This window comes from Trichormus variabilis 0441 (assembly GCF_009856605.1).
Taxonomy (GTDB): Bacteria; Cyanobacteriota; Cyanobacteriia; order Cyanobacteriales; family Nostocaceae; genus Trichormus; species Trichormus variabilis.
Map to the genome: position 1 here is coordinate 4,779,875 of NZ_CP047242.1, position 57,671 is coordinate 4,837,545.

A 57,671-nucleotide genomic window follows, 5' to 3' on the forward strand; every position below is an offset into this window, starting at 1 on the left:
TTAAAGACAATGGTTGTGGACTTACTTCATTTTCTGAAAATAAAGGGATGAAACAACTTAAAAATATTGCTAAAAAACTAGGAGGAAATTTCAAGTGTGAATCCCTTTACCCCAAAGGAACAATCTGTGAAGTTACATGGAAATTAACAAACAATAAAAATAACTATTTGAATTAGATTTGATTATGGAAAATATTTTATTATCTGTAGGGTGGACATTGCCCACCTCATCATGCTTCTGATGGACATTGCCCAACGCCACTTGTTCCAAGCCGGGAAACCCCTAAGGGCGCAGTGACTCCCCTACGTATATTTCAAAAATCTAGAGGTTGTATGCAACTTCTCTACTAGAGAATTGGTACAACACACCCTACAATAATTTCATATAAATATGGTAAGATTCCACTTCTTATAGACAGAAATTTCTCCCTGTTGATCAAATTGATAACTTAGAGAAGGCAAATGTCAAAAAATTTGAGCCTCACTATCAACCCCAGATTAGTAACTAGTGCTAGTCTTGGCTTATTGCTGTTTCTGACACCAGTTGCAGTTACAGCTTCTTCATCATCTAATCGCCGCCAACCTGCAAGCGACTATAGTAGAAGCGCGGGTAAACGAGGTTGTCCAAATGACTCCAGTGAAACCATACCTCTAACAGTACTTGCACCACAGACTTATGTTGGATACACAACAGAGTTACGTCCTACTTTTGTCGGTTTTGTCTCTAGTCCCCAGAAGGTAGAGTTGCGGATTTTTGAATTTACTTCCGACAAGGAAGTCAAACAGCTAGGTAATGCCGTACACAAAGATGTAAAATCAGGTATATTTCAAATACCCTTACCTGAAGAAAACCCTGATTTAACTATAGGTAAGAAATATCTTTGGCAGTTATCTATGAGATGTTCTGGGGTGAACATAGTCGAAGCGGCTGAATTTATTGTTGTAGAAATATCATCTACACTCAAAAGTAAATTACCCAGTACAGCTAATGGTTTACAAAAAGCTACTGTTTTGGCTGAAGAAAATTTATGGTATGACGCATTGAATGAGGCTTTAAAGTTAGCAAATAATGGCAAACTAGGTGATTTAGGGGCAAAAATAGTTAAAAGCTTTGCTAAAAATGAATCGCCAAAGCCTACAGAGATTCAAACATTAGTTCAAAAGAGAATACAATTTCTACATAAAATAGCAGATCAAGAAAAAGATTGATAGCAATTCTCTATGAAGTTGCAGCAAAAATGATGTAAAGAGGTTGTATGCAACGTTTCTACAGTTAAAAATAAAGCACATCTTCATTAAGAAACTGAGGGGAGTTGACGATACTTGTTGAAAAGGATTTATAAGCAGACTTAGTTTTGACTATTCCTTTTCAAAGCCAATTTCCTATGAGGATAAATGCTGACCAATAGTATGGATGGTCATATTTGTCATTAATTTCTGGTATTTGTTTGGCACTGATTAGTTTTAACTGTGCTGCTTGTAAAGCTTGTGCTTTACTCATTCCTGAATTACGTAACTTATCGTAAAACTCGGCAATTAAGTTGGCTGTAGAATCATCGTCTACAGGCCATAGTGAAGCTAAGGCGCTTTTTGTCCCAGCTTGCAATGCTACACCAGCTAAACCTAGTGTAGCGCGATCGTCACCTGTAGCTGTTTCACAAGCCGTTAATGTTAATAGTTCCACTGCATTAGAAATATTACCAGATTGGCGCAGTATAGCTTCTAGTTTATCAATGGTAAGTTTTTCATTATTACCTATTACTAGAAACGTATCTTCTGGGATAATACCAAACTGTGCATGAGTCGCAATATGAATAATGGGATAAGTTTTTTCTTGAATTTCTCTTTTTAAGTTTTGGATAGCAAACTCTTCATTTTCTAGTTTTTTACTTTCGGGAAATATTTTTTTAATAGCCCCATATTCTATAGGGAAATATGCGAGTTCAGGAAAAACCTTATTATCTATTTTACTTTCTTGACTCAACGCTAAAACTAAAGCACGATTGACTTGTGAGCTTAAAGGTTTTAAGTCGGTTAATTGTAAACTAGAAGTTGTAGCAACAGCATATTTTTCAATTAAATATTTGCTTTCATTTTTGTCGTAAAGCGCAGCCATTGGGACATCACGCAAGAAACCATCTTGAATAAAAACTAAAGTTTTAATTTTCTGTTCTGTTAAATATTTTTCAATTGGAATAATGATTGCATCGTAAATATTTTCGGCATCTTTGGTACTGTAATTGATAGTTTGTTGTGCTAGTAAACTATTACGGAATTGAGATATTTCTTGACGCAAGGTTTCTTGATTTTTATTCTCTACCCAGTGTAAGTATTCTTGTTGATTGGGTAGACTGAGTAAAATTCCTATTTTATCTTTAAAAATAATTGAACTGATAACAGCAGTATCTTTTTCTATGACTTGATACAGTGGCTGGTTGTTGAAAGCTGCTAGGATACAATCATTACCAAAATAATTTTGGATTTCTGCTTGTCGGAGGGAGTTGATAGTGGTCAATGCACTATTTAGTTGTTGATTGTGCCTTACACTATCTTGATTATTAGATGTAGCCAATTCTAACTGAAGTTGTGCCAATTGGCGGTAGACAGGCTCCACAACATCGCGGAAATCAAATTGGAAATCACGGTTTGTAGTTAAAATATCATTGCGTAGTTCTTCTAATGTTTTATAAGCTCTTTCATAAAAAGATAGTGCTTGATTAAGTTGTTTCTGTGCTGCTAGAATTCTTCCTGCTTGCCACTCCCATAAATATAAACTATCTTTTGCTTGTAAATTTTGGTCAGCGAACCAAATAGCCTGGTTAGTTAATTCCCAAGCAGATTTATACTCTTTTTGGCATTCATATAAATGTCCTAATTCTCCTAAAGCATATGATGTAGAACGGGCATCTTGCAATTTTTTGGCAGTTTGAATGGCTTGATGAAAAAGCTGCTTAACTTGTAATTCTGGCAATCTTGTTTTTTGGTGGCATTGATTGACGGATGAAGTGAATTCATCATTAGTAATAGGTAAATTAGCTAATTCAATTTCTGCATATACTTTGTTAATTGAATCTGGTGTTTGCTCAATTAAAGCTAAAGCCTGTTGGATATTTGTCTCAATTTGATTGGGATTTAAGATATTACTATCTACAGTTTGATAAGCAAGCTTGATGAAGTTTATATGACTGCGTAGTTCGGCAATTTTATTATTTTCTTTAGCTGCTACGGCAATACTTTTTTGCAAAGAAATTATGGCTATTCTATAATCATCTTGAGAACGTTGTATAAACTCATTCATTTTAGAAGAGTTATGATTTTTAGCAGATTTAGCGCGTAAATTCCAAAGTTGGGCGCGGCCAGCGTAAGCATTAGCTAAACTGTTAAGGATAGCAAAATTGTCTGTTTGATTTTGGCTATTGTTGACAGTCTCTAGATATTTAATTGATAAATCATAGTTACCTTGCAGTCGGTGAGCTTCTCCTAAGCTTCCCAAGGCTGCAACCTCTCCTAATTTATCTTGTTGTTCCTGGGCAATTTGTAATGCACTCCCTGTTTGACAAATTAATGTATCTGCACCACATAAAAGACTGATGGCTTTTTTTGTTTGTCCTGAATTACTATAAATTTGTGCTATTTCAGTCAGGATTCTTCCGACTTTTGGCAAATCTTTTTGAGAGTGATAATAAGCTTTTACCTTTTCCCAATAACTCAAAGTTAAGCTTTTATTACCTAACTGTTGATAAGTTCTAGCTAAATTTTCATTAATGATGGCTATATTAGGAGTATCGTTATTTTTTTGATAAAAATCTAAAGCTGTTTCCCAGTGTTGAATGGCAGCATAAAAGTCTCCTTTTTTATAGCTTTGAATACCCTGATTAACAAGTTTATAAGCATCAGGAGTTTGAGCCTTGACTATAGCTGCTCGGTGAAAACTGCCAAAAAATAGACAAAGTATGAAACTGGCAGTAAATAGCGTTACTAACCAAGGGTTAAATAATGATTTAAAAAGTTTATTAAACACGTATGAATCAACTCAAAATTTAAAGTAAAATCAACAGTTGAACGTAAAGCGATCGCGTTCTACACCTCCTGTTAGTGTATCGTTGCCTACTCCGCTATCGAGAGTATCATTACTCCTACCACCATGCAAAATGTTAGCAGCACTATTACCGATAATTGTGTCATTGCCATCACCACCAAAAGCATTTTCGATTGTGGTTCCCGTACCGATAGTTAAGACGGTTTCATTGAGAATACCTGACCTATCTTTTTTTACCTCAAAATGCTCACACTCCTCTATTTTCTTGGCTTCAGCCGCTTTGTCACCCCTTCAGAGTGCATAATTTTACAGAGTACGAAATGAATAGAAATTAGTCGTTTATGCTTTATGCAGTCTGAAATGCAGAATTTAGTACCGATGTATGCAACTTCATGTATGCAGAGTTCCAGAAAACTGTATTCTTTTTCAGCGCAAATGAAGATTGTCCTGGTTTTGCGGGACTTTAGGGAATGAAAAGATATAGCTGTTAACGGTTCACAGACTTGAAAGCTTTGTGTTTTCAGGGTTTGATGTTAGCTTAATGTCCTAATCTATCTGGCTACGACTATATGTGGAATACACAATCTGCAATATTTAGACAATACATTTTTATGCAATTAAAAATACATTTTTTTCTCTTTTTGATTGCAAGCATCAAGTTTAAATTAGTGGGTGTGTTCTCTATTACACCATTTGCTGAAATCTCTTAACCCGCACAGGCGGGTTTTATCTGTATAGTTGCGACTTCTAGTTGTGACTATCAACCTAACTGGAGGTTTTTTGCTATGGATTTTTACAACATCGTCTAACTATAGAAACGGAGGTATCTTCATGTCAGGAGCATCTCTGATTGGGAAAACACTTCGTAGTCGCTATTATATTACAGACAAAATAGGAGAGGGCGGTATTGGTGAGACTTATTTAGCTATCGATAAGGATCAGCCAGAGGATTATCAATGTGTTATTAAAAGACTTAAACCTCAAAATACCAACCAGTCTACAATAATGTGGTTACAACGAGCTTTTAATCGAGAAGCGGTAACGCTACAAAGACTCGGAAGTCACGACCAAATCCCCAGATTATTAGCTTTTTTTCGAGAGGATGAAGAGTTTTTTATAGCACAAGAATTTATTCATGGTATAAATCTGCGTACAGAATTTAGTAATTCTGGAAAATGGAGTGAGACTCAAGTTATTTCCTTGTTGCAGAATATTTTAGAAGTTCTAGATTTTGTTCATCAAAATCAAGTCATCCACCGTGATTTAAAACCAGAAAACTTAATCAAACGTAGCAGCGACAATAAAATTGTTTTAATTGACTTTGGTGCTGTTAAAGAAATAGGTACGCAAATTATCAACAACAAGGGTAAAAAAGTCTCAACTAGCTTTATTATTGGTACACCGGGATATATGCCGATGGAACAGCTAAGACAAAATCCGATGCTTTGTAGTGATATTTATGCAGTAGGAATGATAGCCATTGAGGCGCTAACAGGCTTACATTCTACAAAACTTTTAGATTCGTATACAGGGCAAATTGTTTGGCGCGATCGCCTAAAAATTAGAGAGGATTTAGCAGAGATTTTAGATAGAATGATAGCCTACAATCCCCATCATCGCTATCAGTCGGCTGCGGAATGTTTACAGGAAACTCTAAGTTTATCACAAGGTTTAAATCATCAAAGACAGACATCAATATCATTGTCTTTATCCCCGATATGCACTATCATTAGATTCGGCAGTTTTGGCAGAATAACTACTAATGAATTTATTGGCAAATTTTTAGCTATCACTCAAAATAGAAAACTTGTCAAAACTCCTGGAATATCTTTAATATTGGCATCGATAGTAGCAATCATTGTGGGTAAGGGAATTTGGTCACAAATATTAATTAATAATATCGATGCGATGGCGGATGAAATTTCTCTTCCTGCTTCCAGAGCCACGAAAGGTCATACTCCTAATATAAATATTAGTAAATTTCTCTCTTATTTTATTAATTCCTCCGCAAATTTAACTAAGAAAAATCCTACAGATTTACCAATAATTAAACCACTTGTTCACAATCAAAGCTCATCACCAGTCCTCAGTCGTCTACAGACTCTCAGACTAGAGAATATCCAGATTCATCAGGTGGCTACACCCCGGACATATAATATTTGTAACGCTCCTTTACAACTGCTTCAGCCAAATCATAGCGATCGCCTAAACTTAGATTGGCAATTAGACTGGACAACTAAGGGGAATGCTCACGTAGGGCGATTAAAAATGCAAGGTTATTCAGGGAAAATGAGAACTATCTCTCCCGACGGTAAAGGCGGCTTGAGAACTGTAGAGCAAACTATGCAACTATATACTTCTGCCAAAGGATATGTTTTGCTGGGGTTTAATCCTATGGATGTGGAGAAACAGCAAGCACGACGATATAAAGCGAACAATTTGATAATTAGAGTAGAAATTGATGGTTCAACAACAATAATCAACTGTGATGATAGTGGAAATATTTCCTCAGCGATCGCCCAAGAATTTTAACTTAATAAACCTTATATAAAATTTGCTTGAAAGCAAAATTGTGATTAAACGAAATTATTTAAATCGGTGTTTGAGCTTAAGCTTATTAGTCAGCGTGACTTTAACAACAAATGGGAAAATTTTGGCACAAGTCACAGCCGACCAAACCTTAGAAACACAAGTTATAGATATTGGTTTAAACTCCTTTATTTTAGGTGGTACAACAGTTGGTAACACTAATTTATTCCACAGTTTTGCTAGTTTTAATGTTCCTAGTAATGGTGCAGCAATTTTTATCAATGACCCTAGTTTAACTAATATATTTGCACGAGTAACAGGTGGCACAGCTTCCGATGTTCAAGGCAGAATAGGTACTCAAGGGACTGCCAATTTATATTTAATCAATCCCAACGGCATTATTTTTGGCACAAATGCTAGCTTAAATATAGGTGGTTCTTTCGTCGCTACTACAGCTAATGTTATTCAATTTCCTGGTGGTGCTGAATTTTCTTTAAATTCATCAGTTTCACCAGATAATCATCTACTTAGGGTCAACCCCACAGCATTCTTATTTAACCAAATCGCTAATCAAGGTACAAACTCAATTGAAAATCGTGCCTATTTAGGAGTTCCTAATAATAGGAGTTTAATTCTACTTGGTGGTAATATTGCACCCACATCTCATACCACCGGCAGAATTATAATCGATGGCGGAGTAGTTCAGGCATTAGGTGGTAGGGTAGAAATTGGTGGATTAGTTGAACCTGGCTCCATAGGAATTAATATTGATGGCAATAAATTCAGCCTGAATTTTCCTGATAGTGTAGCAAAAACAGATATTTCATTAATCAATAATAGCGCCCTTTTTATTTCTGGTGCTGGTGGTGGTGATATTATAGTTAATGCTGATAATTTGAGCCTAAATTCTAGTTATTTTTTTGCAGGTATACTTAATAATCAAGGCAACCCTGAGACTAAAGCAGGCGATATCTCAATTAATGCTACAGGCATTGTCACTGTTGCTCAAAATAGTATCATTGGAAATTCCTCTGTGGGAATTGGAGATAGTGGAAACATCAATATTTTTGGTCAATCACTCCAAATAATTGGTAATAGTGCAGTTCAGTCGTCTGCCTTACAAGGTAATTCCGGAACAATTAATATTAAAGTCGATGATACGATTGCTTTATTAGGCAGTCAAATTGGCAGTATTGTTCGTCCGCGAGATACCTCTGTGTCTTCGTTGCAGTCACGGTTATTAGGAACACCAACTAGGGGAAAAAGTGGTGGTATCAATATCCAGGCACGCAATCTTTTAGCAGTAGATAGTAGTTCAATAAGTGCAAGCAACTTTTTGGCGGATGATTCTGGAGATATTAAAATTCAAGCTGCTGATACGGTGATTTTAAATAATAGGGGTTCTATATCTTCAACCGCCTTTGGTCAAGGAAAATCTGGTAATTTATCTATTAGTACTAATCGGTTGAATGTAATTAATTATTCTCAAATAGCAGCTAATACATTGGGGACTGGAAATGCTGGGGATATTAATATTAATGCTGAGGATATTAATATAGAGGATAAGTCTTTTATTACTAGCAGTACATCCTCTTTTTTTAACACTATCAGCAATGTAGGCAATGCAGGAAATATCAATATTCAAACTTCACGAATTAGTGTAAAAAATAGTGGCTTTATTATATCTATTTCTGGTGACAGAGAACAGGCATTAACCAATGGATTGGGTGGTAACATCAATATTACAGCTACTGAACTAATAGAAATAGATGCAAAAGGTGCAACTGATATAATCACAGGTTTTAGTGCCAAAACTTTTAGTGATAGCCGTGCTGGTGACATAACACTAAATACCAAAAATTTGATTGTGAGAAATGGCGGTGCTATTACGGCAGAAGCTGCTAATAGTTTAGGAGGAAACGCGGGAAATATTAATATCAATGCCTCCGATACTGTTAAGCTCATCAGCTCCCCAGGAAATTCCTATAGTAGAATTTTCACGGGAGTTGTGTCTTCTGATAATAATGTGACGAATGCGGGTAATGGTGGTGAGTTAAAGATTACCACTGGAAAATTACAGCTAACAAATGGCATTATATCAGCAGCAACATTCGGTCAAGGTCATGCAGGCAATATTACTATATTTAGTAATGATGAGATAGTTCTTGATAGTGGGTTAATATTTAGTTTAGTTGGTGCTGGTGCAGTCGGGAATGGGGGAGATATTAATATTCAAACACCAAGACTAACTTTAACTAATGGTAGTCAAGTTGATGCTAGTATTCGGGGTGGAGGAATAGGCAAAGGTGGCACTATTCGCATTGATGCGGCAGATTATGTAATTATTTCTGGACGGGATGCAGACGGGTTTGAGAGTTTCTTAGCAGCTGAGACTAGCAGAGGGGGTATTGGTCAACCAGGAGACATCATCGTTAATACAGATTATTTCCTCTTAGAAAAAAATGGTTTTGTGACTACCGGAACTTTTAACTCCAGTAACGGAGGTAGTATTACCATTAATACTCGTATCTTTGAGGCCTTGACTGGTGGACAAATTTTTTCCAGCACCGGTAGTAGTGGCAAAGCAGGCGACATTATTATTAATGCTACAGATAGTATAATCGTCTCTGGGGTAAATGCAGAAACTGGAAATAATGCTGCGATCGTTGCAGGAACACTTGCAGACTCAACTGGTAATGGAGGAACAGTATCCTTATCTACTAATAATTTTCATTTAAGTAACGAGGCTGGAGTTCTCACACGCAGTCAGGGACGAGGTATTGCAGGAGATATCAACATTACTGCTAGGGGCAATTTTTATGTAAATCATGCTTTTGTCAGCGCACAAGCTGAACAGGCTGGTGGTGGAAATATCGATATCACTGCGAAAAATATTAATCTGCGTAATAACAGTGACATCCGCACTGATTTATCTAATGGTAGCGGTAGGGGTGGGGGAATTTCCCTCACTGCAAATACCATCATTGCCTTAGAAGATAGTGATATTCTCGCCTTCGCACCAGAGGGACAAGGCGGAGATATTAAATTTAACACCCGCGCTGTGTTTAGTGATTCTCTCTACACCGACAGACAAACTATACCTGATAGAAATAGTCTCCAGTCACTAGTGAGTAATGGTAGCTCTGACATTAACGCCACTGGGACAATCTCTGGCAATATTATTGGTGTGCCTGATATTAGCTCCATCCAAAACGGACTCACAGATTTACAAGCTAATCCCATTGATACTACCGTACTGATTGCCAATAGTTGCATTGCGCGTAGTCTCAGGCAAGAAGGTAGTTTTGTGATTACTGGGACTGGTGGTTTACCAACTCGTCCTGGTGAAGTTATGGCTTCTAGTTATGCCACAGGTGATGTGCAGAGTGTCAGTGATGAAAGTAAGGCTAGTTTGTGGAAAAAAGGCGACCCGATTATTGAACCGCAAGGAGTATATCGATTAGCAAATGGGGTTGTGGTGATGAGTCGTGAGTGTCATTGAACAAGTGTTTGCAAACAAAGCTGATGATTAAACGAAAAAATCTAAATTGGGTTATTAACTTAGGTTTATTATTTAGTTTGGTTGTGGCAACAAATAACCGAACTTCGGCACAAGTCACAGCCGACCAAACCTTAGAAACACAAGTTATAGATATTGGTTTCAACTCCTTTATTTTAGGTGGCACAACAGTTGGCAACACTAATTTATTCCACAGTTTTGCTAGTTTTAATGTTCCTAGTAATGGTGCAGCAATTTTTATCAATGACCCTAGTTTAACTAATATATTTGCACGAGTAACAGGTGGCACAGCTTCCGATGTTCAAGGCAGAATAGGTACTCAAGGGACTGCCAATTTATATTTAATCAATCCCAACGGCATTATTTTTGGTACAAATGCTAGCTTAAATATAGGTGGTTCTTTTGTCGCTACCACAGCTAATGCTATTCAATTTCCTGGTGGTGCTGAATTTTCTTTAAATTCATCAGTTTCACCAGATAATCATCTACTTAGGGTCAACCCCACAGCATTCTTATTTAATCAAATCGCTAATCAAGGTATAAACTCCATTGAAAATCGCGGTTCTTTAGGAGTTCCTAATAATAAGAGTTTAATTCTACTTGGTGGTAATATTGCACCCACATCTCATGCCACTGGGGGAATTTTGCTGGATAATGGAAGACTAGGAGCATTAGATGGGAGAGTCGAAATTGGCGGATTAACTGCACCTGGCTCCGTAGGAATAAATGTTAAGGGTAATAATTTAAGTTTAAGCTTTCCGCAGGGAGTAGCTAGAACAGATATTGCATTAATAAATAATACTGGAGTTCTTGTTGCTGGTGTTCGTGGTGGAGATGTTTTAGTCAACGCTAATAATTTAAATTTACTAAATTCTACTAATATTTTTACTGGCATATTTGCTAATCAAGGAAAACCTGATAGTAAAACTGGGGATATATCCATTAATGCAACGGGAATTGTCAACCTAACTGAAGGTAGTGGTATTGGAAATTTATCACTAGGGATAGGAGATAGCGGCAATATCAATATTGTTGCTCAATCACTAAATATGAAGAATGGTAGCAGCATTCAAGCGATTACTGCACAGGGTGAATCAGGAATTGTTAATATTAAAGTTACTGATACACTTTCCCTAAACCAGGGACTCCTTGCTAATGTAATTTTAAGTGATAGGATTAATATCCAAGCACAAAAAGTTTCCCTTGCAAATGGCGCTTTAATCCGTGCTTTTAATTCATCAGGAAATGATTCTGTAGGTATTAAAATTCAAGCTTTTGATTCCCTTGAATTGAACAATGCTAGCATTCTTACTGGTACTTTTGAAAACGGTAATTCAGGTGATTTATCAATTATTACCAATCGCTTAAATCTAAAAAATGATTCTCAAATAGCAGCTAATACATTTGGCAGTGGCAATGCTGGCCAAATTAATATCAATGCTGCTGATATCGCTATAGACTTATCTTCAATTAGTGCGGCTTCATTATCTTTCCCAGGAGTTATTACTAATATAGGTAATGCTGGGACTATCAATATCCAAACGGAAAGAATTAGTCTCACAAATCGTGGTTTCATATCATCTAGTTCTGACGAACCAGAGCAGGGAACAACAATCGGTTATGGCGGAAATATTAATATCACAGCTAATGAATTAATAGAAATAGATGCAAAAGGTGCAACAGGTATAATTACGGGTTTAGTTGCCAGAACTTTTAGTGGCAGCAGTGCTGGTGACATAAACCTGAATACCAGAAACCTGATTGTTAGAGATGGTGGTTATATTAGCGTAGAAGCTGCTAATAATTTAGGGGGAAATGCTGGTAATATTACTATCAACGCATCAGATGCTGTTGAGTTAACTAGCTCCAACGGCAACCGCCCTAGTATAATTTTCACTGGTGTTTCAGCTTTTAATGATAATGCGATCGCTGTAGGTAACGGTGGTGACTTAAAAATTATTACTCAAAATTTACAGCTAACAAACTCCACTATATCAGCCGGGACTTTCGGTCAAGGTAATGCAGGTAATATCAATATCTTCAGCAATGATGGGGTGGTAATCGATAATAGTGTGATCAATAGCCGAATTGGCGCTGGTGCAGTTGGGAATGGTGGTGATATTGACATCCAGACACAGAGGCTAACTTTAACTAATGGTGGTGGGATTGATACTATAGTTGCCCCACCAGAAGGAAATTTACCTGGCGGACTAGGTAAAGGTGGAACTATTCGTATCAATGCTACAGATGCAGTCACTATTTCAGGAACTAATGCAGATGGTTTTGAGAGTGCAATCTTGACGGAAACCCAAAGCGGTGCATTTGGTCAATCTGGCGATATCATCATTAATACAAATTATTTCCGTGTCTTAGACAACGGTAGTGTATCGACATTAACAGGAAATAGTAGTGATGCAGGTAATATTTTGATCAATACCCGCGTAATGGAGGTGTTGAATGGTGGAGTAATCGTGACAGGCACTGAGGCTAGTGGTAAAGCCGGTGACATTACCATTAATGCTACAGATCAAATTAACATCTTGAGCAACACCGACTTAAATGGTAATACTGGTTTGGTTGCTAGCACTACTTCTAGTGGAGATGCGGGGAATATATCCCTATTTACAACTGACCTTAACTTATTAGCTCCTAATTCTAACTTGCCTGCTCCCGTCCTTGTGGCCACATTAAGTCGAGGAAGCGGGATTGCCGGGAATATTAATATTGTTGCCACAGGCAATTATAATGCCAATAATGGCTTAATCAGCGCACGATCTGAAAGAGCCGGTGGTGGAAATATCAGTGTCAATGCTAGAAATATCAACCTACGGAATAACAGCGACATTCGTACAGATTTATCTAGTGGTAACGGTAGAGGTGGGGGAATTTCCCTCACCGCAGATATTATCATTTCCTTGGAGGATAGCGATATTCTTGCCTTTGCACCAGAGGGACAAGGCGGAGATATTAAATTTAACACCCGCGCTGTATTTAGCAATGTTCTCTACACGGCTAGACAAACAATTCCTGACAGAAATAGTCTTCAGTCACTAGTTAATAATACTCGCCCTGACATTAACGCTACAGGGACAATCTCTGGCAACATTATTGGTGTACCTGATATTAGCTCTATCCAAAACGGACTCACAGATTTACAAGCTAATCCTATTGATACTACCGTACTGATTGCTAATAGTTGCATTGCTCGCAGTCCTAGACAAGAAGGAACTTTTATTATTACCGGGACTGGTGGTTTACCAACTCGTCCTGGTGAGCTTAAGGCTTCTAGTTATGCCACAGGAGATGTGCAGAGTGTCAGTAATAATATTGTAGCTAGTGCATGGAAGAAAGGCGACGCTATTATTGAACCACAAGGAGTATATCGACTGGCGAACGGGGAGATGGTGATGAGTCGTGAGTGTGGTTGAAGAACCGTTTGAGAGTTGAATTGTTATTAAACAAAGGTGTTTGGCGTTGCGTAATTGCGGGATGATTTATTTCACTCAGCATCCCTAAAGCAGAAACTGTAAGATGGTGCAGACGCGCAGAGATAACGAAAGCTCAAATTTTACTTGATGATTCATATTAATTCTCTATGAAGTTGAGCCAAATCAATGATGTAGAGACGTTGCATGCAACGTCTCTACAGTACAGAATAAAGTGCATCTTCATCAAGAAAAGGTATCAGCAAAGCCGAGTATTTAAATTGATGGTTTAATGATTGAATCGAACAATAGATTTTCTTGAACATTTCTACCTTTCTCAGGTTGTCTGAACAAACTACGAAATAAACCTTGGTTTTTACGCTCTTTTTCTAGCTCTGTCGTATTTAAAGTATAGTTACTAGCCGTTAGTAATCTCTCACTAGCATAGCTTTTACGTCTATTTGACCTTTTTTGAATTCAAAATGCAAAATTCAAAATTCAAAATGAAGAAGAATTTTTTTGAATTTAATAATTTTGGGTACAAGCCCCCACCATAATCTTTGATTTGGTGGTCTACCCTTCGGGTTCTCCGCAGGAGTACAATTAGTGGCGAGTCCAAGCTCCCACTAATTGTCTTTAATGCGCGAATTTTTAATTTTGAATTGGAGCGAAGCGACTTGACGCATTTATCTTAAATAAAAGGGTTTAAGATAAATTAGTTTATACTTAGTGTCATTTACCCTACGGGAAGCAAGCTACAGTCGAGGTTTAAATCCCCATCTGTTCGCCTAGTGTGCCGTAAGCAAAATGTCTTTAATTTTGTACTCCTGCGGAGAACCCGAAGGGTATTTTGAACTTTCGTAATTTTTGAATTGTCATTCATACTCTTGCAGTGACCCTAACTTGACAATTCCCGGCCAAATCGCAGCCGTAGCAACCACGACTAAAATCGTGCCAATACCGCCACCAACTACGGAAAGCACTGGGCCGAATAAAGCTGCCGTTAGACCAGACTCAAAACCTCCCAACTCATTGGAAGCGCTGATAAATACGCTATTAATCGCTGCAACTCGACCGCGTAATTGGTCGGGGGTTCTGATTTGTACTAATGTATGGCGAATGACTACGCTGATAGTATCTAGTGCGCCACTCAGGGTAAGCATGATTAGGGATAACCAAAACCATCGGGAAAGCCCAAAGATAATTGTCACCACACCAAAGCCAATCACAGACCACAATAAAGCTGTCCCAGCTTTACGTAATGGTGGTAGATAGGCTAAAGTCACAGCCATAATTAAAGCGCCGATGGAAGGCGCTGCTTGTAAGTATCCCAATTCCACTGGCCCCACCTGCAAAATATCTTTGGCAAAGACTGGTAACAGTGCAACTGCGCCTCCTAATAAGACGGCGAACATATCTAAGGTAATGGCTGCCAAAATTAACTGATTTTCCCAGATGAACTTAGCACCGGCCGCTAGTGCTTGCAAGGAGATAGGTTCAGTAACACGCTCAACTTTTTTCTCTTTGATTGCTGCCATGAAGAAAAAACACAAAAAACCAGCGATCGCTGCTAATATGTATACTCCTGTGGCGCTTCCTAGTACAGCAATCCCCAAACCACCCAAAGCCGGGCCAGCCACCGATGCTAACTGAAAGCTGCTACTATTCCAAGTAGCTGCATTGGTAAAAGCATTCACAGGTATTAACTGCCACATAATTGCATCACTGGCAGGCTTGAGAAATGCTCTACCCACACCAATTAGCGCCAAGCAGCCGTAAATTAAAAATACTGCGCCTCTAGTATAAGAAAGTATTGCTAAACCCAGAGAGCAGAGGGCTAATAACATTACTGACAATAATATAGTCAGTTTGCGTGAACGGCGATCGGCAATATCTCCAGCAACTAAGGTGAGGGCAATCATCGGTAAGACTTGGGCTAACCCTACGCCACCTAACACCATAGCTGAGTTAGTGCGTTCGTAGAGTTCCCAACCAATAGCTACAGTCTGCATCTGTGATCCCACAGACAGCAATACACGTCCTAATGTAAATAGGCGATAGTCTCGAAACCTCAAAGCGGCAAAGGGGTCGTGCTGGTTAGCTTCAGCGCTTGGGGGGGGTGAATTCCGTTTGATCGAAGACATTTTTGAGTAAAGCCAATCCTTTTTCAACTTGGGATATTTCCTCGGCTGTCAGACCTTCCAAAAGATCAGCAATTTGGGCGCGTGTTTCATCTAAGGATTGTTGCAAAATAGATTTTCCCTCATCAGTCAGAGTGAGGACAATACGTCTGCGCTCTTGTGGATGGTGAATCCGTTGCACTAAATCCCGTTGTACTAGCCGTTCGATTGTGGCTGATGCTGTAGCAGAAGTGACACCTAAATGTTCTGCTAGATCAGATAAAGACGCTCCGGGGTTACGATTGAGAAATGCTAGCGATCGCAATTGTGGTATCGATAAAAAAGCGGCTTTGTGCGCTCGCATCTTAGCTCGGATAAACCTCATGACTGAGGGTACAGTTTCCATTACTTTGGCGGCACATTCTGCGGAAGTTGCACCTTCTTGAGAGGATTTATCGAGCTTCATGAGTATCGTAATTCTCCTAATTACATCATCACCTGTGGATAAAGTTTGCCACAGATGAGGTTTAAACCTATTAATGCTAATAAGAGAATTGTACAATCCAGACCAAAGCCATATACGCTTGACCCAAGCAATAACATAGTGCCAAGTAAAGCATCAACCTCATAAATTAACGGGTTGATGCGAGAAAGGAACTTTAACCAGTCAGGCATCATGAATATTATTTATTTAGTTTTTCTAATTATTAGCTTCGCAAGATAATGCTGTGAAGTCAAGAGTTACTGGAGAAAAGGGTACAAATGTTTTAATTTACTTATTAGTCAGCGACGAGCCTAAAGACACTCTGCGATCGCTCTTTTGCTGATTGGGTTAATGTGGCGATGTAGGCGATCGCTTTCATGGAAAACGGCGATCGCCAGATTTGCACCTTACAAAATTTCAGTTACAGCCCACATCCTAACTTGTCGGTGCTGGTTTCTTTCCATTTCCGTTACCATCTACATTGGCAACAAATGACGGTTGCTGAGGACTAAAAGTTAACGACTCACCCCGCAGTCCCTTGCTGCGTTGGTTTTTAGGAACTCCTCCCGCCATGCCATACTCTACACTGCTTTTACCATATAAAACGCCGACTCCCATTAGCATATGCTCTGCCATATCTCCTAATTTACTTTCTGTTTCGAGCATTTCACGATATAACTTATCTAGGTTAGAAAGAGCGCTGTTATAGGCATTCTCTTTAGTTCTCATCGTCTCAATTAAAGTTGAGAAAACAGGTAGAGTGAGTCCATTACCCACATCTAAATTTGGATCAATTGAGTTCATACCAGCCGCACGCCGCACTGCTTTTTGTAACACAGGAGAGCTTCTTTTTCTACGCGCCATGATATACACCTTGTAACATAGTACGGTTGATATTCTTTACCTTAAAAAATATCCGTATGATCAGCCTGAGAGAATTTTGGCAAATCTACAACAACTTTTGTTACAAGCGATCATCGTTATAAATGCGCGAACTACTGAAATGAGAAAGCATTTAAGGCAAATGAGTAAGCAAACTCCGGTTTGCTTGCTGAATCTACTGAAATGAGAAAGCATTTAAGGCAAATGAATAAGCAAACTCCGGTTTGCTTGCTGAATCTACTGAAATGAGAAAGCATTTAAAGCAAATGAATAAGCAAACTCCGGTTTGCTTGCTAAATTTATGGAAATGGGAAAGTAATTAGGCATTTTGAGAAAGATTTTGCGATGTCTGGCGACAAGAAGCAGAGCTTCTACGCACTTTTGGTAATGAGGTTGATTTAGGCGATCGCTTGTTTCTAAAACACTTAAGTTGAAAATAAGTTGAAGATAACTTGCTAAAGTTGCCTGGTGTCAGTAGAGAAAAGTAGGCAAACTGTAATCATGAAACAACTACCTGGAGATTGTATATGACTCCTATCATTACTGCTTTACACGTTTTTGGTCTTTCTAATCCAGTTGGATGGGTATTAGGAGCTGGAATACTTGCAACTTACGTTGCAACACAAGCAAATAAGCCCAAAAAATAGATTCTTCACACTTAATAAGTAATTGTGCAAAATTATTTGCATATCTCATGTGCCTTTATTTCTGATCCAATCAAGGATACAGAATTAAAAAATAAGCAATTTTGCACAGGTATTTATTTAGTTGTACTACCTCAAACCTTAATGGTTTGAGGTAGGAGTAATTCTAGCGATCATACTTTTCATAATGGGGTTAATGTTGGCGATGTAAGCACGACAAGCTGATGCAGATTTACGCACTGCTATTTTTCGCCATTCAACTAATATTAACTGATGGAAATAATTCAGCTTGTTAATTCTTAATAACACTACAATTGAATTATGTTACAAAAATACTCTGCTTGGATTCATGAAGCATTATCTACTCAGACTTTTTATGGTACTCCTGCCATCCTTTCAAGTCAGAATGTTTTAAGTCAAAATTTATTAGAATATCCTACACTCTATGAGGAAGAGGTAATCAAGACGGCATTGGAAAAATATAAAAAAAAGCAAAGATTAGAAGGTGTACTGCTTAAAGCTTATACAACAATAATCGGCGGTTTTCTTGGTTTCTCAAATAGCTATGATGGTATGTTTTCAGCTAATGAAATCCAAGGTCTTTTTCAGGGGGCAGGATCTGGATTTGCTGGAGGTGGGCTATTAGAATCTGTAGTAAATATGTTTGACAAAAACCAACTTGCAGAATTGAATTTATCATGGTTAAAAACTAGAGAATCTTATGATTTTCATGTTAAAAGTCATGGAGGTGAAGCTACAAACAGGTTGTTACAAATTTGCTGGAACAAAGAACAAGAAAGACACCAAACTATTTTTGGGATTCAGTTTCCAGATAACTATGTTGCAAAATTATACCCTACTTATCAATTATCTATTCAAAGGTATTTAAATGAAATAGGTTATTCTTGTGATAGAAATACTTTTGCGGTGTCTGATATAGGTGAAAGTTGTGAGTGGGTTACCAGCAAAGATATTTTGGGGTATTATGCTGCTGATAATGGAATGGAATACCCTATTGAATTATGGCATGGTAAACAGCAGGCTATTAGGCTTGTAGTTAAGTACAAAAAACCACACCACTCTCTTTACTAAAATATGAAAAATAATTTGGAACAAGGAAACTATCACGCTGAAGATTCTAATTTTGAAAAACAAAACCAACACGCAAATGACTTACGCTTGTGGGAATCTTTTCAGCGTGACTCACGAAACAGAACTGTAATTATTCTGGGTTATACAACTGTGTTAGCTGTTCTTGCATTAATCTTCAAAAATGTTTGGCTAATTTTAATCGGAGCAGCAGCATTATGGGTAATTGTTTTTGTCTGGTATACCTGGAAAAAGAAAACTAGGTCAATTGATGACAACTCCTAAGAGATGATTTATAAAGTAAAGCTGATAACGCACCGATAAAGATGGTGCGCCTCCGTTGGAGACTCACGTTGCGTTACGGCTAATTCCCACTTGCTCAACGTCCGAAATCCTTGCATAGCCGTAACACAACGGCAATAAAGCGGGAAGAACATCTACACCGCTTTTTGCCTCCCCTACTTAATATTTACTTTATAAATAGACTCTAGAGGCGATCGCCCCCTTATCACCTATCTCAAAAAAGCAATCACCCGCAACAAAACCTACCCCACACCTTCCACCGCCCCCAAAGCCAAGAGTGCAGATCGCTGCGCTGCTGTTAACCCAGTCACCCCCCTGATGTTCATCCCTTCATAAAGGCGATCTACTTTCAGGGTTTTAATCCGCTCAAATGTTTCCACATCCCAAAGCTTTATTACTTCATCTTGACTAGTATTAACCAAGATATTACCAACAGAATTAAAGCTAACAGCGCATCCTCCACTAGTATGACTATCCAAGACTCTGACACAGGTAAAGTTATTCATATCCCATAAGCGGATTGTTTGGTCAGAACTGGCGGATGCCAAAGTGGAACCATTAGGGCTAAAACTGACTGACCATATAGTAGAAGTATGTCCTTGCAACACTTTTAAGCAAGTAAAGTTACTAGTATCCCACAATCTAATCGAGTGATCGACACTACCAGTAGCGAGTATTTTACCATCTGGACTAAAACTCAATGACCAGACTCCATCAGTGTGACCAGGCAAAGTTGTTATACATTTACCTTCATCCACATCCCACAACTTAACTAAATAGTCTGCACTAGCAGTAGCTAAAGTATTGCCATCTGGACTAAAACTAACTGACCAGATGTCACCCGTGTGACCTTCTAATGTTTTTACACATTTACGCTCGTGAATATCCCACAACTTTACACTCTTGTCCCTACTGGCACTAGCCAAGGTTTGACCATCTGGACTAAAGCTAACTGATGTTACTCCACCATTATGACCGTATAAAGTTGTAATACAATGACCAGAAATCACATCCCACAGTTTAATGCTTTTGTCATGACTGCCACTAGCTAATATAGAACCATCTGGACTAAAGCTAACTGACCATACCCAATTTGTGTGACCTTGTAAAATTTTAGTACAGTAACCAGATGCAACATCCCATAGCCGAACCAAACCATCCATACTACCTGTCGCCAACATACAATCGACTCCTGTCGGGCATACAGAGTTAAAGCTGACCGAAAACGCCCCACAGGAGTGACCTTGTAACGTTCTCACGCATACACCTTTACTTATATTCCATATACGTACACTGAAATCTTGAGCAGCACTAACTATGTGGCGATCTGAACTAAAAATGACTGAGAACACGTCACTGGTATGACCGTGAAAAATTTTAACACAAGTACCTTGCTGCACATCCCACAACCTCACACTGGAGTCATAACTCCCTGTGGCTATGGTTTGACCGTCTGAACTAAAGCAAACTGACCATACTTCATTTTTATGACCGTGAAATGTTTTGATGCAAGTACCTTTACTCACATTCCATAACCGAACAGAGTGGTCACTACTGCTACTAGCAAGAGTTTTACCATCTGGGCTGAAGCAAACCGCGCGTACATTGCCAGCATGACCTTGCAAAACTTTTATACATTTATCTGTATTGAGATCCCATAAGCGAATGTCGCAATCTTGGCTACCACTTGCCAGGATAGAACCATCTGGATTAAACCTGACTGAACATACCCCACTAGTATGACCGTGCAATATTTTAAGACACTCACCTCGACGGATATCCCACAAACGAATTGAAGCGTCTAGACTACCACTTACAAGAGTTTGTCCATCTGGACTAAAGCGAACAGACCAAACAATACCTTCGTGTTGAGCTAAAGTTTTGAGACAATTTCCCGTTTGTACATCCCACAATTTGATTAATCCATCATGACCACCACTTGCCAGGGTTTGTCCATCTGGACTAAAGGCAACTGTCCAAACTACACATTCATGTCCTTTAAATGTCAACAAGTTTTTTCTATTTGCCATTTGCCACAAATGAATTTGCCCATCCTGATCGCCTGTAGCTAACAGTTTTCTATCTGGACTCAAGGCAAGTGAAAAAATATTCTTTAAACTTGTGGCAAATGCAGACTGATCAAAAGCTGTATTTTGGAAATTGACTCCAGCTAAATTGATACGCTGTAAGTCAGCTTGCCTCATGCACAAATTTGAGAAGTCATATTCCCGTAAATTTACTTGCAAATGCGCTAAAAAGTTGAGGATATTACCCCCTGCATACCCAGTTAAGATTGCAGTTTGATGTCTTTGCTGCTCCAATATATTCTGTAACAAAATTATTAGTTGTTCTTGACTGCCCATCTCTAGCAACAATTGTTCAAGTAATGGTTGCACAATTAATTGCCTTTGTGTCTCCCGGATGAAGTCTTTGCTTGTTGCCTTGATTAAAGCATGGGTTTGGAATAAGCCTAAACGGGCAGACTTTTCCCCTAACAATTGTTGACGAATTTGTTGAACCAATCGCTGGGTGGTATATTCCATCACAACTGGTTGTAAAAAGAAATACTTACCACTTCTTTCAATTAATGACCTTTGCAACAGAGAGTTAATTGCTGAAGGTACAAGACGCTGGGAAGAAGATGTCACTATATCAGCAACTAACTCGGCAAGGGATACTGGCTCTCGATTAATTGCCAGCCAATACATTACTTCCGTTTCTACTGGTGACAAATGGTAGAATTGCCGTTCTAACAAGTCGCCAATGTCTTCAAAAATTAGTATCCCGTGTTCTACATACTCTAAAACAGGGGCGATTCTACCATCGAACAGCTCTTGGGTTCCGGCTGCTACCATCTTGAGTGCTAAGGGGTTACCCCCATAATGCTCGATGAGTAATTGCCATTCTTGTTCTGTACCCGTGAATTGTCCTTTTTGCTGAAATAACTCTTGTCCCTCAGTAGTATTTAATCCCTTTAATGGGAGAGACTTAGCTCCTGTTCTTTCTCCTTCTAAGGGTACAATTTCTCTAGGTTTTTCTCTAGAAGTAAACAGGAGGCAACTAATATGAGGTACTTCGCCAATGCGTTTGAGTAATTGACCGTATCCCTCGTAGCCAGGACGACATTGCCCGGCTTGACCACCAGAGAGAATTGTCTCAAAATTGTCTAAAATCAGCAGACATCGGTTCGAGTGCAAACATTCCATCAGCTTTACTAATTTGCCATCAAAGCTTTCAGGAATCACCATTTCCTTTTGCAACGCCGACAGTAAAGATTGCAGTATGTTTGTAACTTGCTCATCTACTGGTGGTGCATTTTGCAAACTTCGCCACACCACTACCTCAAATTCGGCTTGAATTTGCAGCCCTAATTTCACCGCTAAAGTGGTTTTGCCAATACCACCAATTCCCAACAGTCCAACTAAACGACACCGTTCTTCTAATACCCATTGTCGTAGCTGCAATAATTCTTCACTGCGACCAAAAAACACAGATACATCAGGTGCTTCTGCCCAATCATACTGTGGGTTTCCTTGTCGAGTTTCTAGTTCTTCTACGGTTGAGGTAGGACGAGTGTAATCGCTTGGAGATAACTCCAAATTAAAGGCAGCAAAAGCAAGCTGCAAGGAACTTTTATCTACAGGTTCCAAGCGTGCCAAAATCCTAGATATAGTATGCAGAGCTAAACGGGTGCGATCGCTCAGTTCTTCCAAAGAAAAGCTATCTCCACCATTCTTTTCCCATTCTGCTTTAGCTTTGGCAGCTTGAAGTTTATCCCAACCTTGGAGGGTCAAGGTTACACCTCGGTTGCGTCGAGCTTTTTGCTGTTTCATGCGTTTTAATAAGTTGACCTAGTAAAACTACTTGCAAACTAGCGGCTAGTTGAGGTAGTGTTCGTACAAAACTAAAAATGAACATAACAGGATTTCAGATTGATAATATCAATCCCAGTAAATTTACGATAGTCATAAAGCCAACAAAAATGTAAATTCTTTGACTAAATATTTGCCGTGTTGTGTCTCAGCTTTGATCCCAGCGTTTGTAAGTAATTATTTATTTGTATAAAAAGATAAATTGCGACACCCAATTTAATATTCTCTTAACCGAACCGTATTGTTTTATATATGCGTTGTTGAGTGGAAGGATGAATCTGTCTCATACCAATAAACCAAAATTATGAAACAGATCCAAACCCAAAAACCCTTATAAAATCCGTATTTTTTAATTTTTAATTGTTATGACTTGGGTGGTGTTCGGTGTGCGCCGAAGTATTTCTCACTACGGTAGCGAAGCCACACTCGTAGCACTTGCGGAATCTGCTGTTTTTGTTCTTTGCTGAGTTTGTTGTAAAGGTCTAATGCGCGATCGCGTTCACCCCTACAAGCAGCATTATTATGAGCATCCCAATAGCTGCGGGCTACTCGAATCCGACGACAGACTTCTTTAATCAGTGCATCTCCCGTAAGTGGAGTGTCTTGTGTTGCCATACTCAGATACGATAAATTCTTACTGCTATCGTAGCGAGTCCTTTTCATCGCCACAATCACAAGTTGATAGTTAGCTGATATCTGCCAATACTGCCACTAATTTTTCTATATGTGCTGGTTTATGGGTTGCCATTAAGGATATTCTGATCCGACTTGTAGGAACTGTGGGGGGGCGAATTGCTGGGGCAAAGATTCCTGCTTGTTTTAGTTGCTTACCCACTTGTAGCGCTTCACTGGGACTTGACAACTGAAAACATAGTATGGGCGATGCTGATGGTAGTAATTTCAGGTTTGGTATTTTCTGTAATAATTCTCTCAAGTAATTAACGTTGTGCCACAACTGCATCCTGTGTTGTGGTTCTTGTTGAGCTATGTTGATGGCTGCTAAGGCTGCGGCTGTATCTGCGGGTGATAACCCTGTAGTGTAAATCCAACTAGGGGCGCGGTTTCGCAAATAGTCAATTAAGGGGTGGCTTCCTGCTACATACCCACCTAAACTACCCAAGGCTTTACTCAGTGTACCAATTTGGATTAATTGCCTACCTGTACACCCAAAATGTTCTACACACCCAGCACCGGTTTTACCCATCACTCCAGTAGCATGAGCTTCATCAACTAGGAGCATACAACTAAATTGTTCAGCCAAATCTAATAGAGCGGGTAAAGGGCATAAATCCCCATCCATACTGAAGACGCTATCTGTCAAAATTAAACAACGTCGGTAGTTTTGCCGTTGCTCAAGTAATTGGGTTTTCAGTTCCCCTACCTCACAGTGAGAATATTCCCTAACTGTTGCCCCACTGAGAATGGCTCCATTTTTCAGACTGGAATGATTGTATTGGTCAGATAAAATTAAATCACGCTTGCCAACCAGAGCTGCGATCGCTCCTATATTAGCCAGATAGCCTGAGCTAAAAACTAACGCATCTTCTGTTTGTTTCCAAGATGCGATCGCCTTTTCCAATTCCCCATGCAGTTCTCGATGCCCGCTTAATAATCTCGAACCAGTACTCCCAGTCCCAAATTCTTGAGTAGCAGCTACGGCTGCCGCTATCAAGCGTTCATCCCCAGCCAACCCCAAATAGTCATTACTAGCAAAATTAATTACTTCCTTCCCCCCTAAAACCACACTTGCACCAGCACGACCCTGTATTGTTTGCACTGAACGATACCAATCGGCCCGATGGATGGTTAGGAGTGAGTTTTGTAACCAAGCATAGGGATCGGGCATAACAATTCAAAATTCAAAATTCAAAATTCAAAATTCAAAATACCCTTCGGGTTCTCCGCAGGAGTACAAAATTAAAGAACTCTTAGGGAGTGGGGGAGTAGCTGATAACTAATGACTGTTGACTAATGACTAACTTGCTCACTACTACTGAGGTGGGCGATCGCTTGTTTAATCCAGTCTTCTACGTAGGCATCTTTTGGTAAACCAATATCTTCGCTGACTACGTGTAGGGCGTGACTAACTTCATGGGCGGTGTAACCCAGAGCGAATAAAGTCATTTGCACTTCTTCGAGAATGCCGGGGGCTGGGCCTTCGGTAGCGACGAAGAAGCCTGCTGATTTGCGCCACTCGATTAATTTGGCTTTGAGTTCCAAACAAATGCGGTCAGCGATTTTTTTACCCACTCCTGGGGCTTGAATTAAGATTTGGACATTAGCGGCGATGATGGCTTGGACTAAATCGGGTAGTTCCAAAGTGTCCAAGAGGGCGATCGCGCTGGCTGCACCCACGCCACTAACAGACAAGAGGTGGCGGAATAAATCCCGTTCGGCTGGGGAAGAAAAACCATAAAGCAAGGGTATTTCTTCCCGGACTTGGTAATGGGTAAATATTTGCACCAAATCTCCGGTTGTGGGTAATTGCTTTGCTAACCGTTGGGGAATTTGCAAATCATAGCCCATACCATTCACTTCGAGAGTGAGAATGACGCGATTGCTGCCTACGTTTTGAATACCAGCGACTATACCTTTGAGATAGCTAATCATTCTAGGAAACCAAAGAATTGTAAACCTTCAATAATTCCACCTGCACAAAAGTTTTTTGCCAGGTAGCGATGGTCTGCGGGATACTCACTGTGCCACTGAAGCAACTCTGGTCGGGCATTCCCGACGATGATTCCCCTTTCGTTGCCTACAGCGAACAAAGCAATATCATTACCTGAATCACCACAAACAACTGTTCTTTCTGCTGCAAATTCCCACTTTTGACGAAGAAACTGCATTGCCTGACCTTTATCGCTGTTTAATGGTACAATGTCAAGGTCTATACCGCTACTATAAATTAACTTTATATTTAGTTCATATTTCTCTAACTCTGCCTCAAGTTGTGGTATGACCTTAAATGAGGCTTCTTGATGCAGGAAAAAACTGACTTTAAAAGGGCGTTGTTCCGAGTCTGGTTGCAGCACTAATTCAGGAAATTTTTTAGTTACTGATAAGACAATTTCCCGATTCCAACCCTCAGTAAGAATTTCCGACCAGTCAGAGTCAGGGTGACTACTACCATCAAGATAGATTTCCGTACCTACAGACAAAACTAACCCATCAGGTTCTATCAGGTTTTTTTCTACTTGCAGTTCTTTGTAGAGAATAGGCGATCGCCCAGTAGCATAAACTATCTTTGTGCCATATTCTTCACGATGGTGAGTGAGTATCTGGCTTAGTTTTGCCAGGGCTGCATCATTACCTACCAGAGTATGATCCAAATCGGTGACAAAAAGAAATGGCTTCATTATTTTGTTCCCAAATTCATAGGTCAAGCATTCCGAGCTAATTTACCAGATTTTGGTTCCTATGTATTCTCACCAGTGTAGGAGTGTAGGGGTGTAGGGGTGTGAGGGTGTAAAGGTGTGAGGGTTTGAGGGTGTAGGGGTGTGAGGGTGTAGTACAGTTTCTTGATGAAGATGCACTTGATTCTGTACTGTAGAGACGTTACATGCAACGTCTCTACGTCATTCCTAAACCCCTAAACCCCCGTTTTTCCTCGCTAAAATAACACAGAAAAATGCTTTAGGGTCTATATAAGTGCTGAGAAAATCTCGATTTTTTATATTATTTGCACTTACTTTAGTTTGTGTGATGGGCATATATTATATCTGGAATCTTGTCGAGCGATCGCCTGTGGCGAGTTGTAATACCCCCTATGGTTTCATTCAGACAAAAGAGGCTAAATACTATACATTTGCTGAAGAGATATTAGTTCAACCTTGGCGCGGTCAGCATCATGTATATGCTTTATTTCAGATTCCTGACGGCTACCAATATGAGTATTTATTTCGGCTAAAAATCCCAGGAGAATCTACTCAATGTGGGGGATTAATGCCTCTTGATAAAAATATTCTTGCTAGCATTCCCCGTAAGCAAGGTTACTATCCGGTTCGAGGATATTTAAATACACGCATTGCTCTAAATCTGATTATCCAAGGTAAGCTCAATCAGTTAAAGCAACCACAAAACTGGCAGCTTGGTTATGTTAAAAATAACTAGTACCGCAAGGCGGAATTCAAAATTCAAAATTCGTCTTGGAAAGTTTGCTCAACGGGGGGAACCCCCGCACCGCAACTTTCCGCAAAATTCAAAATGAATACAGCGTAAGCGTTTCGTTAGTTTAGGATGGTCTGCTTATTTACGCCGTTCTGTACTAGCATAATGTGGCATAAATCACCCATCTTTTGAAAGAAATTAACACCCTGAGAACAATTTAATTATGAAATACATCTGTTAAATTAACATTCCGGCGATACAAGCGGTAATAAAACCTGCCAACAACCCACCAATCATACTCCTGACACCCATACGGGCTAAATCATGTTGCCGTTGGGGAGCCATCCCTGTCATGCCACCAATCGTAATCCCAATTGAACCGATATTGGCGAAGTTACACAAAGCATAAGTTGTAATAATCACTGCCCTCTCAGATATTTTTCCACTCTTGATTAAGTTTCCCAAATCTACATAAGCCAAAAACTCATTCAAAATTGTTTTCTTACCCAGTAGCGCCCCCACTTGCGCGCAATCGCTCCAAGGTACGCCCATAAAAAACGCTACAGGAGCCATAATGAAAGACAAAATCCACTCTAAAGATAGTTGTGGTAAGCCAATATAAGACCCCAACCATCCAATGAGGGCATTAACAACAGCCAACAACCCCAAAAAAGCAATAATCATTACCCCCACATTCACTGCTAGCTTTACACCATCAATTGCGCCGCTAGCAGCAGCATCAATCACATTGACATAACCTGTCTCGCCTTCCATCTTTGCCTGACCAGTCGTTTCTGATACTTCTGTTTCTGGATAAAGTAATTTGGATACTACCAACGAGGTAGGCGCAGTCATGAAAAAGGCAGCAATTAAATGTTCTGGAGGTATTCCAAAAGACAAGTAAGCCCCCAGAACACCACCAGCAATCGTCGCAAAGCCACCAGTCATCACCGCATGGAGTTCTGATTGAGTCATTTTTGCCACATAAGGTTTTACCATCAGTGCTGATTCTGTCGGCCCCAGAAAAATGTTCCCAGCACAAGACAGAGATTCGGAACCAGAAGTTTTCATTGTCTTCATCATCACCCACGCCAACCCATTGACTACCCTTGGTAAAATGCCGTAATAATACAAGACGTTAATGAAAGCAGAAAAAAAGATAATTGTTGGTAGTACTTGAAAGGCAAAAAAATGATCCTTAAAGTTATCGCCAAAGACAAATTTTGCCCCCACATCTGAGAATGATAAAAAATAGCTGACTGTATCACCCAAAGACCTAAACACATTTAATCCCCAAGGTGTTTTGAGAATTACTAGCGCCAATACAAATTCCAAACCTAAACCCCAGGCTACAGTTCGCCAACGCACTGCATCACGGCGAATAGACATAGCGTAGGATATACCAATGAAAACTAAGATTCCCACAGCAGAAATGGCGCGTTCCATGTGACTTTGCTTTTATACAAACATGGTCAAAAAGTATACATAAGAATTTGCTTTTTTGTGAGGTTTTGGGGGAAATTGAAACGCAGAGGATTGGTTATGGGTGATGAAGTTAAGAGAATAGTAGGTTGGGTGGAGCGATAGCGGAACCCAACAAAGTCTTGAGAATGTTGGGTTCCGTTCCTCCACCCAACCTACACCAGTCTAAGTTGTTGTCTTAACTGTACTGTATTGGGTTATGGGTGATGAAGTGAGATTGAAATGGTGAAGCTGTTGTTATTGAATTTATTGGCAAGTATTATTTTTTATACAAGTATTCCTCTGCCTTATATCAAAGGTTTAGATTTTCAAAAGGTGGCGCGGCTTGTTCCTATGGTGGGGTTAATCATTGGGGTAATTTTAGGGTTACTTGATGGAGGTATGAATTATTTGGGAATGCCCGTATTAACTCGTAGTGCCTTGGTAGTGGCATTGTGGATTTTTATCACTGGGGGGTTACATTTAGATGGGGCGATGGATACGGCTGATGGTTTGGCTGTGGGTGACCCAGAACGGCGTTTGCAAGTGATGGCGGATAGTGCTACAGGTGCATTTGGAGCTATGAGTGCGATCGCTATATTATTACTAAAAACCTCTGCCCTCACAGAGATTGGGGAATACCGTTGGCTAGTATTAATGGCTGCTTGTGGCTGGGGACGTTGGGGACAACAAGTAGCGATCGCCTGTTATCCTTATTTAAAAGCCACTGGTAAAGGAGCATTCCATAAACAAGCTATTCGCTCATACAAAGACTTATTACCCGGATTATGCTTGATGGTTGCAGTCAGTAGCTTATTTTGGCTAGTAAATAACCATCATCTATTAATAACAGTAGTCGGATTAATTACTGGGAGTGCGATCGCTAGTTTAACAGCTGCATGGTTTAATCACAAATTAGGCGGACACACCGGCGACACCTACGGCGCAGTCGTCGAGTGGACAGAGGCTCTATTTCTCTGCGTACTGACCATACTCACATAATGTACCATGTAGGCGATCGTTCTATCTGTGTTTATCTGCGTGCATCTGCGTTTAATTTTATTCCAGTTTATCCCATCATTTTAGCCTTGCCACGCCACTACTTAATATTTACTAGACACAACAAGACTTTTCACCCAGTACCCAGTCCCTAGTCCCCAGTCCCCAGCTATATGATTGAGCGATCGCCAGAATTTGGATAAAGTGATTGATGGGACTATAATTTTGAATTACCCAAAGAGTGGGAATTTTTTAACTGATATTGTCGCCACTTTTCCTGCTGACGCGTTCTTTTATCTTCCGTGAGACTATCAAAACAGTGGGAGCAAGAAATACCTTCTTCATACTGAGGAGATGCCTTATCTTCTTCAGCCAAGGGATGTCCACAACAGAAACATAACTCGTGAGTTCCCGGCTCTAACCCGTGAACTACGGCAATACGTTCATCAAAAACAAAACATTCCCCTTGCCATAAACTTTCCTCTGGCGGGATTTGCTCTAGGTATTTGAGTATACCGCCCTTGAGATGATACACCTCTGCAAAACCTTGAGAAAGCATGAAAGATGAAGCCTTTTCGCAGCGAATACCCCCAGTACAAAACATAGCAACTTTTTTGTGCTGATTCGGGTCGAGGTTTTGGCGGACATATTCCGGGAAGTCTCGAAATGAGTTAGTTTGGGGATTTTGCGCCCCCTGGAAAGTACCGATATGTACTTCGTAATCATTGCGTGTATCAATAACAATCACTTCAGGGTCAGAAATCAACTCATTCCATTCTTCAGGGGTTACATAAGTACCCACCTGTTCATTAGGGTCTACTTCTGGTAAACCTAAGGTAACAATTTCTTTTTTCAGCCGCACTTTCATCCGTTCAAATGGCGGAGTGTCTGCAGTAGATTCTTTATGCTCTAGGTCTTGTAGGCGCAAGTCAGCACGTAGATAAGATAAAACATTATCAATGCTTAGACGCGAACCAGCAATTGTGCCGTTGATTCCTTCTTTAGCTAAGAGAATCGTACCCTTGATATCTTGGGCTAAACAATAAGCCAATAAGGGTACTTGTTTCTCGGTAAAATCCGGCAAACTGACAAATTTATAAAATGCAGCAACGATTTGCGTATTTTCTTGGTTCATCCTTTTGTAAAAAACAGAGTTTTCGATTATGATATTGAAGGTTATAAATTCAATTTTACGGGGGTTTAGCTCAGTTGGTAGAGCGCCTGCTTTGCAAGCAGGATGTCAGCGGTTCGAGTCCGCTAACCTCCATTAACGTAAATTAGGGTATAGGGGTGTAGGGGTATAGGGGAAAGAATAAAACCAAATTCTTCCCTTACACCCTCACACCCTCAAATAACTAACGTTGAAAGACCACCGAAAGGTTATTAGCAGGCATTTGGTAGGTTTTATGCAGTTGGAGATTTTGTTGTTTAGCTGCTGCAATCACGTCTTCCAGGTTGCGTACTCCCCACTCTGGATTTTGGGAACGTAAGGATTCATCGAAGGCGGCGTTACTTGGGGCGGTATGTTCTCCCCCTTGTTTATAAGGCCCGTAAAGATAAAGAATCCCGCCTGGTGGCAAAATCCGCCCCGCACCAGCCAAGAGTCCCAAACAAGCTGACCAAGGGGAAATGTGAATCATATTAATATTAACTATGGCAGCAATGGGGGCATCGTTGAGAATTGCGTCCTTTTCTACTGACCAAATTGGCTGACTAGCATCAAGTTCTACAGGTGGGTAAAGATTATCGCTGGGAAATTGTGCAGTCCAGGCGGTGATACTAGCCCGTAATTCAGGATTTGGGTCAGAGGGTAGCCATTTTCGTGGTTGAAGGCGGGGAGCAAAGAAAATGGCGTGTTCACCTGTACCACTGGCAATTTCTAGAATAGTGCCACTGGCAGGCAAAACTTGTAAAAGCACTTCTAAGATGGGTTCACGGTTGCGTTGTGTTGCTGGTGCATATTTGCGGGGGTCTTGTGGTGTGTTCATCTGGCTGTGTAGAGTAATTCATTATTAAACTAACAGCGATTGGGCTACCCTCCACCGTAGGCGAATGTCACTAGGAGCATCACTTGCCGAAATTAATCAACTCTACCCAACCACCCCTAAAATTTATCCCCCACAGTTTTAACCCCCTCATTCTCAGGTTAATGCAGTGGTTACTACCTCTTGTGTTGCGCTTTCGCACACGCCCTTGGCTCCCGGCTGGTATCGTCAAAATTGAAGCGAAAAATTCTGAGACATTAGCAGAACTTTATCAACAATTCCAAAGTGGGAAAATTCGCTTTTTAATGGCATTTCGCCACCCAGAGGTAGAAGACCCCTTGTGTATGTTGTACTTAATTTCTCGCATTGTTCCACAGGTGGCGCGTCAAAAAGGTATCAGGTTGCAATATCCAGTTCACAGTCATTTTGTCTATGACAGAGGAATGACAATATGGGCTGGAAATTGGTTGGGTTGGTTGTTTTCTCAGTTGGGAGGTGTGCCAATTCGGCGCGGAAGACGGTTAGATAGGCAAGCTATTCAAACAGCAAGGGATTTATTCGCTAACGCTCTATTCCCCATTGCTGTCGCGCCTGAAGGCGGGAATAATGGTCACAGTGGTATAGTCAGCCCTCTGGAACCTGGTGTTTCCCAATTGGGGTTTTGGTGTGTGGAAGACTTGCACAAAGCTAACCGGACTGAAACTGTGGTCATTGTGCCGGTATCTATCCAATATCGTTATGTTACGCCGCCTTGGTCTAAATTAGATGAGTTGTTGAGTAAGTTAGAAGTTGATAGCGGTTTACCAGTGCAATCAGTTGGGGAGTCTGCAATCAATCAACCGGAGATTTACTATCAACGCATTTGTCGCTTGGGTGAATATTTAGTTACAGAGATGGAAGAGTTTTATCGCCGCTTCTATCACCAAGATATCCCCAACACTATAGCCACAGAAGAATCTACCACGCCCAATCAGGTGTTAATTGCCAGACTGCATCGTTTATTAGATAAAGCGTTACAAGTTTCTGAGCAGTATTTTGGTATTCCCGCCCAAGGTAATTTTATCGACCGTTGTCGCCGTTTAGAAGAAGCCAGTTGGAATCGTATATATAGAGAAGATTTACCAGATATCGATAATTTACCTTCCTTCCAACGGGGACTTGCTGACTGGGTAGCCCAAGAAGCAGACTTACGAATACAGCATATGCGTCTGGTAGAAAGTTTTGTGGCTGTGAATGCTACCTATATACAAGAAAAATATAGTGCAGACAGATTTGCCGAGACGGCTTTACTAATGTTTGATATGCTTTCTCGTATACAAGAATCGACTCTACCAGGAAGACCAAGGTTAGGTTTACGGGAGGCGGTAATTAAGGTGGGTGAGCCAATTTCTGTCACGGAACGCTGGGAAAAGGTGCATGATAACCGCCAAGCGGCTAAAAAGGCTGTGAGTAATTTAACTCAAGATTTACAGGTGGCTTTGGAAAATTTGATTGATTAGGGATTGGGGATTGGGGATTGGGTGAAGAAGAAGACGCGATGAATCGCGTCTCTACAAGGTGGTTTATTTTGAATTTTGAATTTTGCGGAAAGTTCTGTAGGCGGGTTTCCCGCCGTAGGAAACTTTTCAAGACGAATTTTGAATTGTTAATCAATGCTTTTGGTTTCCTCCTAGTAACCAGAGGAAATAAGGTGTACCAATTAGGGCGGTGACTAATCCAGAGGGAATTTCTTTGGGAGCTAAAACAACGCGACCAACGGTATCAGCTAAAGTGACTAAAATAGCACCGAAAATTGCCGCTATGGGTACTAGTTGGCGGTGTCGAGAACCTACTAATAAACGTGCAGCGTGGGGAGCAATTAACCCTACAAAGCTAATAGTTCCCACCGTAGAGACAGCAGCAGCAGCTAAAGCAACTGCGATCGCTAATATTACACCACGAGCTTGCTGTAAACGCATCCCCAAAATCTGTGGTAAATCTTCTCCTAAGGCCATCACATCTAATTTACGGGCAAATAACCAGCCCAAAGGCAATAAAATTAAGGGAAAAGCCAGTAATTGCCATACTTCATCCCACTGACGAGCGTAGGTACTCCCAGCTAACCACACCAAGGACTGAGATACTTGTAATTTTGACTTCACCACTAATAGGTTAATTCCCGCCGCGCAAAACGCAGATACCGCTATTCCTATCAACGCTAGTCTCCCTGGTGCTACGCCGTTTTGCCAAGCTGCTAGATAAACTACACCAAAGGCGACGACTGCACCAATAAACGCAGCAATTGGGATAAATGTTACAGGTGTGTTAGGTAGTAACACTAATACAAGTAATGCCCCAAAACCTGCACCTGAAGTAATGCCCATAATTTCCGGCCCAGCCAAGGGATTGCGGACTACTCCCTGTAACAATAAACCACTGATGGCTAAGGCTGCTCCTGCTAATAATGCTACTAGTAAGCGGGGTAGGCGCAAGTATAAGACTATTCTTTCGGTGAGTGCGTCACTATTACCATTGAAGACTTGAGTTAGTTGATGAATATCTAAATGAATATTGCCGAGGGATAACCCTATAAGCAATACCAGTAATAAGCAAGAACAACCAGCTAAAAGTAAAACAGGATACTGGAGGCGGGATTTTATCTGTATTAGTAAAGCATTATTCCCCTCTGTCTTTGTCAACAAACGCGGCGATGAACGCACCAACCAGACTAAAAACGGTGCGCCTAATAAAGCTGTGATACCTCCCGCAGGTAATTCACTAGATATCTGTTGTGCTATGAAGTCAGCCCCTAATAATATGACTGCGCCCCAAATCGCTGCTGATGGTAATAAAATTTGGTGTTGGCGACATCCCATCAATTTGCCTATATGGGGTGCAACTAAACCTACAAAGCCAATTGGCCCGATTACACTCACAGCAACGGAGGCTAAAAATATACCTAGTAGGGTGCTAGATAAGCGTGTCCACTGGACTTTTGAACCCAGGGAACGGGCGACATCTTCACCCATGAGGAGGACATCTAGGGGTTTGGCGATGAGGAAAACTGCGATCGCTCCTAATAATACTCTAGGTGCGGCGTAAATACTTCCCTGCCAGTTGGTTTGTAATAAAGAACCTGCACCCCAAAAAAATAAATCACGGGTTTGGTTTTCGTAGAGTAGTTGTAAAGCAGAGGTGAAGGCGGCTAAGGCGAGGGAAACAGCCATTCCGGAGAGGGTGAGGCGGATGGGGGTAATTTCCTTTCCGGCGATGGCGTATACCAGTAAGGCGGCTAATAAACCACCTGTGAATGCTACCAATAAAGGCGACCAGGCAAATATCTCTGGTGCAAAGATGGTTGTGGCGGTGATGGCTAAATATGCACCTGCGTTGATTCCTAATGTGGCGGGGGAGGCTAGGGGGTTACGGGTAACTGTCTGGAATAGTGCGCCGGCGATTCCTAAAGATGCGCCTGATAAGATACCGATAACAGTGCGGGGTAGTTTGATGTAGAGGAGGATGTCTTCTGGGGTGGTGATGGGGTTGCTGTGGAGGAAGAGGAGGGGGAGGAGGAGGAGGATTGGGGTGAGGAGGGGTTTAAACATGGGGGAATTGAACGCAGAGGGGCGCGGTGAACCAGCGTTGTAGGAGGGTTTCCCTCCGTAGACGACTGGTGAACCCGAAGGGAGGTTAGCGCGGAGGTGCGCGGAGGGATCTTATGTGAGGGTTTTAATGATTTTATCTACTAGGATTTGGGCTGATAGGGGGCCGCCGAATAGCCAGGTATCTGGGGCGATCGCATACAATCTTTTTTGCTGGACGAATTGTAGTTTTTGCCAGACGGGGTTAGTTTCTAGTTGTTGTTTGTAGGGGCTATTGGGGGCGGAAATATAGATGAAGTTGGCGGTTTCGACTTTTGGGAGTGCTTCTACCCACACTGTATTAAAGCCAAAACGGTCGAATTCTCCTTTCCAGGCGTTTTTTAAACCGATTGCTGTGAGGATTTGTGCAGCCATTGAGTTATCGGTAAACAGGCGGATTTGGGGGGCGTTGTCGCTGAATTGTCCGAGGACGAAATCAGGTTTTTGAGTATTTTTGATGCGGGTGGCTACTGTTTGAAATTGGGTTTGCATTTGCTGAAGCACTTTCTCCCCTACATCCCGACGGTTGACGCTTTCGGCAATTTTGCGGAATGTTTGCTGCATCTCATCGAGTTGATTTGAGTTTTCCGCCGAGGGATAGGGGTTAAATATGAGGGTGGGGGCGATCGCAGATAAGGTATCGTAAATAGTCTGGTGTCTTAAATCTACACCTAAAATTAAATCAGGTTTTAATTGGGCGATCGCTTCTAAACTCGGTTCTTGGCGTGTCCCTACATCAACTACACTCTCATCTAGGGATGGTTGCACATTTACATATTTTTTATAACCCTGGATATCTGCAACTCCTACAGGCTGGATTCCCAAAGCTAAAAGGTTTTCTGCATACACCCATTCTAGGGCGACTACTCTGGTTGCAGTTTTACTTGCAGCTTGGGGACGAGGAGAACGATTACAAGCCGCCGTCAAAGCGGAAGCAGTCGCCGCAGTTAAAAAGGTGCGTCTAGTGAATTTGATCATCTTGCTAACTCTCCTTCTGGGATACCTAAATGACAAGGTAAACAAGTCGGATAGCCATTGATGGGATGGGGAATCACGGTCATTTCTACACCAAACACTTGCTGAATGTTGCTGGCTGTCATCACTTCTTGGGGAGTACCTGCGGTGACTATATTTCCTTGTTTGAGCATAATTAGGCGATCGCTATACGCTGCGGCTTGATTCAAATCATGTAACACCCAACCAACAGTAATTCCATGTTCTTGGTTGAGTCGTCGCACTAAGGCTAAAACTTCTATTTGATGGCGGATATCTAGATATGTTGTGGGTTCATCGAGTAATAACACCTGGGTTTGCTGGGCTAACGCCATTGCAATCCAAGCCCTCTGGCGTTCACCTCCCGAAAGGGTATCTACTATCCTATCTGCTAAGGCTTCTAAGCCAGTCACAGCTAACGCCCATTCCATCGCGGCGATATCTTTTTGGGAAAAACCCCCCAATAGATTCTGATGGGGGTAGCGTCCATAACCAATCAATTCCTTGACTGTAATTGCTGATGGAATTTCCGAGAATTGAGGTAGCATTGCTAACTTTCGTGCCAATTGTTTAGTCGGGATTTTGGCAATATTACAACCGTCAATATAAACTGCACCCCGGATTGGTGTTAATAATCTCGCTAGGGTACGCAATACCGTACTTTTACCCGAACCGTTTGGTCCCAGTAAAGCCGTGATTTCGCCTTCCGGGAGGGTGATGGAGAGGTCAGAAACGATAATTCGGTGGTCATAAGCAATTTTCAGATTATGAGTATCAATGGCTACCAATTCCTAGCCTCCCAGAAGTTAATGAGATATTTTAGCAATTATTTTGGTTAGTTTATAAGATTAATGCCAAGAACACAACCCTGGTTACAAATAGCTGTAGAGAATAAGAATCAATAGATTCTCTCACTTATCATCCTGCATCCCTGCATTGAACAGCATGGCATATTTTCGATTTGCAAGTTCCCGATCTCCGCAGTTGGGACAATCCCAGGCTCTGATATCCTGCCCCAATTAATCATAGAAAAGTGTAAAAATCCAACTATCTTTTATTTATAATTATTAATTCATTTTATTCCTTTAAAGGTAAGCATCTTAAATTGAAAACCTGATATTGGGGAATAGGAAATAAGTTTTTATCCTTGCTTTGGTGTTGAGTTATAACTTGATGGGTTTGTTTGATTATCCCTTGGTATTTACCTTTAATTTCTTGATTAGGACTAACAAAATCAACTTCTACCAAAGCCTCGGTTTTATCTTCTGTTAACTCTAAAATCCGACCAAATTTTAAGTATTCATACCAATTCCATTCTTCTTGTAACCAAATTTCTCCTTCTAAAATTTGAGCAAAAGGAGGTAATCCAAAAAAACCACGATAAAAGGGGCGAAGTTGACTAATATCGCCTTTTTGATAGATAATATTAGGTAAAATTTCCCAAGTAAGATGACCCCAGCTACGTCCATAGGGCATATCAATTAAAGTAGGAGCAAATTGATGTCCTCCAAAGTGACTACATCTCCAGATGCGCAGATGAGAACAGGCATAATTTTGACGTAGTTCTTGATAAATAGGATAGCCAAAACGAGCGCAAGCTACATCTACATTACCATGAGTACAAACCATGATTTCTCGAATATGGGAAGTATCCTGGAGGTATTTATCAAAATTTGTCAATAACTGAGGTTGTTTATAAAGAGTAAATATCAGTTCTCCAATCAATTCCCTGGGGAGAATATATTCTCGCTTATCATATTTAGCAAATAATTGAGCAGGTCGGGAATAATGAAAGATTCTTATATTATCTGATGTGGAATACTCGTGATCTGGTGCGATCGCTAATTGCCAAAATTTAATTTTCTGTTGTTGATGAATTTCCTGTATTAAATCTATTGCTGCTTGTGGTATGGGTTGAGGTTTTGCCAACATATTCACATTCCAAGGCTGTTCTATTTCAAACATCAGCCAGGAATCAAAAGGGTAAAGAGTACCTAAAGTATCTTCTCCGTTTTGCTTAGAAACCTCAGAGCAAAAACGGCATTTCATTAGTTCTGGATCATAATTTGTCATCAGCTTGTTTATCTTTTGGTTTGATAAGATTAGAAAATCAAGTTTTAATTTATGTATAATTCTTGTATTTTATTGGGAAATTGTTCTATTGATATCTATTTTTATTAATAAAAATATAGCATTTCTCGGAAATTAATAGCTATCTCATATAAGGCTTGCCTTGTATCTTCAATCACGCGAATCATCCGAATAAAACTATGAATAAAGGATTCATAGTGAAGGATTTTAACTTTGACTTGAAACGATTGTAAATATTGAGCATATAATAGTCCGTCATCTCGTAATGGATCATGTTCTGCGGTAACAATTAAACATGGCGGTAAATTTCTAGCATCTTGAACTTTCAATGGTGACGCATAGTATTCTTCCCCCTGAAGATCATTTTCCAAGTAATGATTCCAAAACCATTTCATTGTTTCCAAAGAAAGACCTTTGGTATAACCTGCTTGATAAGATTGGGTATTAAAACCATATTGAGTAACCGGAGTAATCAAAAGTTGTGCTTCTAGTGAAATATTTCCTTCATCTCTTAATTTAATAGCTGCTACTGCTGCTAAATTAGCTCCAGCACTTTCTCCCCCTACAGCGATTTTTTGTGCATCTCCTCCTAAACTTTGAGAATTTTTATGTACCCATTTAATAGCCTCTAGTGCATCAATAACAGGGATAGGGCATTTATATTCAGGAGCTTGACGATATTGAACAGATACGACAATGCAATTTATATGTTTACATAAGAAAGAACAAGGAGCATCCGCACTATCTAAATTGCCAAATATCCAACCGCCTCCTTGAAAATAAACTAGAATTGGGTACAGTGTTGACTTTTCTTGGATACTGTTTATATTGTCTACTTCATCTCTAGGTGTATAAACCCTAATAGGTATAGATATATCTTCTAACCTTTTAATCCATCGATCTTCTATTGTTACGCCTTCTTCATTAGTCAGATGATATAACTTAATAGCTTCCTGGTAAAAAAATCTGGATGCTTCAGGTTTTAATTCAGATATGGGAGGATGTCCTAACTCATCCATCCTTTTTTTTATTGTCTTGACAAGTTCTAGAATTTCAGGATGAATAGTAGTTTTTGGCTCTTTTACTTGCATGATTTGAATCCACTGTTAAATTTTTTGTCAATACTCAACTTTGGATTTTAGGGAACAGGAAGAAATAAAAACTATCATCAAATTCCCTAAATCCCTTATTTACAGGTGTAATATCAACTATCTAGTGTTACAAAATTCTGTACTAATCTGCTTTAAATCAGATAGCTTCTGAAAAAAATGTTCCCTCTCTAATATCATCAAAGCTGCTTTCTTATGGGGAAGTTTTACTTCGTCATAAATATAAAAACCACATTGCTCTTGGGTAGGAATCACAATTCTATTGCGTGAGTCTGGTTCAATGATTAATCTTTCTGTCTCATAAAGATGAAACACTAAAGCAGATGAACCTCTGAAAATTGGGAATATATATTCTTTTTCAAAGTATTCCCTTTTCCCAATAGCTATGTGACCTCCCATATCAGACTCTTGATAAGGATAGTAATGGCGGATATTATCTTTGATTACTTGATAGATAATTCCATATGAAACAGGTTCACCATCTAAACTACCAATAAAAAGTTTCTTGTGATCTGCCTTGAGGGATTTTTGCAAATATTCCTGAAATTCTGCAAAGGAAATATTTAATTTCCAAAAAGGTATCAAATGCTTTTGCTGCATCCAATCATAAATCATTTCTACATCTTGTTCATAGGACACAGGACGGAAAGAAACTTCTTTGCCATACTCAGGATCAATATATGTAAATATGCAGGAAGATTGAGTCTGATTGACTGGTTTTTTCTGGGAATTTAGATGGACAGATGTAGCTTTTTCGGCAACTAAATACAAAGCATTATTCACCTTACCGAAGGCGGCTGCATGGGGGCGATCGCCATCATCAGCGTAACCGTAAGTAATCAAGCGATTGCGATTCAAGCACAGCTTGGTAAATTGGGGTGCTAGCAAGTTGAATAACTCAAATCTGTCTTGCATTTCGGGGAAGCGGCTTTGATAATTCAAGATTGTCTGTCTTACTTTTGTCCAAAAGGTGTGTTCTGGGTAGTTGTGGTAGTCAGCTAATAAATCAGACAAATAACGATGGTGACAGATAAACAAGCCAGCAAAGATAAATTGACATAATCCTTCTGGTGGTTCAGTCAACAAGACGGCTTTGAGTTGTGGTGTTAAAGTCTCTAATTCTGGTAGGGAATGACGACTGATATTTACATCATCGACAAAATCTTTCATTGCTAACCGATGGGGGACAAAATCCTTCAGTACCAAAATTGTGTTTTCACCGTGGGGGGAGAAAACTACACCGTAGCGGTAGAGGTAATGTAGTAATGGCGGTAAAATTGTGTTAAACAGGCAAGATAACCATTCATCTAAACTGAGTCCAGAACGTTCTACCAGTTGAGAAATAAAGGGTTTACCACTACCATCAATGTGTAATAAGGAAGCTAAAGTAATTGGACGTTCATCAGCTTTGGTATAAACTAAAACACTCTCTCGCCATAGACAGCCCAACATTTCCTTATATTGGTAAGGTGCGCCTGCAAGTTGGCTATAGTATGGATGATCGTAATTGATGCTGGCAATTTCCCCAGGAAGTATTAAGCGACATTCATCTTTTAAGAAAGGATCATTGTCACAAATCGATTTTACATATTCTGTAACCAGTGGGGCAACCTGTGTGCGATCGCCTGGTAAACCACGGTAAACTAGGGTGTTTAAAATGCTCAGAGGTAATTTAACATACCGTTTCTGTGGGTGGCTGATATTGGCAAAGGTGCGAATTGATTGTTGGGGTAAATATTTATCTTGGCTGTAACCAAGGGGAATCATTGCACCCGTGGCGATTTCTTCCACAAACAGAAGGGTAATGATATTCTTCCATTGCCAATCATGGACGGGAAGAAAGTAATAATCGGCGGGGTTGAGATGACGTTGTTCCAAGATGGCGGTAAATTCAGCAAGATTTTCTGCGCCTAATTCTTCTTGGATGAGGGTGACATAATCTAGTCCTGAGATGGCGTTAAATTGGGCGTGTTCACTGCTAACAGCAATCCAAAAGAGGGAGACTGGCTGTTTACTTTCTGGTGCGTGGGCTAGGTAATCATCGTAGCCAAAACCGATGCGTCCTTTGTTGAAGGTTATCCAAGGGTGTCCTTCCATTTCCCCTTCTAAGGAGGGGTAGTCTAAGGTCAGTAAGTCTATATTTTGGGTTTCTTTTTTGGTTTGGATATGTGCGTCGGCTAGTAGGGTGTTGCTGAGTTCTTTGATGAGATGGGCTGTGGTTTCGGCTGTCATTCCTACGGCTGTGTGAATGTCGAGGACGAATTGCAGGGGGTTGAATGCTGGTGAAAATTCTGAGGTTTCTCGTCGTTGGATGGATGTAGGAATGACGCGATAGCTGTCGAATAGGCGTTTTTTGGCTTGGAATTTGTAGGCGATACCTCCGGGGAGGGTGAGGTGGTAGAGGGTGGATTCTGGGGTTTGTTCTATTGTCTCCGGTTTGATGATTTCTTCGTACATGAACTCGGAGAGCATTTTGGCTAGGAGTTTTTGGCTAATTGTTTGCCAGCGTTGGGGTTGGAGGATTTGGGTTAGGTTTTGCATATTTTTGTTTGGGAATTTTCACAGGTTCTGGATAACCCCTCTCCAAACCTCTCTCCGTGTCGGGGAGAGGCTTTGAATTTTCCCCCTTCCCTAGTAGGGAAGGTGTACACACAAGTCTGATCAAACTTGCCCCATAACGTTTTGATCCCCCTAAATCCCCCTTAAAAAGGGGGACTTTGATTCTAGTTCCCTCCTTAAAAAAGGGGGGTTAGGGGGGATCAAGCCACATTTTGCACTCAGCACAAAGATGTGTGTACACCGTAGAGTAGGGAAGGGGGTTAGGGGGTTAGGTTAAGCGTAGATTTTTCCACATAACGTGAAAAATCAGATTTAAGAGAAACAGAGTTAAAATCCTTCTGCTGCCTGCCGCCTGCCGCCTGTCTTCGGAACATAGCGAAAGAATAGGAGGTTTAAGCAACAAATTATGGTGGCGGCGATGAATGGGGAGGCTAGGCTGTGGGTGTTGACTAGCCAGGAGGCTAGGAGGGGTGCGCCTAAGTGTCCGATGTTGGCGAAGGAGATGGCGAGGCTGTAGTTGAAGTGGAGGTGTTTGGCTGTGCTTTGGTTGAATATTTGCAGTTCTAAGGCGGCTTGGGTGACTGCTAGGAAGAAGCCATAAACTATCCTCGCTAGGATCAGTAAGGGTAGGTTAGATGAGAGTCCTTGTAGGCCTAAGCTGACGATGAGTAGGCTTAAACTTGCTAAGTAGATGGTTTGGAGGCGTTCGGGACGACAGGCTTGACGGATGTAGGGTAAGGCAGCGATCACCATTACACTAGGTATCAGAAATAACAAGCTACCAGTGAATAGGTCAACGTTTAATGGTTCGGCGGTAACATACTCTGTGAAGTAGGGACGAACTAGATTATTCGCTAGCTGGAAAGTAAGAATGACTACGCCGATAGTGATGATATAACCCAGTTGGTTAGGTGCTACAAGCTGATTTTCTCCCCTACCCCCATCTCCCTTGCCCCCTGCTCCCTGCCCCCCTGCTTCTTTGGTAGATACACCACGCAATATATAAGCACAGACGGCAAGCTGTAAAAGATCGGCTGCGGCAATCCCGTAGAAAATAATTAAGGGTGTATTTATATTGACCATAAATGCGCCGACGATGGTAGCAATGATGATTGCACTATGAAACACGGCTTGGTATGTGCCGGCGATCGCAGTTCGTTTTTCTTCCCCACCTAGTTGGATAATGAGGGGATACACTAGCAAATAACTGCTTTTGCACAGTAACAGCAGGATGGTGTAAATCAAAAATTGCTCTGCACTGGTGCTTGTACCCATCAAGGCCGTCATGAAGGCTGCACCCAATTGTCCAACAAAAAGTAGGTGTTTGACTTCAAAGCGGCGCGATAACACACCCCACACAGGCGCACACAGCACCACGGTTAACCGACACACAAAAATGTAGTAACCGGTGTAGGCTAAATCTGTCACGCCGAAGACTTTACGGAAAAACTGGGGATAAAAGGGTGACAGTAAAACCTCGTTGAAAATACTCAAGAACACACATAAAAATAATGCGCCTGAGATGAGGGGTAGCCGATGCTTCATGCGACTACACCAAATTGCTGAAAGACGTTACGCTTTTGTACTGGGTAAACGTCGCGTCCTGTTAAGGAGTTGATAATTACAGAGTTGCGGTAACAACCTAACCCCAAATCTGGCGCGCCAATACCGTGGGTGTGTAACTCGGCGTTTTGGACAAAAATCTGATTGGGGATGTCTTGGGTGAGGGAGAGATGATAGTCAAAATTCACCTGGTAACGCCCATGTTCATCCCATTGCAGCAAATCGCGGATATCTGCCATAAAGTTAGGGATGGTGTGATGATAGCCGGTTGCTAAGATAATGCGATCGCTATGGTGAATAAATGGTTGATTCTGATGAGAATGGCGATAGGTGAGACGATAACCGTTAGCCGTGGGTTCTACTTCTTTAACTTCTACCCCAGACAGTAATCTAACATCAGGATAATTATCGGCGACGGAACGCTCGTAAAGCAAATCATAGATTTTGGCTATGGTATGAAAGCTAATTCCCTTATACAGCAACCCTTGTTTAGTTAATAGTTCGTCTCGCTGTTCTGGGCGTAAATTGTAGAAATAATGGATGTAATCGGGTGAGAAATGTTCTAATCCCAATTTGGAATATTCCATTGGGAAAAAACCAGAGGAACGGGTATGCCATTCTAGGTGATAATTATAGTTTTCTTGCTCTTGTAATAGTTCATAAAACACCTCGGCTGCACTTTGTCCAGAACCGATGACTGTAATTGATTTTGCTTGGCGACAACTGACTTTTTGAGGGATAAATTGGGACGAGTGAAAAATATTTTCTGAGACTACATCACGGAAACAAAGCGGTATGTAAGGGACAGTACCCACACCTAAAACCAAATTGCGACAACGGTAGATAAAGTTAATACCAGAAACTATAAATTCCTGCGCTTTTTCATCCCAATCAATACTTTTAACTTGTTCGCCAAAGTAACAATTAGGTAATTGTTTGGCTACCCATCGACAGTAATCATTGTATTCTCGTCTGGGAATATGAAATTCTTCCCAAAAGTAAAAATTATAGAGACGTGATTTAGCTTTTAGGTAACTAAGAAAGCTGAATTTACTGCTAGGTTCAGCCATTGTCACCAAATCTGCTAAAAATGGTACTTGAATTGTCGTCCCTTCCAGTAATAACCCTGGATGCCATTGAAATTCAGGCTTTTGTTCCAGAAATAAAGACTTAATTTCTGTCACAGGTTCTAGCAGTGCAGCCAAACCTAAATTAAAAGGCCCAAGACCAATACCAATCAAGTCATAAACACAATTTATCATGCTTTCCATCTCTCAAAAAATAACTGGCGATCGCAAAACATCAAAGCCCCAAATTTATCCGGCAATTCAATCTCCTTCTGAAACTCAAAACCACACTTTTCAAAAACATGAATCATTTTTTGATTACGAATATCTGGTTCGGCAATAATCTTTTGAGTTGCTGTATTTTCAAATTGAAAAAATACCATCGCCCGCAACAATGGCAAAGCATAACCTTTACCCAAAAATTTGGTTTCCCCAATTAACAAATGAATACCTTGATCTGTCGCCTCTGCTGAATAATGTCGAGCCACAATATCATCAATTGTCCAGTATGACTCCCAATAACTCATCGGTTCATCATCCAAACAACCAATATAAAGAGTTTGATGTTTATCCGCTAAAGCCTTTTGTAAATGCTCCCGCATCCGTTCCAAATCAAATCCTAAATTCCAAAAAGGAATCACATGAGGTTGATTCATCCACTCATGAATTAGATTTAAATCCTCCTCCAAAACCACCGGACGAAAAGCAATAGTTTTATTGATAGTAGAATCAAACCGTACATAACTGTAATTAATCGTACTAACCGACATAAACTTAAGCCTCAAATTCCTCTCATAAACTCTCTGCGTTACTTTGCGTAAACCCCTGCGCCCCTCTGCGTTTACATCAAAGGATTATCAACAGCAACATAGACAGACTGTGTAGAAACTGGCCCCACAAGTTCATCCAGATTATGAAACCGTGTAAGCAGATTAGCCTTACAAAGCAATTGTGACTGAGAAAGTAAATTATTCACTAAAGAATGTTCAGAATATTTGCCTAAGATGTTTCGCAACTCCCCTAAGAGTAATTTCTCATCTATCAATCCCGCTACACCAAAAGCATTAATTAGCCCGAATAAATTATTAAAGAACAAGTAGTAAGTAAGCCGTTCATCAATAACCTCATCATCACATATTGTTTCACTTTTTTGACTAATCCCCGGCAAAATATGATCTAACAATTGATGACAAGAACGACGGTAATAATAACCTTGATTGTCCCGATAAAAAAACCTCTCAGGATAGCCATCTTTTAACTGCACTACACTATTTTGTTGATGGGCTTCTAATCCTATACCGTAAGTGAAATATAACCAGAGAATTGGCTCTAAGTAAATCTGTAAATAACGGTTGCACCAATCCAAACTCACCGCCTCAGTCGAACGGTTTTCTTGTTGTGCTAGTTCCTCAATAATCCGTGCTAATCGTGAACCGTTACCCAAAATAGAGTCTTGACACAAAGCTACTACACAAGTTGCATCCGTCAGGGGATTATTTAAAAACGGATTTTCTCTCAGAATTGTTGAGAAACCATCAACAGCAACACCATCAATTTTTAAAGTGATATAAGCAGGATCAGTGATGATTTGGAAATCAGGAAAACGTTGATATAGTCGTTGCCCGATTTCACTAGTTAAAATTTGATGTACTTCTAAACTCCGTTCTAACTCCTTATATAAATTAGTGCGGACAGAGTTAGTAATTTTGATATTCAGCGACAATTTTAACATAAATGCCGCATCTGGATGATAGACAGTGCGAATTGAAGATGTAGGTTGATATGCTCGACCAACCAAACCTAAATCTTGCAATATTTCTTGCTTAATCAATTGTTGAATTTGTGGCTGTTGTAATAAGTAATTAGCTTGCCAAGGATGTATGGGTAACAAAGCATAATCATCTTCATCACAATAAGTATTTTTGAATTGATAATCAACATTTTCGTCAGCCAATAATTCTGATTTAATCAGTGTTGTTGCTGTCTGTGATAGCTGCGAACCTTCCAGTACCATCGACTGATGAACGCGGAAGTAATGCAGAGGAAAACTACCTTTTAATTCTGGCGAATAAATTGACAATTCATGGTCAGCAAAACCTTGCCGACTTTTAGGAGTGGGGTGTAAATGGTGTCCAAAAACTAAAGCTTGTTCAGATGCGATGAAATTACTGTTAAAAGTATAAAGTTTTTCTACATCTTGTTGCCGTTGCCGAACAAAATTTTCAACATGATTACAGCTTTGAATCACACGCAAAATCAGTTCATCTTGATGGCTATTGCTACCACCAGTCAAGGCTAATTCTTTAGTAATGAGCGTTGCTAGAGTCAGGTAATCAAGTTCAAGTAAATTACCTTGATCTACTTGATAATAAAGGGGAAAAGTAAATAAATGCCTGCCTGTCTGTGAATAATATCTTATACCAATTAATAGCCTGATATTTTGATGTGTTAACTGACAACAAAACAACGATTTTGTATTTGTATTTTGGAAAACTTCTAAAATATCAGCGTCTTTTGTCGCGGTGGTGATGATTTCACCCGTGTTGGTTTCGCGTAGATAGCAATTCAAAAAGCTGTGAATTGTTGCTTGTTCGGCAATTTCTTTGTCAGTGCGATGTTGCGCCAGCACTGAGATTGGTTTGGCAATTGTGTATGGTGTCATGTCTAGTGTATGGTTTGAGTGAAAGTTATTTAATGTTGGGGAGTGAGGAGAGTTGTTCGCTCTCCCTCTCTCCTATTTTTTTGCTCACGCAGAGACACAGAGAGAATGAGATTTTTGAGGTTAGAGGCTTAACCCTTCTTGACTCTCCTGTGGGTGAAATAAATGCTTCTCACCTATCGTTGTGATAGAGTTGAGGACTTCTTGAATATCCGCGATCGCCGTCTGAGGATTAAGTAAGGTAAACTTCAGATAGGTAAGTTGACCAATTTTGGTCTGTGCGATGACTGCAATACCTTGTTGCAGTAAGCTCATGCGAATGTGGCTATTGATTTGATTTGCCCAAGTTGTACTATCTAGGTGTGCTGGTGTTTCACTAGGAAGATAACGAAAAACGACAGCGTTAATGGTAGGATTGTTTGCCAACTCTAATGCAGGTTCAGCGTCAATTAAATTGGCGGTTTCCTTGGCTAGTTCAATTGTTGTATCAATCATGTCTGCAAATTGTCTCCTCCCCAGGGTGCGGAGAGAAACAAACAATTTGAGCGCATCGAATCGCTTGGTGGTTTGTATGGACTTAGTTACTAAGTCGGGAATGCTGGCTATTTCGTTGGTTTCAGGGTTGAGATAATCAGCGTGTAGCTTAATTAAATCAAAGTTTTGATGCTGTTTAACTAGAAAAGCACCGCAGCTAATTGGCTGGTAAAACAGTTTATGGAAATCGACTGTAATCGAGTCAGCCAATGCAATACCATCTAGTTTATCTCGATGGCGATCGCTCATCACCAACGCACCACCAAAAGCCGCATCCACATGAAACCACAATCCATACTTCTCAGCACAGGCGGCTAGTTCTGGTAATTTATCAATACTACCAAAATCCGTAGTTCCCGCAGTCGCAACTAACGCAATAGGTAACAAATCCTGTTGCTGCAATTGTTCTAACTTCTGTTCCACATCCGCAGCACAAAGCTGATAATCACTATCAGTCTCTACTGCTACTACAGCTTGTTGTCCCAAACCGAGTAAAGAAGCAGCTTGGCTAATGGTGAAATGAGCCACTTGAGAACAGAGAATCCGAAAACGTTGAGCTTCTGGTGGTAATCCTTGCTGCTGCACACACCAATTTAACTGACGATGTGCGTAAGCATCCCGCGCTAGCAGCAACCCCATAAAATTCGATTGCGTACCACCACTGGTAAATATACCATCAGCACCCGCATCATAACCAAAACTTGCACACAGCCAATTTACTACTTGCTGTTCCAAAACAGTAGCAGCCGGACTTTGATCCCAAGAATCCAGAGATTGATTAGTCCCACTAATCAACACCTCAGCCGCCACAGCAGGTAATAACGGTGGACAATGTAAATGAGCCATACAAGTAGGATGAGTCACCACCACCGAATGCTTGATAATCTTCTCACCCACCTCCGCCAAAACCTGACGCAAACCCACCCCCTCATCAGGACACACAGCGATATCTGCAATAGTCCTACTTAACTCCTGGGGACTCCTACCACTATAAGGCTTCCCCTGAGTAGCAAAACAATCAATTAACACCTCCCCAGCACAAGCGATCGCCTCCCGCAAACTCCCTCCTGCAACAAACAACTCATCAAACTTCTTTCTTTGCGTCTTAGCGCCACCCTGCGGGAACGGCAAAGCCGAACTGCGTGAAATAATTACCATTAAGATACCTGCGAAAGAACCGATAAAACCTGCTTCTCAGCCGCCTGAACCGCCGAAGCAAAAATCTCACAAATACTATCAATTTGCGCCGGAGTCACAATCAAAGGCGGTAAAAAGCGCACCACACTACCAAATCTACCCCCCAACTCCACAATCAAACCCCGCCGCAAACACTCAGCCTGGATACGACTAGCTAACTGCGGATGTGCAGGATACTTCCCACGGCGATCAGCCGATGCTTGGGGATTAATAATCTCCACACCAACCATCAAACCCCGTCCCCGCACTTCCCCAATACAATAGGTTTCCCCTTGAATTTGGTGTAGATGTTTTAACAAGCGATCGCCCATCGCCGCCGCGTGTTCAGTCAAGGAATTTTCCAGAATATACTGTAGTGTTGCTGTTCCCGCCGCCATCGCCATTTGATTCCCTCGGAATGTCCCAGCGTGTGCGCCTGGACTCCATTTATCAAGTTCCTTGTTGTATAAGACCACCGATAAAGGTAAACTTCCACCAATAGCTTTAGAAAGTAACAATACATCTGGCATAATTCCCGAATGCTCAAAAGCGTAGAGTTTACCAGTCCTTCCCAAGCCTGTTTGAATCTCATCAACGATTAACGGAATGTGGCGATCGCGCGTAATCCGGCGCATCTCTCGCAACCAATCATCAGGCGCAGGAATCACCCCACCTTCCCCTTGCACAACTTCCAAAATCATCGCCGCCGGTGTAACAATCCCACTTTCAGGATCATCCAAAATCGATTCTATATAGCGGCTACTGGTGCGCTGTCCAGCTTCCCCACCCAAACCGAAGGGACAACGATAATGATAGGGATAAGGCAAAAAGTGGACATCTGGCATTAACCCAGTCACCGCTTGTTTAGGATTGAGATTCCCTGTTAAACTCAGCGCACCATGAGTCATCCCATGATAACCACCATGAAATGACAACACACTACGGTTGCCAGTAGCAGTTTTTACCAGTTTAATCGCCGCCTCTACTGCATCTGCTCCCGAAGGCCCACAAAACTGAATCTTGACATTCTGAGCAAATTCAGGAGGTAAACTAGCAAACAGTTCTTCGACAAACTTATCTTTAACTGGAGTGGTTAAATCTAGCGTATGCAAAGGTAAACCCCCATCTAGCACCTTTCGCATTGCTTCTATCGCTACTGGGTGATTGTGTCCTAATGCTAAAGTACCTGCACCAGCCAAACAATCAATATATACATTGCCATCGGCATCTTTGATATAGATACCCTGAGCCTCACTAATGGCGATCGGAATTCGCCGGGGATAGCTTCTAGCGTTGGACTCTCGTGCTTGCTGGCGCTCTAAATATTGGCTGGATGCCTCACCAGGTAAAGAATGCACGCGATTACTAGGAAAATCAGACCCTACACTACTCTGCGATGGACATATCTGCGGTACCACGAAAGAGTGGCCTTCAGAGTGTACGCCATTGTGATTGAGTTGCATTGTGAAAATCCTCTAGGCGTTGAGCCTTAATGGTAAGTGGGAGCAGAATACTTGATAATTATTTTCATTAATTTTCCACCTGCTCAACATAGTACATGAACCTTAATGAAAAAGTCTACTAACAACTTGATAAAAATTCGAGAAATTTTTGATTGATTAAGTGTTCTTATCTAAAGTGGGTTGCATTATCATCCTAATGAAATTCGCACCTAAATCACGCTTATAAAGATATATATGGGCTATCAATGATAACAGGACTTACGCACCAAGATTGTCTGTTGAGACTGGGTGTAGGGGGGTAAGGGTATAGGAGTGTAAGGATTTTGGACACATACACCCCTACACCCCTACACCCTTACCAAAAGCCTTGATATTTCGTCCTCATGCGTAAGTCCTAGATAATTTCACTAATAATAATTCCTAACTAGGAATCAACCAAGAACAAAATCTCTATAAAGTATGTAGGGAGAGCATTGCCAGCTTTTACTATTTACTTTTCCATGATTATCTCATAGCTTTTTGACATATTCCCTCAATAAACTACTTGTATAAGTCCTGAAATAGTTATATTTTAATAAAATCAAGAACTATTGCTAATGCAAGTCAATAATAACTGGCGATGGATTGTGTCACTAGCCATAATCCAGTCGCAACTTTTAGGTGTGAAGTGAAAATGAAACCCGGAAAAATACTTTTTCTTCTCTTGCTCACAGGTTCTGTTTGGTCATTAATCAACCATCCTGCAAATAGTCAGGAAGCTCCATCCCCAACACCACTCAATACACAATCACCAGTACCTAACGCTCAGGAATTGACGCAAGTAACTGGTGTGAGAGTTGTTCCGACAGCTCAAGGTCTAGAGGTGATATTAGATAGTACAGCCGCCGAAAAATTGCAGGTATCAACGCAAAATCAAGGCAATAGTTTGATTGCTGATATCACTAACGCTCAACTCAATTTGTCTGGGGAAAACACATTCAGCCAAAATAACCCAGTCACAGGCGTAACTACTGTGACTGTGGTTAATCAAAATGACAATACAATCCGGGTGACTGTGACTGGAGAGAAAAGCCTTCCCAAATTTGAGCTATTTGATAGTGATACAGGTTTAATTTTGGCATTCACCGCAACTGAAGTAGCTCAAGATTCCCCCGCCGAAGCGGATGAACCAATTGAACTGGTGGTGACAGCAACGCGTACCGAAACACCTATACAAAATGTCCCACGTTCCATCACTGTTATTGACCGCGAACAAATCGCCGCACAAGCCAGCACTTCTCGTAACCTCATAGAAATTCTGGGGAAAACAGTTCCTGGTTTAGCACCACCAGCCCAAGGCGCTAGTAATTTTGGTCTAACTCTCAGAGGAAGGAATCCCCAGGTTTTGATTGATGGAGTTCCCCAATCGACAACGAGAAATGCGTCGCGGGATTTGCGGACAATTGACTCGGCGGCGATTGAACGAATTGAAGTAGTACGCGGCCCCAGCGCAATTTATGGTGATGGTGCAACAGGGGGTGTGATTAATATCATCACCAGGCGACCGACTGAAGAAAAATTAACCTCCCGGACAGAAGTTGGTGTGAGTGCAGCTTTAGGTAATTTGTCAGGGGACAGTTTTAGCACCAACCTACAGCATTTCATCTCGGCGAAACAAGATAACTTTGATTTTACCTTTAACTTTGCAGTAGCTAAAACTGGTGGCTTCTTTGATGCTCAAGGCGATCGCATTCCCTCTGATCCTAATGCCCAAGGAGGCTTTTCTGATGCTTCGAGTATCAACTTATTTGGTAAGTTTGGTGTTGATATAGATACAAATCAACGTCTCCAACTCACCTTTAATCGCTTCGACGAAAAACAAGATACAGATATCGCTAGTGACCCCAGCGTCAATACTATCCCAGGTAGACAAAAAGCTCGTGCTTTAGAAGGGTTGAGTTTAGATGAAAGGCCAGGGAATGAGAACACATTCATCAACCTGCAATACACCCATGACGACTTATTCAATAGCAAACTACAAGCCCAGTTATATTACCGAGATTACCTGACGCGCTTTTTTCCCTTTGATGGGCGTAGCTTTGCTAGTTTGGGTAACGAAATCTTTCAATCGCGGGTGGAGTCAGAAAAGTATGGGGGACGCTTGCAGATAGAAACACCTTTATTTAATCAAGGTGCAGCCAAACTACTTTGGGGTGTAGATTATTCCCACGAAGATACCTCTCAACCTGTATCTGTATTTGATCAAACTGCGTTTGTCGCCAGTGGGGGGTTAGCATTTCGGAAAACAGGCGATCGCTCCTGGACTCCTCCTTTAGAATTAAGGAGTCTGGGATTATTTGCTCAATTGAATTGGGAAATAAGCGATCGCTTCGTCTTCAATGGTGGTGTACGCTACGAAAACGCTGATGTGAGTGTCAATGATTTCCGCACCCTAGCTAATCCCAACGTTACTATTGGCGGCGGTGATTTGAACTTTAACGCCACACTGTTCAATTTGGGCGCAGTATACGCCCTCAATCCCCAACTGAGTGTATTTGCTAACTATGCTCAAGGTTTCTCCTTATCAGATATTGGGTTAGCACTCCGCAACGCCCCACCAGGCTTTTCTGTAGAATCCCTCAATCCCGAACCGCAAAAAGTAGATAACTATGAAATTGGCATTCGTGGACAATGGGACACTATACAAGCATCACTTTCGGCTTTTTACAACGAGTCTGACTTAGGTACAACTTTCACAGCACCAGGGACTGTCATCCGCGCCCCAGAAAGAATCTATGGTCTAGAAGCAGCCATTGACGCACAACCTAGTTCTACATGGCAAGTTGGCGGGACATTTACTCTTATTGGTGGGGAAATTGACAGCAATAATGATGGCGATTACGAATCATTAGATGGGTTTAGGATTCCCCCTTTGAAACTTACAGCCTATGTAGAGAATGAGACCTTACCCGGTTGGCGCAATCGTCTGCAAGCTTTGTACTCTGGTAATAGAGAAGTCTTTGGTAATAACAATACGGCCTTTGGTAGGAGACCTGTAGAGAGTTATTTTACTGTAGACTACATCAGTAGCATTAAACTCGGCGCAGGAACATTACAACTGGGATTAGAAAACCTCTTTAATAGTCAATATTTCCCTGTAGCTTCCCAATTGCAAGCCAATGATAGCGCTTATGCTGCTGCTAGAGGTAGGACTTTGAGTATTAAGTATTCTTTTGATTGGTAAATTCTTTTCTTGATCAAGAGACTGAGGGAGTCGGAAAACTTGCGAATCTGCACTCCCAAATAAAAACCCCACGGGTGCAGTGTGGGGTTTATAAAGTTAGAATCTATTTATAGTACTAATGTACCATATAAATCACACACAGGCAAGTATAGGGGTATAAATCAATTCAAAATTCGTCTTGGAAAGTTGAGCCACTGCGTTGGACGGGTTCCCCGGCTTGTAGCAAGTGGCGTTCCTACGGCGGGAAACCCACCTACAGAACTTTCCGCAAAATTCAAAATTCAAAATAAATGCTTGAAACCCTAAACCCCTAAACCCAGTCTCAACAGAAAATCTGTGTGCATCAGTCCTATATATTTGGTTAAACAAAAATTCATATAAACGACTATAAAATTAATCATAATTAAAGAATTTTTTGCTTAATCAAACTAATACATTTATCTTTGCATTTGTTAACAAAAACCGTAGCTTTATATTGCAGTTTGTTACCATTTTGCATTGACTTGAGGAATATTCCTTTAGACTGAATTTCAATGGCAAAAATTGGGATGAATGCAGATGCACGGAGTTAATTTCTTGTGTCATGGGTTTGTAGTTGCTGTATCCTTTGTGGCTTGCATTGCTGGCTTGATATTGCTGTGGGATAGCAAAGGTACAAAAGATGACGAACGAGAAGAAACCGAGAAAATTCTATTCAGAATGAGCTTTAGTTATTGGCTAGTTTATTGTGTGGCATTTGGTCTGGAAAAGATGGTTTTTCCTAACTATGAGCCAATGATGATGACATTGAAAATAACTACAGCTTTGTCATATTTTTTAACTTTTTCTTGTATACTGAGTCTGCCACTACATAGATTTGCAGTACGCCAAGAAGTTCAGGATTAGTCATTAGTCACTAGTCACATGGACTATTGACTATGGACTATGAAGGGAATTTATTTTTTTCTGGCGATGGGCTACCCTCGTTTGCAGGCGATCGCAATCATTGCTTCTAGTGTATCCTGTGCAAGAGGTGTCAAGATGAACACCTCTTGCACTGTTTTGCCTTGTCGGGCAATAATTTTATAGCCACCAAGAATAGGAACAGACACACGCAGTTGCATTTTGGGGGAGTGGCCTTTAACCCTACCAATAACTCCTGGTGTGATGGTTTGAATGCCATCTTGTTGACACAGGCGTTCTAAAATCGGTATCAGGCCGGGAATGTGGGTAGAATGATTCCAAACTAATCTACCATCCTTTTTACGAGAGACAGGCTTTTGGTGGTCGGCGGAGGATTTACCCATGATAATTAAGCCGCCTCTAGGGGGGCCATTGTTAGCCCAGCCCGACGCAATTGTTGGTGATACAATTCTGCGGGTTCTTGCGGCCCTACCCAAACGATCGCTTGTCCTTCATAATGTACTTGATTAGTCAAATCCCAAGCTAAATCGCCAGTCATACCCGGAATATACTTCACCAAACACTCGGCAACGTGTTGAAAAGTATTAAAGTCATCATTCAACACAATCACCTTGTAATTTGGATAGGACTTGCGGACAGTTTGATTAGACCGTTCAGGAGTGACAGTTGGTGCTGTACTCATGGCGTAAACATCTATCGAAAGTTTTGTAACCATAGAACAGTTAACCAGAGAAATTTTACAAAACTAAACTACAACTAAATAGTTTAGTCCATTGTTAGTGGTCAGTGGTTAATAGTCTAGAGTCCATAGTCCATAGTCCATAGTCCACAGTCCAACCAATGACCAATGACTAATGACCAATGACCAACTACCGCCAATCCTCCCAATTTTGATTGAAGATGGAAGTATCAGGGAAAGCTGTGGGATTACCATTTTTTTCTAATAGCCGCTTCAGGGCTTGCAATTGGGGTTCTGATTTGGGTAAATCGTCTACTAATTGGTAAGGTGCAACTTCATTTTTTAAGGAGAAAGCGGCTACAGTTCCCGCCGCCGCACCAGCAGACCACTCAAAGGAATGCACTCGATAAGCTGCGGCTGCAATGTGGCTAGTGGCAATACTTTTACCCCCGACTATCAAATTATCAATTTTTTGGGGAATCATTGCCCGTAAGGCAATTTGGAAGGGATAGGCTTGTCCTGCACCCCGTCGTTCCCCAGGACGTTCTCTATTTCCGGGTGTTTCTGGTGGGCTTTTCTCCATACAAGGGTGGAAGTCGATGGCGTAGTGACCAATGCCTACAGCATCAGGGAAAATGGTGGAACGAGTCCGCCGCATCGCTTTATCTGGGGAAACCTGACCAGAAATCACTGAAGTCGCCTCTAAACCTGCTAATGTCGCTCTCAACTGACGATACATATCGGCTGGCAAGGTTTTGCGGTAGTATTCATCATTATAATTACGGCGAGAAATATCGACTTCCCAAATAGTAAAACCTGTAGGTTGTCCCCAACTGGGACGGCCGATGATGCGCCTTCCTTCCCGCATATAAGGATATTTCGATAAGCCATGTGCTGTCCCCATTGGGGAGTTTAACCCAGCTAAAAAGCGGTTATTAGTTTGGGGACGCTTCACACCTTCCCCTAATTGGGAATCTGTGGTTCCCGCTACTAACCAGTAATAGTAAGAAAAGGCTTTTTCTTCGGCTTTGCGGAGGCTTTCGGTTCGTAGTCCCCCCATCCAACCACCTGGTTTTAACTGCCCTGTTCCTTGTAGCTGTTGCCTGGTGTAAACTAAGTTATCTTTGGCCGTACCGGGGCGATAGTCGTTACCCCAAGTCCAGTTCTGCATAGAGATATCCCCTGGTGTGGGGGCAGAAAATCTCACACCGTTGAAATTGACAGGTTCTCCCTTCGTCGGACTCCAAATGCGGCGATAGGTAAAAACTAAGCCAAAATCTGCTAGTCTCGGTAACTCGTAGCTGAAATAGGGCGAATATTGTAAATAATATGGGGGCATTTTCTGGGGTTGTGCTTCCTTGGTAGCCTCCATTGCAAAGGTGTAAGTAAAGCCTTGGGTACAATAGGGGTCATTTTTGGCACTAGAGGAAGAAGGTTCCAGAAAAGAACGAGCATCAATACCTAAGCGGTAAGGGACATCAGCTAGGGCGATAATTTCTCCGGTTTCGCTAGCATCTACGATGTACCACTTGGGACTATTTCCTTTAGTTTGTTGGGGAACTAGGCGAATAATACTTTTGGTCAACCGGGATGAGTTGCTATAACGATAAGCATCATCAATGGTTTGTGATAGGGTAAAGGTGTTGAGGGGTGGTGCGCCTTTAACTGGTTGATGTTGAATAGCGATCGCACTATTAATTAATTTACCCTGAGAAATTTCTAAATCCTTAATTACTGTGTTGGGGAACCATTCCAACTTACCCTTACCCCGCCTTTCTGCATCTTTGAGCAATTCCACCATCACTGTATGGGCATCACGGGGCAGAAAACAGGAATCGCTTACCCAGCAGTCTCCAGGATTGAGCTTACCGTATTTTTTCTCAATGCGATTACGCAATTCCAAATAGCCGCGAGAATAGAATTGACGTTGGCTTTGCGTGGGTCTTTCATCTAAAGCCGAAGTTCCTTGAGAGGAAATTTGTCCACCCAACCAATCAGTAATTTCTGTTAGGCAAACCCTTCTACCCGCCAATAAACCTTCGTAAGCTGTAGCAACCCCAGAAAGTCCGCCACCCACCACCAAAATGTCACAATTGACCGTTTTATCTGGGGTTCTTGGTGGTGCGGCGACAATTGCAGAATTAGGTATCAGGTAGCCAGAGATTAAGCTGAGACTGATGAGTGATGTCTGGAGACAGGCTACTTTATGTCTGCGCTTCATGATGTGAGAACTCTTTCTACTCTTGTGCGAACTTGTAGACGTTACCATCTTCTAAAGGTTCTCTACAAGAAGGGAGTAGGGGTGCGGGAAGGCAGGGGGTACAAGGGAGAGAAAATTAACAACTGTACAGACGCGGTTAAGCGCGTCTCTAATGACCAATGACTAATGCAGATTTCGATACTTTCTCTGGTTCGTTTTTTGAGAGCAAAGCAGCAAAATCGTAAATTGTAACTTTTAGCAATGTTTCTATTTCAGGACTTAATACTAGTTCTACTTGCAGTTGTGGTCTACCTAGACCGATCGCTTCTGTAATATATTGTTCCATATGTATTAATAATGTCTATAAGTGCAAC

General features: G+C 41.0%; 42 protein-coding genes, 1 tRNA gene and 1 pseudogene (1 of these 44 cut by a window edge). 13 read left to right on the top strand and 31 right to left on the bottom strand.

The features are described 5' to 3' along the window. Both GSQ19_RS19730 and GSQ19_RS19735 read left to right on the top strand, forming a co-directional pair. Window positions 1-176: the 3' end of a sensor histidine kinase gene (locus GSQ19_RS19730; RefSeq protein WP_011319559.1), read on the top strand. 1,726 nt of this gene lie to the left of the window's left edge; the window shows 176 of its 1,902 coding nt (coding positions 1,727-1,902); its start codon lies off the left edge, out of view; it ends in the stop codon at window positions 174-176. Between the two features lie 285 nt (window positions 177-461). Further along, window positions 462-1,208 carry a DUF928 domain-containing protein gene (locus tag GSQ19_RS19735; protein ID WP_011319560.1) on the top strand — a complete coding sequence of 249 codons (747 nt, stop codon included), beginning with the start codon at window positions 462-464 and terminating at the stop codon, window positions 1,206-1,208. Window positions 1,209-1,368: 160 nt separating this feature from the next. Here the strand turns inward: GSQ19_RS19735 and GSQ19_RS19740 are convergent, their stop codons facing one another. Both GSQ19_RS19740 and GSQ19_RS30575 read right to left on the bottom strand, forming a co-directional pair. Further along, on the bottom strand, window positions 1,369-4,020 hold the full coding sequence (locus tag GSQ19_RS19740; RefSeq protein ID WP_011319561.1) for a CHAT domain-containing protein: 2,652 nt from the start codon (window positions 4,018-4,020) through the stop codon (window positions 1,369-1,371). A 30-nt stretch (window positions 4,021-4,050) separates the two neighbouring features. Beyond that, window positions 4,051-4,299: a M10 family metallopeptidase C-terminal domain-containing protein gene (locus GSQ19_RS30575; protein WP_369334914.1), complete on the bottom strand. Its 249-nt coding sequence runs from the start codon at window positions 4,297-4,299 to the stop codon at window positions 4,051-4,053. A gap of 570 nt (window positions 4,300-4,869) precedes the next feature. On the opposite strand from GSQ19_RS30575, the gene GSQ19_RS19750 reads away from it, so the two are divergent. From GSQ19_RS19750 to GSQ19_RS19760, 3 genes are read left to right on the top strand one after another with little or no spacing between them, the layout of a single operon-like run. Then, window positions 4,870-6,570 (top strand): serine/threonine-protein kinase, encoded by a 1,701-nt coding sequence (locus GSQ19_RS19750; protein ID WP_011319562.1) that lies wholly within the window; start codon window positions 4,870-4,872, stop codon window positions 6,568-6,570. 40 nt (window positions 6,571-6,610) lie between these two features. Next, window positions 6,611-10,069, top strand: coding sequence for a two-partner secretion domain-containing protein (locus tag GSQ19_RS19755; RefSeq protein WP_011319563.1), 3,459 nt, complete (start codon window positions 6,611-6,613; stop codon window positions 10,067-10,069). A gap of 23 nt (window positions 10,070-10,092) precedes the next feature. Further along, a complete protein-coding gene (locus GSQ19_RS19760) occupies window positions 10,093-13,515 on the top strand; it encodes a two-partner secretion domain-containing protein (RefSeq protein WP_011319564.1) in 3,423 nt (1,140 codons plus the stop codon). An 872-nt stretch (window positions 13,516-14,387) separates the two neighbouring features. Here the strand turns inward: GSQ19_RS19760 and GSQ19_RS19765 are convergent. From GSQ19_RS19765 to GSQ19_RS19785, 5 genes and pseudogenes are all read right to left on the bottom strand, one after another. After that, a complete protein-coding gene (locus tag GSQ19_RS19765; RefSeq protein ID WP_041456225.1) occupies window positions 14,388-15,656 on the bottom strand; it encodes an MFS transporter in 1,269 nt (422 codons plus the stop codon). After that, window positions 15,616-16,098, bottom strand: coding sequence for a MarR family winged helix-turn-helix transcriptional regulator (locus tag GSQ19_RS19770; RefSeq protein ID WP_011319566.1), 483 nt, complete (start codon window positions 16,096-16,098; stop codon window positions 15,616-15,618). The genes GSQ19_RS19765 and GSQ19_RS19770 overlap by 41 nt, the downstream gene beginning before the upstream one ends. A 20-nt stretch (window positions 16,099-16,118) precedes the next feature. Beyond that, a pseudogene (locus GSQ19_RS19775) lies at window positions 16,119-16,316 on the bottom strand (ABC transporter permease); the annotation flags it as partial. Between the two features lie 235 nt (window positions 16,317-16,551). Beyond that, on the bottom strand, window positions 16,552-16,980 hold the full coding sequence (locus GSQ19_RS19780; protein ID WP_011319567.1) for a hypothetical protein: 429 nt from the start codon (window positions 16,978-16,980) through the stop codon (window positions 16,552-16,554). A gap of 803 nt (window positions 16,981-17,783) precedes the next feature. Beyond that, window positions 17,784-17,951 carry a hypothetical protein gene (locus GSQ19_RS19785; RefSeq protein WP_153228450.1) on the bottom strand — a complete coding sequence of 56 codons (168 nt, stop codon included), beginning with the start codon at window positions 17,949-17,951 and terminating at the stop codon, window positions 17,784-17,786. Between the two features lie 12 nt (window positions 17,952-17,963). Between GSQ19_RS19785 and GSQ19_RS19790 the strand changes: the two genes are divergently transcribed. Both GSQ19_RS19790 and GSQ19_RS19795 read left to right on the top strand, forming a co-directional pair. Then, on the top strand, window positions 17,964-18,734 hold the full coding sequence (locus GSQ19_RS19790) for a hypothetical protein (RefSeq protein WP_011319568.1): 771 nt from the start codon (window positions 17,964-17,966) through the stop codon (window positions 18,732-18,734). A 3-nt stretch (window positions 18,735-18,737) separates the two neighbouring features. Then, the gene (locus GSQ19_RS19795) at window positions 18,738-19,016 is read left to right on the top strand and encodes a hypothetical protein (RefSeq protein WP_011319569.1); all 279 of its coding nucleotides are present in this window, start codon (window positions 18,738-18,740) and stop codon (window positions 19,014-19,016) included. A 260-nt stretch (window positions 19,017-19,276) separates the two neighbouring features. Here the strand turns inward: GSQ19_RS19795 and GSQ19_RS19800 are convergent, their stop codons facing one another. The 5 genes from GSQ19_RS19800 to GSQ19_RS19820 form a co-directional block, all read right to left on the bottom strand. Then, window positions 19,277-22,867: a WD40 repeat domain-containing protein gene (locus tag GSQ19_RS19800; protein ID WP_011319570.1), complete on the bottom strand. Its 3,591-nt coding sequence runs from the start codon at window positions 22,865-22,867 to the stop codon at window positions 19,277-19,279. Between the two features lie 402 nt (window positions 22,868-23,269). Continuing rightward, window positions 23,270-23,521, bottom strand: a complete 252-nt coding sequence (locus GSQ19_RS19805; RefSeq protein ID WP_041456226.1) for a hypothetical protein — start codon at window positions 23,519-23,521, stop codon at window positions 23,270-23,272. A gap of 70 nt (window positions 23,522-23,591) precedes the next feature. Then, a complete protein-coding gene (gene bioF, locus GSQ19_RS19810; protein WP_011319572.1) occupies window positions 23,592-24,752 on the bottom strand; it encodes an 8-amino-7-oxononanoate synthase in 1,161 nt (386 codons plus the stop codon). A 122-nt stretch (window positions 24,753-24,874) separates the two neighbouring features. Then, entirely contained in the window at window positions 24,875-25,516 is a 642-nt protein-coding gene (ruvA, locus tag GSQ19_RS19815) for a Holliday junction branch migration protein RuvA (RefSeq protein WP_011319573.1), read from the bottom strand. Further along, window positions 25,513-26,262, bottom strand: a complete 750-nt coding sequence (locus tag GSQ19_RS19820) for a sucrose-phosphate phosphatase (RefSeq protein WP_011319574.1) — start codon at window positions 26,260-26,262, stop codon at window positions 25,513-25,515. The genes ruvA and GSQ19_RS19820 overlap by 4 nt, the downstream gene beginning before the upstream one ends. 346 nt (window positions 26,263-26,608) lie before the next feature. Between GSQ19_RS19820 and GSQ19_RS19825 the strand changes: the two genes are divergently transcribed. After that, on the top strand, window positions 26,609-27,016 hold the full coding sequence (locus GSQ19_RS19825; protein ID WP_011319575.1) for a hypothetical protein: 408 nt from the start codon (window positions 26,609-26,611) through the stop codon (window positions 27,014-27,016). Between the two features lie 234 nt (window positions 27,017-27,250). On the opposite strand, the gene GSQ19_RS19830 is transcribed toward GSQ19_RS19825, so the two are convergent. Further along, window positions 27,251-28,459 (bottom strand): NupC/NupG family nucleoside CNT transporter, encoded by a 1,209-nt coding sequence (locus GSQ19_RS19830; RefSeq protein ID WP_011319576.1) that lies wholly within the window; start codon window positions 28,457-28,459, stop codon window positions 27,251-27,253. 258 nt (window positions 28,460-28,717) lie between these two features. Between GSQ19_RS19830 and cobS the strand changes: the two genes are divergently transcribed. Next, window positions 28,718-29,476: an adenosylcobinamide-GDP ribazoletransferase gene (gene cobS / locus GSQ19_RS19835; RefSeq protein ID WP_011319577.1), complete on the top strand. Its 759-nt coding sequence runs from the start codon at window positions 28,718-28,720 to the stop codon at window positions 29,474-29,476. Window positions 29,477-29,690: 214 nt separating this feature from the next. Here the strand turns inward: cobS and trhO are convergent, their stop codons facing one another. After that, a complete protein-coding gene (gene trhO, locus GSQ19_RS19840) occupies window positions 29,691-30,608 on the bottom strand; it encodes an oxygen-dependent tRNA uridine(34) hydroxylase TrhO (protein WP_011319578.1) in 918 nt (305 codons plus the stop codon). Between the two features lie 59 nt (window positions 30,609-30,667). On the opposite strand from trhO, the gene GSQ19_RS19845 reads away from it, so the two are divergent. Beyond that, window positions 30,668-30,740, top strand: a tRNA-Ala gene (locus GSQ19_RS19845). 88 nt (window positions 30,741-30,828) lie between these two features. On the opposite strand, the gene GSQ19_RS19850 is transcribed toward GSQ19_RS19845, so the two are convergent. Beyond that, a complete protein-coding gene (locus GSQ19_RS19850) occupies window positions 30,829-31,461 on the bottom strand; it encodes a class I SAM-dependent methyltransferase (protein WP_011319579.1) in 633 nt (210 codons plus the stop codon). Window positions 31,462-31,544: 83 nt separating this feature from the next. Here GSQ19_RS19850 and GSQ19_RS19855 point away from each other — a divergent pair, with 83 nt between their 5' ends. Beyond that, entirely contained in the window at window positions 31,545-32,957 is a 1,413-nt protein-coding gene (locus tag GSQ19_RS19855; RefSeq protein ID WP_011319580.1) for a 1-acyl-sn-glycerol-3-phosphate acyltransferase, read from the top strand. Window positions 32,958-33,107: 150 nt separating this feature from the next. Here the strand turns inward: GSQ19_RS19855 and fhuB are convergent, their stop codons facing one another. From fhuB to GSQ19_RS19915, 12 genes are all read right to left on the bottom strand, one after another. After that, window positions 33,108-35,042, bottom strand: coding sequence for a Fe(3+)-hydroxamate ABC transporter permease FhuB (gene fhuB / locus GSQ19_RS19860; RefSeq protein ID WP_011319581.1), 1,935 nt, complete (start codon window positions 35,040-35,042; stop codon window positions 33,108-33,110). 111 nt (window positions 35,043-35,153) lie between these two features. After that, on the bottom strand, window positions 35,154-36,056 hold the full coding sequence (locus GSQ19_RS19865) for an ABC transporter substrate-binding protein (protein WP_011319582.1): 903 nt from the start codon (window positions 36,054-36,056) through the stop codon (window positions 35,154-35,156). Further along, a complete protein-coding gene (locus tag GSQ19_RS19870) occupies window positions 36,053-36,859 on the bottom strand; it encodes an ABC transporter ATP-binding protein (protein ID WP_011319583.1) in 807 nt (268 codons plus the stop codon). The genes GSQ19_RS19865 and GSQ19_RS19870 overlap by 4 nt, the downstream gene beginning before the upstream one ends. A 289-nt stretch (window positions 36,860-37,148) precedes the next feature. After that, window positions 37,149-38,144 (bottom strand): ferredoxin family protein, encoded by a 996-nt coding sequence (locus GSQ19_RS19875; RefSeq protein WP_011319584.1) that lies wholly within the window; start codon window positions 38,142-38,144, stop codon window positions 37,149-37,151. A gap of 104 nt (window positions 38,145-38,248) precedes the next feature. Continuing rightward, entirely contained in the window at window positions 38,249-39,253 is a 1,005-nt protein-coding gene (locus GSQ19_RS19880) for an alpha/beta hydrolase (protein WP_011319585.1), read from the bottom strand. 117 nt (window positions 39,254-39,370) lie between these two features. Then, window positions 39,371-41,812, bottom strand: a complete 2,442-nt coding sequence (locus tag GSQ19_RS19885) for a GNAT family N-acetyltransferase (protein WP_011319586.1) — start codon at window positions 41,810-41,812, stop codon at window positions 39,371-39,373. Between the two features lie 345 nt (window positions 41,813-42,157). After that, on the bottom strand, window positions 42,158-43,375 hold the full coding sequence (locus tag GSQ19_RS19890; protein WP_011319587.1) for an MFS transporter: 1,218 nt from the start codon (window positions 43,373-43,375) through the stop codon (window positions 42,158-42,160). Continuing rightward, window positions 43,372-44,655: a lysine N(6)-hydroxylase/L-ornithine N(5)-oxygenase family protein gene (locus GSQ19_RS19895; RefSeq protein ID WP_011319588.1), complete on the bottom strand. Its 1,284-nt coding sequence runs from the start codon at window positions 44,653-44,655 to the stop codon at window positions 43,372-43,374. Before GSQ19_RS19895 ends, GSQ19_RS19890 begins: the two co-directional genes overlap by 4 nt. Beyond that, a complete protein-coding gene (locus tag GSQ19_RS19900) occupies window positions 44,652-45,230 on the bottom strand; it encodes a GNAT family N-acetyltransferase (RefSeq protein ID WP_011319589.1) in 579 nt (192 codons plus the stop codon). Before GSQ19_RS19900 ends, GSQ19_RS19895 begins: the two co-directional genes overlap by 4 nt. 71 nt (window positions 45,231-45,301) lie before the next feature. Further along, complete coding sequence (locus tag GSQ19_RS19905; protein WP_011319590.1) at window positions 45,302-47,122, bottom strand: IucA/IucC family protein; 1,821 nt, start codon at window positions 47,120-47,122, stop codon at window positions 45,302-45,304. Between the two features lie 120 nt (window positions 47,123-47,242). After that, window positions 47,243-48,811, bottom strand: coding sequence for a pyridoxal phosphate-dependent decarboxylase family protein (locus tag GSQ19_RS19910; protein WP_011319591.1), 1,569 nt, complete (start codon window positions 48,809-48,811; stop codon window positions 47,243-47,245). Continuing rightward, on the bottom strand, window positions 48,811-50,292 hold the full coding sequence (locus tag GSQ19_RS19915) for an aspartate aminotransferase family protein (RefSeq protein ID WP_011319592.1): 1,482 nt from the start codon (window positions 50,290-50,292) through the stop codon (window positions 48,811-48,813). Before GSQ19_RS19915 ends, GSQ19_RS19910 begins: the two co-directional genes overlap by 1 nt. 673 nt (window positions 50,293-50,965) lie before the next feature. On the opposite strand from GSQ19_RS19915, the gene GSQ19_RS19920 reads away from it, so the two are divergent. Next, window positions 50,966-53,515 (top strand): TonB-dependent receptor domain-containing protein, encoded by a 2,550-nt coding sequence (locus GSQ19_RS19920; RefSeq protein WP_011319593.1) that lies wholly within the window; start codon window positions 50,966-50,968, stop codon window positions 53,513-53,515. Window positions 53,516-54,067: 552 nt separating this feature from the next. Continuing rightward, window positions 54,068-54,400, top strand: coding sequence for a hypothetical protein (locus GSQ19_RS19925; protein WP_011319594.1), 333 nt, complete (start codon window positions 54,068-54,070; stop codon window positions 54,398-54,400). Between the two features lie 71 nt (window positions 54,401-54,471). On the opposite strand, the gene GSQ19_RS19930 is transcribed toward GSQ19_RS19925, so the two are convergent. The 4 genes from GSQ19_RS19930 to GSQ19_RS19945 all read right to left on the bottom strand — a co-directional run bounded on the left by GSQ19_RS19930 (window position 54,472) and on the right by GSQ19_RS19945 (window position 57,643). Then, window positions 54,472-54,801 carry a DUF2103 domain-containing protein gene (locus GSQ19_RS19930; RefSeq protein ID WP_011319595.1) on the bottom strand — a complete coding sequence of 110 codons (330 nt, stop codon included), beginning with the start codon at window positions 54,799-54,801 and terminating at the stop codon, window positions 54,472-54,474. Window positions 54,802-54,806: 5 nt separating this feature from the next. Further along, window positions 54,807-55,133, bottom strand: coding sequence for an ATP-dependent Clp protease adapter ClpS (clpS, locus tag GSQ19_RS19935; protein WP_011319596.1), 327 nt, complete (start codon window positions 55,131-55,133; stop codon window positions 54,807-54,809). A 154-nt stretch (window positions 55,134-55,287) separates the two neighbouring features. Next, entirely contained in the window at window positions 55,288-57,318 is a 2,031-nt protein-coding gene (locus GSQ19_RS19940; protein WP_041456227.1) for an FAD-dependent oxidoreductase, read from the bottom strand. Between the two features lie 148 nt (window positions 57,319-57,466). Further along, window positions 57,467-57,643: a hypothetical protein gene (locus GSQ19_RS19945; protein ID WP_153228495.1), complete on the bottom strand. Its 177-nt coding sequence runs from the start codon at window positions 57,641-57,643 to the stop codon at window positions 57,467-57,469. Window positions 57,644-57,671: the final 28 nt, after the last annotated feature.

Coding starts and splice junctions, on each gene's coding strand:
- ruvA (WP_011319573.1), bottom strand. CDS start 25,516: ATGATTAGCTATCTCAAAGGTATAGTCGCTGGTATTCAAAACGTAGGC.
- GSQ19_RS19930 (WP_011319595.1), bottom strand. CDS start 54,801: ATGGGTAAATCCTCCGCCGACCACCAAAAGCCTGTCTCTCGTAAAAAG.
- GSQ19_RS19765 (WP_041456225.1), bottom strand. CDS start 15,656: ATGTCTTCGATCAAACGGAATTCACCCCCCCCAAGCGCTGAAGCTAAC.
- bioF (WP_011319572.1), bottom strand. CDS start 24,752: ATGCCCGATCCCTATGCTTGGTTACAAAACTCACTCCTAACCATCCAT.
- GSQ19_RS19910 (WP_011319591.1), bottom strand. CDS start 48,811: ATGGTAATTATTTCACGCAGTTCGGCTTTGCCGTTCCCGCAGGGTGGC.
- GSQ19_RS19760 (WP_011319564.1), top strand. CDS start 10,093: ATGATTAAACGAAAAAATCTAAATTGGGTTATTAACTTAGGTTTATTA.
- GSQ19_RS19825 (WP_011319575.1), top strand. CDS start 26,609: ATGGGCATATATTATATCTGGAATCTTGTCGAGCGATCGCCTGTGGCG.
- GSQ19_RS19915 (WP_011319592.1), bottom strand. CDS start 50,292: ATGCAACTCAATCACAATGGCGTACACTCTGAAGGCCACTCTTTCGTG.
- GSQ19_RS19865 (WP_011319582.1), bottom strand. CDS start 36,056: ATGATCAAATTCACTAGACGCACCTTTTTAACTGCGGCGACTGCTTCC.
- GSQ19_RS19900 (WP_011319589.1), bottom strand. CDS start 45,230: ATGTCGGTTAGTACGATTAATTACAGTTATGTACGGTTTGATTCTACT.
- GSQ19_RS19805 (WP_041456226.1), bottom strand. CDS start 23,521: ATGGCAACACAAGACACTCCACTTACGGGAGATGCACTGATTAAAGAA.
- GSQ19_RS19940 (WP_041456227.1), bottom strand. CDS start 57,318: ATGAAGCGCAGACATAAAGTAGCCTGTCTCCAGACATCACTCATCAGT.
- cobS (WP_011319577.1), top strand. CDS start 28,718: ATGGTGAAGCTGTTGTTATTGAATTTATTGGCAAGTATTATTTTTTAT.
- GSQ19_RS19895 (WP_011319588.1), bottom strand. CDS start 44,655: ATGATAAATTGTGTTTATGACTTGATTGGTATTGGTCTTGGGCCTTTT.
- fhuB (WP_011319581.1), bottom strand. CDS start 35,042: ATGTTTAAACCCCTCCTCACCCCAATCCTCCTCCTCCTCCCCCTCCTC.
- GSQ19_RS19890 (WP_011319587.1), bottom strand. CDS start 43,375: ATGAAGCATCGGCTACCCCTCATCTCAGGCGCATTATTTTTATGTGTG.
- GSQ19_RS19830 (WP_011319576.1), bottom strand. CDS start 28,459: ATGGAACGCGCCATTTCTGCTGTGGGAATCTTAGTTTTCATTGGTATA.
- GSQ19_RS19750 (WP_011319562.1), top strand. CDS start 4,870: ATGTCAGGAGCATCTCTGATTGGGAAAACACTTCGTAGTCGCTATTAT.
- GSQ19_RS19880 (WP_011319585.1), bottom strand. CDS start 39,253: ATGCAAGTAAAAGAGCCAAAAACTACTATTCATCCTGAAATTCTAGAA.
- GSQ19_RS19735 (WP_011319560.1), top strand. CDS start 462: ATGTCAAAAAATTTGAGCCTCACTATCAACCCCAGATTAGTAACTAGT.
- GSQ19_RS19945 (WP_153228495.1), bottom strand. CDS start 57,643: ATGGAACAATATATTACAGAAGCGATCGGTCTAGGTAGACCACAACTG.
- GSQ19_RS19790 (WP_011319568.1), top strand. CDS start 17,964: ATGTTACAAAAATACTCTGCTTGGATTCATGAAGCATTATCTACTCAG.
- GSQ19_RS19780 (WP_011319567.1), bottom strand. CDS start 16,980: ATGGCGCGTAGAAAAAGAAGCTCTCCTGTGTTACAAAAAGCAGTGCGG.
- GSQ19_RS19920 (WP_011319593.1), top strand. CDS start 50,966: ATGAAACCCGGAAAAATACTTTTTCTTCTCTTGCTCACAGGTTCTGTT.
- clpS (WP_011319596.1), bottom strand. CDS start 55,133: ATGGTTACAAAACTTTCGATAGATGTTTACGCCATGAGTACAGCACCA.
- GSQ19_RS19925 (WP_011319594.1), top strand. CDS start 54,068: ATGCAGATGCACGGAGTTAATTTCTTGTGTCATGGGTTTGTAGTTGCT.
- GSQ19_RS19820 (WP_011319574.1), bottom strand. CDS start 26,262: ATGAAGCCATTTCTTTTTGTCACCGATTTGGATCATACTCTGGTAGGT.
- trhO (WP_011319578.1), bottom strand. CDS start 30,608: ATGAACCAAGAAAATACGCAAATCGTTGCTGCATTTTATAAATTTGTC.
- GSQ19_RS19800 (WP_011319570.1), bottom strand. CDS start 22,867: ATGAAACAGCAAAAAGCTCGACGCAACCGAGGTGTAACCTTGACCCTC.
- GSQ19_RS19875 (WP_011319584.1), bottom strand. CDS start 38,144: ATGACAAATTATGATCCAGAACTAATGAAATGCCGTTTTTGCTCTGAG.
- GSQ19_RS19770 (WP_011319566.1), bottom strand. CDS start 16,098: ATGAAGCTCGATAAATCCTCTCAAGAAGGTGCAACTTCCGCAGAATGT.
- GSQ19_RS19795 (WP_011319569.1), top strand. CDS start 18,738: ATGAAAAATAATTTGGAACAAGGAAACTATCACGCTGAAGATTCTAAT.
- GSQ19_RS19885 (WP_011319586.1), bottom strand. CDS start 41,812: ATGCAAAACCTAACCCAAATCCTCCAACCCCAACGCTGGCAAACAATT.
- GSQ19_RS19905 (WP_011319590.1), bottom strand. CDS start 47,122: ATGACACCATACACAATTGCCAAACCAATCTCAGTGCTGGCGCAACAT.
- GSQ19_RS19850 (WP_011319579.1), bottom strand. CDS start 31,461: ATGAACACACCACAAGACCCCCGCAAATATGCACCAGCAACACAACGC.